This window comes from Bhargavaea sp. GQ12 (genome assembly GCF_059758705.1).
Genome location: NZ_JCAXEU010000002.1, coordinates 1 through 57,671, shown reverse-complemented (window position 1 = coordinate 57,671; position 57,671 = coordinate 1). Strand labels below are relative to the sequence as shown.

Annotated in this window: 56 protein-coding genes; 43 read left to right on the top strand and 13 right to left on the bottom strand. The window is 48.8% G+C overall.

Features of this window, described 5'->3' with window-relative positions; translation table 11 throughout:
- Positions 1-25 precede the first annotated feature (25 nt).
- Positions 26-1,375, bottom strand: coding sequence for an ABC transporter permease (locus AC6CHQ_RS02065; protein WP_498080709.1), 1,350 nt, complete (start codon positions 1,373-1,375; stop codon positions 26-28).
- Positions 1,353-2,045 (bottom strand): ABC transporter ATP-binding protein, encoded by a 693-nt coding sequence (locus AC6CHQ_RS02060; protein ID WP_498080708.1) that lies wholly within the window; start codon positions 2,043-2,045, stop codon positions 1,353-1,355. The genes AC6CHQ_RS02065 and AC6CHQ_RS02060 overlap by 23 nt, the downstream gene beginning before the upstream one ends.
- A 1,051-nt stretch (positions 2,046-3,096) precedes the next feature.
- On the opposite strand from AC6CHQ_RS02060, the gene AC6CHQ_RS02055 reads away from it, so the two are divergent.
- On the top strand, positions 3,097-3,396 hold the full coding sequence (locus AC6CHQ_RS02055; protein WP_498080707.1) for a VanZ family protein: 300 nt from the start codon (positions 3,097-3,099) through the stop codon (positions 3,394-3,396).
- A gap of 88 nt (positions 3,397-3,484) precedes the next feature.
- On the opposite strand, the gene AC6CHQ_RS02050 is transcribed toward AC6CHQ_RS02055, so the two are convergent.
- Positions 3,485-4,027 (bottom strand): DUF6241 domain-containing protein, encoded by a 543-nt coding sequence (locus AC6CHQ_RS02050; RefSeq protein WP_498080706.1) that lies wholly within the window; start codon positions 4,025-4,027, stop codon positions 3,485-3,487.
- Between the two features lie 928 nt (positions 4,028-4,955).
- Here AC6CHQ_RS02050 and AC6CHQ_RS02045 point away from each other — a divergent pair.
- The 8 genes from AC6CHQ_RS02045 to AC6CHQ_RS02010 all read left to right on the top strand — a co-directional run bounded on the left by AC6CHQ_RS02045 (position 4,956) and on the right by AC6CHQ_RS02010 (position 16,090).
- Positions 4,956-6,308 carry a sigma 54-interacting transcriptional regulator gene (locus AC6CHQ_RS02045; RefSeq protein WP_498080705.1) on the top strand — a complete coding sequence of 451 codons (1,353 nt, stop codon included), beginning with the start codon at positions 4,956-4,958 and terminating at the stop codon, positions 6,306-6,308.
- 74 nt (positions 6,309-6,382) lie between these two features.
- On the top strand, positions 6,383-7,705 hold the full coding sequence (locus AC6CHQ_RS02040; protein ID WP_498080704.1) for an aspartate aminotransferase family protein: 1,323 nt from the start codon (positions 6,383-6,385) through the stop codon (positions 7,703-7,705).
- A 21-nt stretch (positions 7,706-7,726) separates the two neighbouring features.
- The gene (locus AC6CHQ_RS02035) at positions 7,727-9,094 is read left to right on the top strand and encodes a YjiH family protein (protein WP_498080703.1); all 1,368 of its coding nucleotides are present in this window, start codon (positions 7,727-7,729) and stop codon (positions 9,092-9,094) included.
- Positions 9,095-10,071: 977 nt separating this feature from the next.
- Positions 10,072-11,388 (top strand): ApeA N-terminal domain 1-containing protein, encoded by a 1,317-nt coding sequence (locus AC6CHQ_RS02030; RefSeq protein ID WP_498080702.1) that lies wholly within the window; start codon positions 10,072-10,074, stop codon positions 11,386-11,388.
- A gap of 220 nt (positions 11,389-11,608) precedes the next feature.
- Positions 11,609-12,958, top strand: a complete 1,350-nt coding sequence (locus AC6CHQ_RS02025) for a sigma-54 interaction domain-containing protein (protein WP_498080701.1) — start codon at positions 11,609-11,611, stop codon at positions 12,956-12,958.
- 196 nt (positions 12,959-13,154) lie between these two features.
- Complete coding sequence (locus AC6CHQ_RS02020; protein WP_498080700.1) at positions 13,155-14,480, top strand: acyclic terpene utilization AtuA family protein; 1,326 nt, start codon at positions 13,155-13,157, stop codon at positions 14,478-14,480.
- Positions 14,473-14,781, top strand: a complete 309-nt coding sequence (locus AC6CHQ_RS02015; protein ID WP_498080699.1) for an AtuA-related protein — start codon at positions 14,473-14,475, stop codon at positions 14,779-14,781. The genes AC6CHQ_RS02020 and AC6CHQ_RS02015 overlap by 8 nt, the downstream gene beginning before the upstream one ends.
- A 19-nt stretch (positions 14,782-14,800) precedes the next feature.
- Positions 14,801-16,090 carry a CitMHS family transporter gene (locus AC6CHQ_RS02010; protein WP_498080698.1) on the top strand — a complete coding sequence of 430 codons (1,290 nt, stop codon included), beginning with the start codon at positions 14,801-14,803 and terminating at the stop codon, positions 16,088-16,090.
- 398 nt (positions 16,091-16,488) lie between these two features.
- Here the strand turns inward: AC6CHQ_RS02010 and AC6CHQ_RS02005 are convergent, their stop codons facing one another.
- Genes AC6CHQ_RS02005 through AC6CHQ_RS01980 form a run of 6 tightly spaced genes read right to left on the bottom strand, consistent with a single transcriptional unit; the run spans position 16,489 to position 22,049 of the window.
- Positions 16,489-17,394, bottom strand: coding sequence for a VOC family protein (locus AC6CHQ_RS02005; protein WP_498080697.1), 906 nt, complete (start codon positions 17,392-17,394; stop codon positions 16,489-16,491).
- A complete protein-coding gene (locus AC6CHQ_RS02000) occupies positions 17,387-18,181 on the bottom strand; it encodes an IclR family transcriptional regulator (RefSeq protein ID WP_498080696.1) in 795 nt (264 codons plus the stop codon). The genes AC6CHQ_RS02005 and AC6CHQ_RS02000 overlap by 8 nt, the downstream gene beginning before the upstream one ends.
- A gap of 29 nt (positions 18,182-18,210) precedes the next feature.
- On the bottom strand, positions 18,211-19,518 hold the full coding sequence (locus AC6CHQ_RS01995; protein ID WP_498080695.1) for a TRAP transporter large permease: 1,308 nt from the start codon (positions 19,516-19,518) through the stop codon (positions 18,211-18,213).
- Complete coding sequence (locus AC6CHQ_RS01990) at positions 19,515-20,090, bottom strand: TRAP transporter small permease (RefSeq protein ID WP_498080694.1); 576 nt, start codon at positions 20,088-20,090, stop codon at positions 19,515-19,517. The genes AC6CHQ_RS01995 and AC6CHQ_RS01990 overlap by 4 nt, the downstream gene beginning before the upstream one ends.
- Before the next feature lie 22 nt (positions 20,091-20,112).
- A complete protein-coding gene (locus tag AC6CHQ_RS01985) occupies positions 20,113-21,129 on the bottom strand; it encodes a TRAP transporter substrate-binding protein (protein WP_498080693.1) in 1,017 nt (338 codons plus the stop codon).
- A 32-nt stretch (positions 21,130-21,161) separates the two neighbouring features.
- Positions 21,162-22,049, bottom strand: a complete 888-nt coding sequence (locus tag AC6CHQ_RS01980; protein ID WP_498080692.1) for a fumarylacetoacetate hydrolase family protein — start codon at positions 22,047-22,049, stop codon at positions 21,162-21,164.
- 146 nt (positions 22,050-22,195) lie between these two features.
- Here AC6CHQ_RS01980 and AC6CHQ_RS01975 point away from each other — a divergent pair, with 146 nt between their 5' ends.
- The 26 genes from AC6CHQ_RS01975 to AC6CHQ_RS01850 all read left to right on the top strand — a co-directional run bounded on the left by AC6CHQ_RS01975 (position 22,196) and on the right by AC6CHQ_RS01850 (position 44,763).
- Entirely contained in the window at positions 22,196-22,855 is a 660-nt protein-coding gene (locus AC6CHQ_RS01975) for an aspartate/glutamate racemase family protein (RefSeq protein ID WP_498080691.1), read from the top strand.
- Positions 22,856-22,880: 25 nt separating this feature from the next.
- On the top strand, positions 22,881-24,485 hold the full coding sequence (locus tag AC6CHQ_RS01970; protein WP_498080690.1) for an FAD-dependent monooxygenase: 1,605 nt from the start codon (positions 22,881-22,883) through the stop codon (positions 24,483-24,485).
- A 399-nt stretch (positions 24,486-24,884) separates the two neighbouring features.
- Positions 24,885-25,235, top strand: a complete 351-nt coding sequence (locus tag AC6CHQ_RS01965; protein ID WP_498080689.1) for a cupin domain-containing protein — start codon at positions 24,885-24,887, stop codon at positions 25,233-25,235.
- A gap of 39 nt (positions 25,236-25,274) precedes the next feature.
- Positions 25,275-26,327, top strand: coding sequence for a TRAP transporter substrate-binding protein (locus AC6CHQ_RS01960; protein ID WP_498080688.1), 1,053 nt, complete (start codon positions 25,275-25,277; stop codon positions 26,325-26,327).
- Between the two features lie 73 nt (positions 26,328-26,400).
- On the top strand, positions 26,401-26,925 hold the full coding sequence (locus tag AC6CHQ_RS01955) for a TRAP transporter small permease (protein ID WP_498080687.1): 525 nt from the start codon (positions 26,401-26,403) through the stop codon (positions 26,923-26,925).
- Positions 26,922-28,214 carry a TRAP transporter large permease gene (locus AC6CHQ_RS01950; protein ID WP_498080686.1) on the top strand — a complete coding sequence of 431 codons (1,293 nt, stop codon included), beginning with the start codon at positions 26,922-26,924 and terminating at the stop codon, positions 28,212-28,214. Before AC6CHQ_RS01955 ends, AC6CHQ_RS01950 begins: the two co-directional genes overlap by 4 nt.
- 20 nt (positions 28,215-28,234) lie before the next feature.
- Entirely contained in the window at positions 28,235-29,011 is a 777-nt protein-coding gene (locus AC6CHQ_RS01945; protein WP_498080685.1) for an IclR family transcriptional regulator, read from the top strand.
- Complete coding sequence (locus AC6CHQ_RS01940; RefSeq protein ID WP_498080684.1) at positions 29,008-29,892, top strand: HpcH/HpaI aldolase/citrate lyase family protein; 885 nt, start codon at positions 29,008-29,010, stop codon at positions 29,890-29,892. Before AC6CHQ_RS01945 ends, AC6CHQ_RS01940 begins: the two co-directional genes overlap by 4 nt.
- A gap of 5 nt (positions 29,893-29,897) precedes the next feature.
- Positions 29,898-30,362, top strand: coding sequence for a MaoC family dehydratase (locus tag AC6CHQ_RS01935; protein ID WP_498080683.1), 465 nt, complete (start codon positions 29,898-29,900; stop codon positions 30,360-30,362).
- Between the two features lie 13 nt (positions 30,363-30,375).
- Positions 30,376-31,530 (top strand): CaiB/BaiF CoA transferase family protein, encoded by a 1,155-nt coding sequence (locus tag AC6CHQ_RS01930; protein WP_498080682.1) that lies wholly within the window; start codon positions 30,376-30,378, stop codon positions 31,528-31,530.
- A gap of 458 nt (positions 31,531-31,988) precedes the next feature.
- Entirely contained in the window at positions 31,989-32,756 is a 768-nt protein-coding gene (gene fabG / locus AC6CHQ_RS01925; protein ID WP_498080681.1) for a 3-oxoacyl-ACP reductase FabG, read from the top strand.
- A gap of 190 nt (positions 32,757-32,946) precedes the next feature.
- Entirely contained in the window at positions 32,947-33,723 is a 777-nt protein-coding gene (locus AC6CHQ_RS01920; RefSeq protein ID WP_498080680.1) for a DeoR/GlpR family DNA-binding transcription regulator, read from the top strand.
- A 30-nt stretch (positions 33,724-33,753) separates the two neighbouring features.
- Positions 33,754-35,004, top strand: coding sequence for a class-III pyridoxal-phosphate-dependent aminotransferase (locus AC6CHQ_RS01915; RefSeq protein WP_498080679.1), 1,251 nt, complete (start codon positions 33,754-33,756; stop codon positions 35,002-35,004).
- Positions 35,005-35,053: 49 nt separating this feature from the next.
- Entirely contained in the window at positions 35,054-36,088 is a 1,035-nt protein-coding gene (locus tag AC6CHQ_RS01910) for a phosphotransferase enzyme family protein (protein WP_498080678.1), read from the top strand.
- Between the two features lie 59 nt (positions 36,089-36,147).
- Complete coding sequence (gene eat / locus AC6CHQ_RS01905; protein ID WP_498080677.1) at positions 36,148-37,548, top strand: ethanolamine permease; 1,401 nt, start codon at positions 36,148-36,150, stop codon at positions 37,546-37,548.
- Entirely contained in the window at positions 37,545-38,276 is a 732-nt protein-coding gene (locus AC6CHQ_RS01900; RefSeq protein ID WP_498080676.1) for an HAD family hydrolase, read from the top strand. Before eat ends, AC6CHQ_RS01900 begins: the two co-directional genes overlap by 4 nt.
- A 374-nt stretch (positions 38,277-38,650) precedes the next feature.
- The gene (locus tag AC6CHQ_RS01895; RefSeq protein ID WP_498080897.1) at positions 38,651-40,153 is read left to right on the top strand and encodes an aldehyde dehydrogenase family protein; all 1,503 of its coding nucleotides are present in this window, start codon (positions 38,651-38,653) and stop codon (positions 40,151-40,153) included.
- 18 nt (positions 40,154-40,171) lie between these two features.
- Positions 40,172-40,459 (top strand): BMC domain-containing protein, encoded by a 288-nt coding sequence (locus AC6CHQ_RS01890; protein ID WP_498080675.1) that lies wholly within the window; start codon positions 40,172-40,174, stop codon positions 40,457-40,459.
- A 34-nt stretch (positions 40,460-40,493) separates the two neighbouring features.
- Positions 40,494-40,766: a EutN/CcmL family microcompartment protein gene (locus tag AC6CHQ_RS01885; RefSeq protein WP_498080674.1), complete on the top strand. Its 273-nt coding sequence runs from the start codon at positions 40,494-40,496 to the stop codon at positions 40,764-40,766.
- Positions 40,767-40,788: 22 nt separating this feature from the next.
- Positions 40,789-41,043, top strand: coding sequence for a BMC domain-containing protein (locus AC6CHQ_RS01880; RefSeq protein ID WP_498080673.1), 255 nt, complete (start codon positions 40,789-40,791; stop codon positions 41,041-41,043).
- 25 nt (positions 41,044-41,068) lie between these two features.
- Positions 41,069-41,350: a BMC domain-containing protein gene (locus AC6CHQ_RS01875; RefSeq protein WP_498080672.1), complete on the top strand. Its 282-nt coding sequence runs from the start codon at positions 41,069-41,071 to the stop codon at positions 41,348-41,350.
- A gap of 28 nt (positions 41,351-41,378) precedes the next feature.
- Positions 41,379-42,029: a phosphate propanoyltransferase gene (locus tag AC6CHQ_RS01870; protein ID WP_498080671.1), complete on the top strand. Its 651-nt coding sequence runs from the start codon at positions 41,379-41,381 to the stop codon at positions 42,027-42,029.
- On the top strand, positions 42,026-42,664 hold the full coding sequence (locus AC6CHQ_RS01865) for a hypothetical protein (protein WP_498080670.1): 639 nt from the start codon (positions 42,026-42,028) through the stop codon (positions 42,662-42,664). The genes AC6CHQ_RS01870 and AC6CHQ_RS01865 overlap by 4 nt, the downstream gene beginning before the upstream one ends.
- A 21-nt stretch (positions 42,665-42,685) precedes the next feature.
- Positions 42,686-43,093 (top strand): BMC domain-containing protein, encoded by a 408-nt coding sequence (locus tag AC6CHQ_RS01860; protein ID WP_498080669.1) that lies wholly within the window; start codon positions 42,686-42,688, stop codon positions 43,091-43,093.
- Positions 43,094-43,125: 32 nt separating this feature from the next.
- On the top strand, positions 43,126-44,061 hold the full coding sequence (mdh, locus tag AC6CHQ_RS01855; protein WP_498080668.1) for a malate dehydrogenase: 936 nt from the start codon (positions 43,126-43,128) through the stop codon (positions 44,059-44,061).
- A gap of 225 nt (positions 44,062-44,286) precedes the next feature.
- Positions 44,287-44,763, top strand: coding sequence for a pyridoxamine 5'-phosphate oxidase family protein (locus AC6CHQ_RS01850; protein WP_498080667.1), 477 nt, complete (start codon positions 44,287-44,289; stop codon positions 44,761-44,763).
- Between the two features lie 159 nt (positions 44,764-44,922).
- On the opposite strand, the gene AC6CHQ_RS01845 is transcribed toward AC6CHQ_RS01850, so the two are convergent.
- Genes AC6CHQ_RS01845 through AC6CHQ_RS01835 form a run of 3 tightly spaced genes read right to left on the bottom strand, consistent with a single transcriptional unit; the run spans position 44,923 to position 47,589 of the window.
- Positions 44,923-46,143, bottom strand: coding sequence for a M20 family metallopeptidase (locus AC6CHQ_RS01845; RefSeq protein WP_498080666.1), 1,221 nt, complete (start codon positions 46,141-46,143; stop codon positions 44,923-44,925).
- Complete coding sequence (locus AC6CHQ_RS01840) at positions 46,140-46,862, bottom strand: small-conductance mechanosensitive channel (RefSeq protein ID WP_498080665.1); 723 nt, start codon at positions 46,860-46,862, stop codon at positions 46,140-46,142. The genes AC6CHQ_RS01845 and AC6CHQ_RS01840 overlap by 4 nt, the downstream gene beginning before the upstream one ends.
- Positions 46,863-46,881: 19 nt before the next feature.
- Positions 46,882-47,589: a DUF5058 family protein gene (locus AC6CHQ_RS01835; protein ID WP_498080664.1), complete on the bottom strand. Its 708-nt coding sequence runs from the start codon at positions 47,587-47,589 to the stop codon at positions 46,882-46,884.
- Positions 47,590-48,012: 423 nt separating this feature from the next.
- Between AC6CHQ_RS01835 and xylA the strand changes: the two genes are divergently transcribed.
- From xylA to AC6CHQ_RS01815, 4 genes are all read left to right on the top strand, one after another.
- Positions 48,013-49,338, top strand: a complete 1,326-nt coding sequence (xylA, locus tag AC6CHQ_RS01830) for a xylose isomerase (protein WP_498080663.1) — start codon at positions 48,013-48,015, stop codon at positions 49,336-49,338.
- 23 nt (positions 49,339-49,361) lie between these two features.
- Complete coding sequence (gene xylB / locus AC6CHQ_RS01825) at positions 49,362-50,861, top strand: xylulokinase (RefSeq protein WP_498080662.1); 1,500 nt, start codon at positions 49,362-49,364, stop codon at positions 50,859-50,861.
- 133 nt (positions 50,862-50,994) lie between these two features.
- Positions 50,995-52,428 (top strand): D-xylose transporter XylE, encoded by a 1,434-nt coding sequence (gene xylE, locus AC6CHQ_RS01820; RefSeq protein WP_251239282.1) that lies wholly within the window; start codon positions 50,995-50,997, stop codon positions 52,426-52,428.
- A gap of 92 nt (positions 52,429-52,520) precedes the next feature.
- Positions 52,521-53,690: an ROK family transcriptional regulator gene (locus tag AC6CHQ_RS01815; protein WP_498080661.1), complete on the top strand. Its 1,170-nt coding sequence runs from the start codon at positions 52,521-52,523 to the stop codon at positions 53,688-53,690.
- A 229-nt stretch (positions 53,691-53,919) separates the two neighbouring features.
- Here the strand turns inward: AC6CHQ_RS01815 and AC6CHQ_RS01810 are convergent, their stop codons facing one another.
- Positions 53,920-54,819 (bottom strand): LysR family transcriptional regulator, encoded by a 900-nt coding sequence (locus tag AC6CHQ_RS01810; protein ID WP_498080660.1) that lies wholly within the window; start codon positions 54,817-54,819, stop codon positions 53,920-53,922.
- Positions 54,820-54,941: 122 nt separating this feature from the next.
- On the opposite strand from AC6CHQ_RS01810, the gene AC6CHQ_RS01805 reads away from it, so the two are divergent.
- The 4 genes from AC6CHQ_RS01805 to AC6CHQ_RS01790 are packed head-to-tail and all read left to right on the top strand — an operon-like array spanning position 54,942 to position 57,640.
- Positions 54,942-55,193 carry a hypothetical protein gene (locus AC6CHQ_RS01805; protein WP_498080659.1) on the top strand — a complete coding sequence of 84 codons (252 nt, stop codon included), beginning with the start codon at positions 54,942-54,944 and terminating at the stop codon, positions 55,191-55,193.
- Positions 55,190-55,786 carry a sodium:solute symporter family transporter gene (locus tag AC6CHQ_RS01800; protein ID WP_498080658.1) on the top strand — a complete coding sequence of 199 codons (597 nt, stop codon included), beginning with the start codon at positions 55,190-55,192 and terminating at the stop codon, positions 55,784-55,786. Before AC6CHQ_RS01805 ends, AC6CHQ_RS01800 begins: the two co-directional genes overlap by 4 nt.
- Positions 55,753-56,730, top strand: a complete 978-nt coding sequence (locus tag AC6CHQ_RS01795) for a sodium:solute symporter family protein (protein ID WP_498080657.1) — start codon at positions 55,753-55,755, stop codon at positions 56,728-56,730. Before AC6CHQ_RS01800 ends, AC6CHQ_RS01795 begins: the two co-directional genes overlap by 34 nt.
- Entirely contained in the window at positions 56,708-57,640 is a 933-nt protein-coding gene (locus AC6CHQ_RS01790; RefSeq protein ID WP_498080656.1) for a carbon-nitrogen hydrolase family protein, read from the top strand. The genes AC6CHQ_RS01795 and AC6CHQ_RS01790 overlap by 23 nt, the downstream gene beginning before the upstream one ends.
- Positions 57,641-57,671: the final 31 nt, after the last annotated feature.

Here is a 57,671-nt window from a genome sequence, read left to right as displayed (position 1 = left end):
CTTCAGCCTCTTAAGATTATATTCCTTATTCGAATCTTAACGCCCGACTAGGCTGCAACCTAGCCGCCTTAATCGCCGGATAAACCCCGCATACAATGCCAATCAGGATAGAAGATCCAAGTGCGAGCTGGATGACCCACATCGGCAGAACAAGCGGGAAGATCGTGATGGCTCCATTCCACCATGTGACAAATCCATAACCAAGCGCCAGACCAATAATTCCTCCTGCCAGACAAAGTAGGATCGTTTCAAATAGGAACTGGAATAGGATCTCGATGGTGGAGGCGCCCAGTGCTTTTCTTATTCCAATTTCCCGTGTGCGCTCCCGAACAGACATGACCATCACATTCATGATGCCGGCACCGCTGATGACGAGTGCAGTGGCTGTGATGCCAATTAGCATGACTTGCAGGATCCTCGTGACCGTGTCGATAGCCTCTAGCATTTCAGTCTGTTTGACCGTGCTAAAGTCGGTCTCTGGGTGGTTTATTTTGACCGCTCCGTGCACGTCTTTTTCCGCCTGATCAAGGTTGTCGATGGAGTCGGCTTTGACATAGATGCTCGTCAGGTTTTCCGTGCTGGTCACCTCAAGTGCGGTCTGGACCGGCATGAGAATACTGTTATCGGAAGTCATGCCGAGAGTGGCTTCGGATTCCAGCACACCGACGACAGTGAAGGATTCTCCCTGGATGGTGACTTTCTTACCGACCAGGCTTTCTTCTTGAGTCGGTGCCTCTGCGGCACTGACTGAGTGGCCGGTTAGTCTGTCCAGCAGCTTCTGCCACCAGGTTTTCTCGGGTTCTGCTTGCTTTGAAGGATTCGTTTCAGGCAGTTCTTGTTTCTGATTCAGCAGGGAAGCGTGGATCCCGCTCCCGAGCACGACTACCCGGTTTTTATTGGCCCCTTCGTCATTCGTGAAAAATCGCCCTTCTTCAAGGGTCGTATGTAACACTTCCTGGTAGGATTCACTCGTACCCACGAGCATGCCTTCCACCGTGGTCGGCTCTCCGTTTCCATTGTCGTACTGGATGCGGCCTACCGTTTCCAGCATAGGGGTCACAGACTTGACGGATTCCAGTTTCCCGATCTCCTCGGCGTCGGTATTGGTCAATGTGCTCGGCGTACTGGACACGCCGCTCAGGAAATTATGGGCTCCGCCTTCGTCCTTCAGCACACGCCCAGGCATGACCATGATCTGTTCCGCACCGAGGCCGCCCATCTGCTTCATCACCGTATCCTTGACGCCTAGGGAGATGGCGGAAAGGGCGATGACGGCAAACACCCCGATGACCACGCCGAAGATCGATAGCAGCACCCGGAACTTATTGCTCCAGATCCCGAGGAGCGCCATCTTAAAGGCTTTGAACAGTCTCATAAGCTTGCTCCTCCTTTATCCGTCCGCCTTTCAGGTGTAGGATCCGCTCCGCCCGTTTCGCCACTTCCGGATCATGGGTGATCAGGATGATCGTCACCCCGCGTTGATGGAGTTCATCGAATATCTCCAGGATCGATTCCGTCGTCTGCTCATCCAGGCTCCCCGTCGGCTCATCTGCCAGAAGCAGGGAAGGCTCATTCACAATCGCACGCGCAATCGCCACACGCTGCTTTTGCCCGCCCGAAAGCTGATGGGGCTTCGCCTTCAGCTTTCCTTCGAGTCCGACCATTGCGAGCGCTCTTTTGACGCGGTCTCGCTTTTTTGACTGCCATTTCCGCTGGTACGCCAGCGGGAGGATCACATTCTGATACACCGATAAATTCGGGATCAGCTGATAATTCTGGAACACAAACCCGATCTCCTCATTCCGCAAGAGCGTCAGCTTTCCGTTCCCCATCCGATGAACCTTCTTATTACGGAATATGTACTCACCGCCATTCGGCCGTTCCAGCGTCCCGAGGATATTCATCAGCGTACTCTTCCCCGTACCCGAAGCCCCCATAATCGCCACATACTCACCCTCATCAAGCTCAAAATCCAGCCCCTCCAAAACCGACTCCTTACCCGCAGCCGACCGATACGACTTACTGATATTCGATAACCGGATCATCTGAAAACCTCCCACTTCGTCAGCAATAGACACGCTTCCCCCCGTACCCTCTATCTTTAACACGAAAACTAGCTCATGAAAATGGACGGAAAGGCATGAGTTGGGGAGGGGGAGGAGGGGGAATCGTAGGTGAGTGGGTTACAAATGGCATAGGCGGCCGGGAGGCTGCTCAATCATGGTGGGTTCCCACCTTCATTACGCCCAGTCCCCACCAGCACCCCTGCGAGTTCCCACCTCCGGTGGGTTGAATTCCTACCAAGCCCCTTTTGAATCCCTACCTTTAGGCTGTCAGCTCCTACCGAAATATGAACTTACTCCGATATGGTTAGTAGCTATCTAAACGACTGAGATGGGGAGTCCATAAGAAAGGTTGTTCTAGAGTCCGGAGCGCGATGCCTATCTTTATCCGAAAGATAGAGAGTTGCCATTTTCGAAATTTAGGATGTTACCACTTACGAAAATTAGGATGGAGCCACTGTATCCGAAAACAATTTCTTACGAAGCTTCATCTGAAAGCTGTTATCCTGCACACCGAATGTGTGGATTTTGCTGCGCTGAAGCAGGCGGTAAGGATAGGGCTGTGAGCGTCTGGATGCATCAGGTAACGCCCTCCTAACTTGATACTTTGATCGAAGGGGTATTATATTGTGCTCCCAAACGGTTTACTAGTTTTAGGAGAAGAGATCATTGAGAGCTGGCTTATTGGGTTAAGCAGTTGCTGGGGATGGTTACTTCTTGGAAGTGAGTGATTACCAAATAAATTGGATGGGAACACTGTTGGGGAAATATTCCTCACCATCGGGGAGGGCATGCGCGTTTGATTCTGACGTTGAATTGTTTAGAGGCTTCATCACCTCTGCGCCTTGAAAAAGATTTTAGCAGGAATGGTTTATGCTTATGAATAACGATAGAAAGAACGTCTTACCTATTTCATCAATCTATACTTTGCTGTGGGCCGTTTTCATTGTCATCGCTACATGCACGAGCGATCCACATGCCTTTTTATATGAACGCGTCGTGAGTTTTCATTTGGAATTCGCGCCCAACTTTCATGACCTGCTCATACTCAGTTGTTCACCTTCAAAGCAATTTCTACTTGATTCAGAAGACAGGGCACTTGTTATCATTTGGGGTCTTGTATGGATTACTTGTAACGTGGATCAACCGACCAGGTCAGGCGTTTGTTCTGTGTGGGTTATTTGCGTTGTTTACGGAGGTCCTTCAATTGTTCTTTCTACGCAGTGGCCGGCTTTTTGACGTAGGCATTGATTTATTGGGTATCTTCTTGGCTTATCAACTATTCATCATGTATATGAATCGACAAAGGGCAACGGATAAGCGTTTGTTTTGATGTCCGGTTGCCCCGAGTGAGCGGTTATCTTTTATAGGAGAGTGATTACCAAACGAGTCGGCAGGGAAGCTACATGTTCCCAGCCGACTTATTTATTATCCTCATCGGCTTTCCCCTCAATGAACCATTCCTCGATAAACAATAGCTCTTCCTCTTTGCTCAGCAGGCCCCTGGCTTTGCCAAGTGTGCCTTTCTGGAGTTTCCAGATATAGTTGTGGTCCTCATCGGCTTCGCTGAAGTCGCCGTTTTCCCATTTGGCGATAATCTGGATCAGTTGTTTCTTCACGTGGGGTGAATGAAACTTTTTTGAGCTGGAAACGATCGATTCGATCTGTTCAATGTTCCTTCTTGTCATAGGGATCGCTCCCCATTTCTGGTTGGCCACGATTTTCTGGTGGGTCATCTGATGCATGATGTCCAGGATCTTCTCTTCCGGGGAATTGCCGTTGACGCCCGTCCGGTCCAACCCGTCAATTTCCTTTAAGGCCTCCGTTTCCTCGAAGGTCTCTATAAACTCATCTTGCGTAAGAACTTCCTCCGGCTGCGAGTAGGAAAAGCGAGTCTGGTAAATGACGAGAGTGGCGACGGCCAGGAGCGCCAGCGCTGCAATCAGGATTCCTTTCTTCTTCATCCAATCCCTCCGGTCGGTTGTTATGTCTATTAGCTAGTTATCGAAAAGTATACGACTTCATATAGGTAAAGCCTGTCGAAGATTCGCCTGCGACATTCTTTTTTTATTGATTAGAGGAAGGCCTCCTGGCGGCCGTCTTCAATCGCATGGATGCTTAGGGCGATGCGAGGGGTCAGTAAGATTTTAAACAACGACAATAAAATCAGGAGATTTCGCTTAACGCCCGTGCTGATATTCCGGGTTCCGGATAATCAGCAGTATGTTCCAACCTTCCATTTCGAACTTGATGAGAGGGTTCGTAATAAATTGTTCGCTCTACAAACGAACTCACACTTTGTTAGAGTTTCTAATCCGCTCACTTCATCCACCTTTTCCGCCAACTGTTGATTAAACGATCAAACAGAGGCGGAGGAGAACCGTTCGCTCTTCTCTGCATTCGTGAGAGGTTGCCATTGAACTAAACTGAATAGAAGAAGGAGCTGCCGCGTCCCCCGAATATTCACCAGCGTTCTCTGACCCGTACCAATAGCTCCCCAATCCCCACCAATGGGTACCTGAGATCCTACCAAGGGGTAGTCGAACTCCTACCTATACCTATTGAGTTCCAACGTCCGGTGCAGGATGCCTTTTGGGCAAAAGTGTGTGGCTCATATGGGAAAGCACTTATTGCTTTATCAAAGTTGAGTCAATTCTTTCTCAATTTCTATTGAAAGAATATGCATCAATATGTATAGTTATATCCATCAATGAATAATCATCAAGAACTGAATAAGTCTGTCTATCACTTATTCAAGCTCATTTATTCTGCATCAAACACCTATTTAATTTAAATTATCAAAATATTTATTGCATTCAACCAATCCTTTCTGTATAGTCTTATTCAATTACGAATACTCATCTACTACGATTCCATCCCAGGAGGTGCCGCATGTCCATCTTTTCCATCAACCCGGATACCCAATTTGAGATCATTGATTCGACGGAGGAAGATCTGATTGTGACGAACCGGGACGGGGTGATTGTCCAGGCGTCGCGGATCAGCGGGCGGCATTATGGGGTGACGCCGGAGTCGCTGCTGGGCCGGTCGGTGTATGACCTGGAGCAGGAGAAGGTGTTTGTGCCGGCGATCACGCCGCTCGTCCTGAAAGAAAAGAAGAAAGTGATGCTCGTGCAGGACACGCCCAACGGGACACGTGAGCTAATCCTCGGGTTTCCGCTGTTTGATGAGGCGGGTGAAGTCGAGTATGTCATCAGCTATTCGTGCGAGTGGTCAGAGCTGATCGTCATCCAGGACTACCTGAACGAGCTGGAGACAGAGATGGCCCGGATGAAGGAGGAGCTGGATCTGCTTCGGCGTGAGACGGCGGTTCCGGAAGGGCTGGTCCTTGCTTCGCGGTCAACTTCAGAAGCTTTTGCGAGAGGGCTGGAAGCGGCGGAGCTGGATGTGTCGATTCTTCTGTACGGCGAGCATGGAACCGGAAAGGCGACACTCGCGCGTGAAATCCACGCAAACAGCCCCCGCAGTCAAGAGGTCTTCCTGACCGTGGATTGCCGGACGATTCCGGAAGCGCTGTTTGAGCGGGAGCTGACGGGTGACGCGGACGGGAAGATCGGGCTGCTGTCGATTGCGGAAGGAGGCACCTTTTACCTGGATGGCATCGACCGGCTGTCGCCGTATCTGCAAAACAGGCTGGCCGGATGGATGAAGGACAAGAGGTATCAGTCACCGGAAGGACTGGAAGTTCCGTTTGATGTCCGGATCATGGCATCCGCGGAGGCAGAATTGTCCGAAGCTGTGCAGGACGGGGCATTCAGCCGGGAACTGTATTATCTGCTCCATCTCGTGCCGATCGAGCTGCGTCCGCTCATGGAGCGGAAAGAGGACTTGTCCTTGCTGATTCCACTTTTCCTTGAGCAATTTTGCGGAAAGCACAGGGTTCAAAAAGAACTGTCCCAGCCGCTGTTTGAATATCTGCTTGAGTGTCCGTGGCCGGGCAATATCGATGAACTGGCAAATGTAATGGAGCGGCTGGTCATTGGCGGAAGGAACAAGGTGCTGACGGCTGATGATCTGCCGATGGAGTACCGCATACCGACGGGCGATTCCCTGTCGGAAATTGAGATGGACGGCCGGACGTTGCCGAGCATCCTGGAGAGTGTGGAAAAGCGGGTACTGATGGCAGCTAAGCAACGATACGGAACAACGACCGAGATGGCGAAGCGGCTGGGCATTAGCCAGCCGTCGGTCGTCCGGAAGCTGAAGAAGTACGGGGGAGAGTGACTGGGAGACGGATCCGCCCGGAGTGGAATTGGCTCCGCTCTTCTTCCATTAAAGAAAATGAGGAGGATGACATCATGACAAAACAACTTGAACATACACAGCCGGAGTGGACCGAGATGGTCGCGAACATCGGCAACTTTCTCGCCCCGAGCATGGCGAAGGACCATCCGAACCTGCCGGTGGTGAAGGCGGAAGGGTGCTATTACTTTGGTGCGGACGGCAAGACATATTTGGACTTTACGTCCGGGATTGCGGTGGAGAACGTGGGGCACCGGCACCCGAAGGTCGTGCAGGCGATCAAGGACAGTGCGGACCACCTCGTCCACGGGCCGTCCGGTGTGATCATCTATGAGTCCATCCTGAAGCTGGCGCACGAACTCCAGCAGGTGCTTCCTCCGAAACTTGATAACTTCTTTTTCGCGAATAGCGGCACGGAGGCGATCGAGGGGGCACTGAAGCTGGCGAAGCATGTGACCAAGCGGCCGTATGCCGTGTCGTTCACCGGTTGTTTCCACGGGCGGTCGATTGGCGCATTGAGTGTAACGACGTCGAAAAGCAAATACCGCAAGTACCAGCAGCCATCGTGGCTGACGTATCAGCTGCCGTATGCGTTGCCGGAGGATTTGCCGGAAGGGGCGGACCCGGAAGTGTTCTTCCCGGAAAAGCTGGAGAAGGATGCCCGCCGGCTGTTCAGCCATCAGGTGGATCCGTCGGAGGTGGCGTGCATGATCATCGAGCCGGTGATGGGAGAGGGCGGCTATATCATTCCTCCGAAGGCGTGGCTGCGGAAGGTCCGTGAGATCTGTGACCGGCACGGAATTTTGCTGATCTTTGATGAAGTCCAGACCGGGTTTGGCCGGACGGGCGAGTGGTTCGCGGCGCAGACATTCGGCGTGACGCCGGACATCATGGCGATCGCGAAGGGAATCGCGGCGGGGCTGCCATTGAGCGCGACTGTCGCATCCAAGGAACTGATGGATCAGTGGCCGCTCGGCTCGCACGGGACGACGTTCGGTGGGAACCCGATTGCGTGTTCGGCGGCGCTTGCATCTTTGGAAGTTATGAAGGAAGAGCAGTTGCTTGAGAATGCCCGTGAGGTCGGGGCGTATGCGATGGAAAGATTGTGGGAAATGAAGGAACGTTATCCGGTGATTCGGGACGTGCGCGGGCTTGGGCTGATGATCGGCATCGAGCTTTGTGATCCGGAGACAGGCGAGCCGGACGGTGCTGCGGTCATGGACGTGCTGGACCGCTGCCTGGAGAAGGGCGTCCTGTTTTACCTGTGCGGCAACTCCGGCGAAGTCATCCGGATGATCCCGCCGCTTACGGTGACGAAGGAACAAATCGACGACGGGCTCGGGATGCTTGAAGAAGCACTCCGGGAGCGCGGAAACTGACAGGGATAAGGGGGAAAATCAATGACTGTCATTAAGGGGGAGCAAGTGGTTTCAAAAGGGGCCGCCTGGAAGTTTCTGATCCCGTCTTTGATCGGGGTGCTGCTGTTCCTCGTGCCGATCAAGTGGAACGGGGAAATCACGATTGGCATCGGGGTCATGGCATCCGGCCTGCTTGGGTGGGGAAGTGCATGGATTCCCGCGTTCCTGGTTTGGATGCTCGGGTTCACTGCGGTAGCGACGCTGATTGCGGTGATGGCGAAGCCGGCGTTTGTGATGGGCAGGCCGTTTCTTAGGAACCTATTCGTCGTCGGGCCATTCGGCATCATTACACGGCTGTTCGGGTTTGCCGTCGGGGTGATGGCTTACTTTGAAGTGGGACCAGAGTTTATTTCTTCCCGTGCGACGGGCGGGGTGGTACTGTTCGACCTCGCTCCGGTATTGCTGACCTGGTTCCTGTTCGCGGGTGTCATGCTGCCTTTGTTGGTCGAGTTTGGACTCATGGAATTTTTCGGGGCATTGCTGACGCGGTTCATGCGTCCGATCTTCACGCTGCCTGGCCGCTCTTCGATTGACACGCTCGCTTCATGGATGGGCGCGGCACCGGTCGGCGTCGTCATCACGATGAAGCAGTATGACGAAGGGAACTACACGGGCCGTGAAGCCGCAGTCATTGCGACCACGTTCTCGATCGCCTCGGTCGCGTTCTCTTTGGTGGTCGCCAACGTCATCGGACTCGGCCACCTGTTCGTCCCGTTCTACCTGACCATCAGCGTCGCAAGTATCGCCGCCGCTATTATTATGCCTCGCATCCCGCCGCTTTCGCGGAAACCTGATATGTACTCTGATGGAAGTGCACGGATAGCAGAAGATGAAGCCATCCCGGACGGAGAGACCGCGATGAGCTGGGGCTGGAAACTGGCGCTCAAGAAAGCAGAGACAACGAAAAGTGCGAAAGGCCTCGTCAAAGACGGCGTCGGCACGGTCCTAGATATCTGGCTCGGCCTCATCCCGCTCGTCATGAGCCTCGGCGCACTCGCACTGATTGTGGCCGAGTTCACGCCGATCTTTAACTGGATCTCTTATCCTTTAGTGCCTTTGTTGACATGGATGGGCCTGCCGGAAGCCGCGGCGGCCGCCCCGACCATGCTCGTCGGCTTCGCCGACATGTTCCTTCCGTCGGTTATCGGGAGCGGCATCGAAAGCGAACTGACAAGGTTTGTAGTGGGGACGCTGTCGTTGACACAGCTCATCTACATGTCGGAGATTGGGATATTGATTTTGAGGTCGAATATTCCTGTTAGTTTCCTGGATCTGGTCGTGATCTTCATCCAGCGTACGGTGATTACACTGCCGATTATTGTCTTGATCGCGCATTTGTTTGTGTTTTGAATAGGGGAGATGGAGAAAAAGCAGCCGCAGCGGCTGCTTTTTCTGGTTGGAGGGGGTGAGTTCCTACCTATGGGTGCTTGAGTTCCTACCAAGGGGGATGTGAGTTCTCACCTTCGGTGTCTGAATCCTTACGTAAGGGTGCTGAGTGGTTACCTTTTTGGGGTGGGTGGTTACTTGAAAGAAGATAGAAAAAGCATCCCGCTCCCCATTTGATAATAGGAGTTCCGGATAACTAAAAGTTTGTTCCAACCTTCCATTTCCAACTTGATGAGGCGGTTCATAATGACCTGTTTACTCTCCAAATGGATCTACTAACCCAATCTGCTCACTCCAACTACCTAATTCGCCAACTGTTGATTAAACCTGTAAATTAATCACGAAAGCTAAAAAGTCAGAATAGATTGATTTATAAGATCGATAGGTTATAATAACCAATAGGAACGAATGTTCTAAAGGGATAGGAGGTGATCTTATGGCTATATATGTGCTTAATACCAAGCAACAATCCAATGGGGATCGAGAAGTTCACGAAAAAAGTTGCTTTTGGGCACCTGCTTACACATATGAGGATTTGGGGAGCCACTCTTCCTGTGAGTCTGCGGTTAGAAAAGCCAAGTCCAAGCATCCCACCTGGAAAATCAACGGATGTATCCATTGCTCGCGTGACTGCCACACATCGTGATCTAAGACGATGATGAAGGCTTAGACTAAGAGGACTTCTGAAAAGTGTGTCAAAAATTCTTTTGTTGCGACGACTGTGATGACTCTGGTAGTGTACCGGGGTCATTTTTGATATTTCTTTTGGGCAATTTTGTGATTATTACGTTAGGTTTCAGAGTGCTTACCTCTTTGGGGTGAGTGGTTATATCCCTGCAAGTCTATCAGTTAATGTGTTGTACAAAAGAGAATAGGACTTTGAACGTATAAGATGTGGTATTGGTGAGTGCCAATGGGGAAGTGCAAGAAGGAGGATGAAAATGGCTTTAGTTAAAACTACAAAAGCAACCTTATTCGACGAGCTAGAGCTGAAAGGGTTTTGGTGGATACCTGGAAGTGATCAAGAAGTGCCAGGGATTCTCTTCTATACTGAGGATGAAATTAGGTTGGAGATTTTCGGCTCATTGAAAGAAATCAAGTATGGCCAACAAAGTCATCTGGAATTAATCCATGGAAGAACAGATAAGGGAGAAGTCATTACACTAATGTCATGCTTTCCCTTAAATCTTTCAATTAGCTACCCTGGCTTTCCTACTGAGTCATACTCAATGCAATCATTCTTGGTAGGAGCCCATATTGATTCACTTGATTCATCCCAATGGAAGGCCGTTTCAGTTATACCTACCTATATGGCCACATGGTTAGGGAGAAAAGTTTATACGCATGAATGGACAGAGGATGGATTAATAAACCAAGTAACCTTTAAAAAACCTAGTTCCCTTTTTAAAGTCTATATCCCTACAATGGATATGGAGGTTAGTGAGAACTATATACATACACCCTCCTACAATCATGGTGAACTTACATTAAACTGGTCTTATAAAAGCATATTGAGGATTTCTCCAAAAGACACACGAAACTTTGAATGGCTTCGTAAGCGATTATTATCTATACAGAGTCTATTAGCAATTTTAACTGGTTTACCGATTTATTTTGAACGAATTTCTTTCCTGCTTGAGAGAAAAGGGGAAGATACTAACGAATATTGTCGTTGGTTTTATCTCCAGAATAGGAAAAAGAAAACGCCTAAAGCAACAACTGAAAGAGATTTCTTGCTGCCATTCAATGAGATTGAAGCGTCGTTTGGAGAAATATTAATAAACTGGTTTAACAAAGAAGAGCAATTAAGAGTGGTTTATGATTTTCATTCATCCGGATACTTTCAAGCTGTTCATCTTGATTCGAGTTTTCTAAATGCAGTTCAATCCATGGAGGTATACCACAGAAGGATGCGGCAAAAAGAAAGAAGATACTTGAAACAGCGGATTAATGCTCTATTCGAAGAGTTGGAGCCAGCCACGTTAGAATATATATTCGGAGAAGGTAAGGACTATGCAACATTTACAAATCAAATTGTCGATACTAGAAATTATTTAACCCATTTTGATAATGAGAAAAAATATTTATTAGTGACAGTTGATGAGAAGTTTTATGCAATTATGAGGATGAGAGCGTTAAATTCGATATTTCTTTTTAAGGAGTTAGGGATTAGTGAGAATGTTATTCTAAGCTACCTTAAAGAGAGTAAACAGTACTCTTATTCTATTGAACGAGCGAAAAGTTATTTGATCAAGTAATTGCAAAGTGGATGGTGAACCTTATTTTGCTTGCTTTCATACGGCGGGTTTCTTAGTGTTTATCTTTGTTGGATGAGAAGCTACTTGAAGAGTTTTCACTAAGAAAAAACACTATACCTTTATAATATAAATGTTGACGGGGGATATTGATAAGCAGTTCTATCGGATTACATGAGTGACTATATCAAGATGGATATAGAATGCACGGGCATATAAGGGGATGGTGACAATCCGACAGACAGCAGAGTGGTGGAAGGCGATCGTGGAGTCGATCAATGACGGGGTATTGGCCATCGACCGGGAGGGGATTGTGCGGACGATCAATCCTGAATATACGAGAATCACAGGGGTGACTTCTGATATCCTCGGAAAGCCATTGGTTTCTTACCGGCCCGGTGCCAGGTTGCCGCATACGCTCGCCACTGGGGAAAGCCAGGTGGGGGTATACCGGAAAACTCATGACCGGGAATATATTGTCGATATGGCCCCTGTCATGGTAGAGGGTGAAATTGTTGGAGCGGTCTCTGTGTGCAAGAGCCTGAATGAAGTGCAGGTTCTGACTCGGGAACTTGAACAGCAGCGCCAGCGGGTCCGAGAACTGGAAGAGCAGATGGATGCGCTACATAAAGTGCGATATGTATTTGAAGATATTATCACAAAGAATGCCAAAATGAACGAACTGATTGCGGTGGCCAAGAAGACAGCCAAGACCGATTTGCCGATTCTGATCAAGGGTGAGAGCGGGACGGGCAAAGAGCTGTTTGCGCAATCCATCCATCATTCCAGCGAACGTTCATCCAAACCGTTTATCGCGGTGAACTGTTCTTCGATACCTGCTGATATGATTGAAAATGAACTGTTTGGCCATGCAGGCGGCGCTTTCCCGGGTGCATCGGACAACGGAAGGCAAGGTTTGTTTGAAGTGGCGCACGGAGGGACGCTGTTTTTGGACGAAGTCAGTGATTTGTCCATTGATGTTCAGGCGAAGCTGCTTCGTGTCCTGCAGGAAGGGACCATCCGGAGGATCGGCGAGGGCGCGGAGCGTAAGGTGGATGTGCGGATTGTGGCTTCGACCCACAGGGATCTGGATCAGCTCATCACGAAAGGGCTGTTCCGGGAAGATTTTCTGTATCGGCTGAACACGATCGCTTTGGGGATTCCGCCGTTGCGTGAACGGAAAGAAGATATTCCGTTTATTACACGGTCCATATTGAATGGGAAGTTTAGAGTGGATGATGAAGTGATGCGCCTGTTCATGAAGTATGACTGGCCGGGGAACATCCGGGAACTGCGCAATACCCTCGATTATGCCATGTGCCTGGTCAATGAGGGTGAGCGCATTTCAATGAGCGACCTGCCTGATGTGCTGCAAAAACAGCATCAATTGTACAATGAGGAACCGAAAGTGTTTCCGCTGCATGAAGCGGTGGAGGAAGCCGAAAAAGCGATCTTACAGTCCGCCTTGCAGTCCAGCGGATCGACCGTAGAGGACCGCCAGGAAGTGGCGAAATCGCTTGGAATTTCGCTCGCTACTTTGTATAACAAAATGAAGAAATACGATATCAAATGACCCATTCTAATTTTCTGGAATGAGCCATTACTTATTCAATGAAGTCGGAATTGCAATGAGGACAACGGTTTGGGATGAGAAAACACGTTATCTATTCTAATCATTTGGAAGAAGAAATGCCCTGAATCCAGGCATTTCTTCTTTTTGCTTTGATACCATTTATAGAGACAGATTGACTAAACAACGGGGTGATGACATGTTGCGGATTGGATCAGGGGCCGGCTTCTCGGGAGACCGACTGGAACCTGCCGTGAAACTTGCTGAAGAAGGGGAACTGGATTATCTGGTGTTGGAGTGTTTGGCAGAGCGGACGATTGCGCTTGCCCAGAAGCGTAAGAAAGCGGACGCTTCACTCGGATATGATCCTTTGCTTGAAAAGAGGGTTCGTTCTTTACTGCCGATCCTGCTGGAAAAGAAGGTTCGCCTGATTACCAACATGGGGGCGGCAAACCCTGTGGGCGGTGCCCGAAAGATTATTGAGATTGCCGAAGAGATGGGATTGTCCGTGAAAGTTGCCGCAGTGACCGGTGATGACGTGCTGCCATATGTGTTATCCAACCGGGATTCCATTCAGTTCAGTCCGGCATTAAATGAAAGCGCTGACATTGTTTCCGCAAATGCCTATATGGGAGCTTCTTCAATTCTCCCGGCGATTGAAACTGGTGCAGACATCATCATCACGGGAAGGGTGGCCGACCCGTCATTGTTCCTGGCGCCGATGATTCATCATTTTGATTGGTCGATGGAGGACCATGACCTATTGGCAAAAGGGACGGTGATCGGCCATCTGCTGGAATGCGGGGGCCAATTGACCGGCGGCTATTTCGCCGACCCGGGAAAAAAAGATGTGAGCGGCATGGCATCACTCGGTTTCCCCTTGGCTGAAGTGCAGTCTGATGGATCAGCGTTGCTGACGAAGTTGCCGGGTACTGGAGGGGCACTGACATTGCGCACGGTGAAAGAACAGCTTTTGTATGAAGTGATGGATCCGTCCGCGTATATCACGCCCGATGTGATTGCTGATTTTACGACTGTTCAATTGCAGGAGGACGGAGAGGACCGAATTTTGCTGACTGGAGGAAACGGGAAGCAGCGGCCTGATGAGCTGAAGGTTAGCATCGGTTTTGATGCCGGCTTTATCGGTGAAGGAGAAATCACGTACGCCGGTGCCAATGCGGTAGGACGCGCGGAATTGGCGGGTGCCATTATCCGGGAGCGACTGACGGATACTTTTGAAGAACTAAAAGTGGATTACATCGGGGTGACTTCTGCTCACCGTGGCTCTTTTGACCATCCGGGAACCCCATACGAAGTCCGTCTTCATGTTGCCGGCAAAACTCATGAACTCGAAAAAGCCAAAATGATTGGCGAAGAGGTGGAGGCCCTTTATACAAACGGGCCTGCCGGGGGCGGCGGCGCGCGGAAATACGTGAATGAAGTGGTTGGCATCGTGTCCGGGATGATTCCGAGAGACAATGTCGAACCGGACTTCACGGTCATGGAGGTGGAGGCAAATGACTAAGTTATATGAACTGGCTCATAGTCGGGCAGGGGATAAGGGGGATGTCCTCATGCTGTCGCTGATTCCTTATGAGGAGGAACTATACGGGGCGTTGCGGGAGCAAGTGACTGCGGAGCGGGTGAAGGAACATCTGCAGCACATTGTGAGCGGCGAGGTCGAACGATACGAGATGCCGAACATCTCGGCGCTGCAGTTCGTGTGCCACGGAGCCCTGCTCGGCGGCGTGACGACTTCCTTGGGGATGGATACACACGGGAAAACATTGAGCTATGCACTGTTGGAGATGGAAATAGAGCTTTAATAAATAGGGGGAAATGAATATGCTGGCTCTGTTGGGCTTTCTGACAATTGTGGTGTTTCTGGCGCTGATCCTGACGAAACGGGTATCGGTCATCGTGTCTTTGATACTCGTTCCGGTCGTCTTCGCCCTGATTGGGGGGTTCTGGGGTGAAATGGGCGGATTCATGCTGGACGGCGTCATCAGCGTCGTTCCGACCGGGATCATGCTCGGGTTCGCGATTTTGTACTTTGGTGTCATGAACAATGCTGGGTTGTTCGACCCGCTCATCTCCCGTGTATTGCGGGCAGTGAAAGGAGATCCGCTCAAGGTGGTCGTGGGCACCGCAGTCATCGCGATGCTCGCACACCTGGACGGATCAGGGGCATCGACATTCCTGATTACCATCCCGGCATTGCTGCCGCTTTACATTAAGCTGGGCATCAGCAGAATCGTACTGGCGGGAATCGTGGCGCTCGGAGCGGGCGTCATGAACCTGTTGCCCTGGGGCGGACCGACCGCGCGTGCCGCATCTGCGCTGGAGCTCGATGCCAGCGCCATCTTCAACCCGGTCATCCCTGCGATGATTGCGGGGATTATCTGGGTATTGTTCGTAGCATATTGGATCGGCCGGAAAGAGCGGAAACGGCTCGGAATAGCGGATGTAGAGTACGACTTCCATGCGGAACTGTCGGATGAAGATAAAGCGATGAGACGGCCGAAACTATTCTGGTTCAACCTGTTGCTGACGATTATCACGATCGTCGCACTCGTAAAAGTATGGCTTCCGCTGCCGATCATCTTCATGCTGGCCTTCGCAATCGCGGTCATCATCAACTACCCGAAGCCGGAAGACCAGATGGAACAGGTCAGGACGCAGGCAGTCGGCATGATCACCGTGGTCTCCATCATTTTCGCGGCGGGTGTCTTCACCGGCATCTTATCCGGCACGGGCATGATCACTGAAATGGCCAATGCGCTCGTCAGCATCATTCCTGACGAAGTCGGCGGCATGATGGGCGTGATCGTCGCATTGATCGGGATGCCGCTCAGCCTGCTGTTTACACCGGATGCCTTTTACTTCGGCGTCCTGCCGATTGTAAGTGAAACGGCAGCTGCGTACGGAGTCGAAGCGGCAAGTATCGGCAGCGCGGCCATCCTCGGCCAGATGACCACAGGCTTCCCGCTCAGTCCATTAACTGCCTCAACATTCCTTTTGATCGGACTCGCAGGCGTCGAACTCGCGGACCATCAGAAGTTTGTATTCAAGTGGGCGTTTGGCACGACGATTGTCATGACGATTGTAGCGGTGATTACTGGGGTGATTATTTGATTAAATGTAACGTGAAAAGCAGCCCTTGCGGCTGCTTTTTCATATTTGTTGGGCCATCACTCCCCAATCACTACCAATGGGTACCTGAATCCCTACCTACCCCAACCCCAGTTCCCACCTCACCCCACATGAGTTCCTACCATTTGAATGTGAGTGATTACCCTGGTGGTCTGAGTGATTACCCTAGCGTCTATTAAGCTGTCGGCTTCAGGCCGACAAATTCATTCAGCTGGATCTCGATGCGGCTGACTAGACGATTGAATGCTAATCTTTGTGGCGATAAAAGAGAGGTTGGTTATGACACCTTTATAATAGTAGGATCACGTTACAATCGCTCAATACAAAAAAGAAGCATCTGGCCCTTAAGCCGGATGCTTTAACTATATACAGAACAGCTATTAAATTGGCTGTAGTTCAGTTTTCTTCAGGACAGCATCCAGAATGGTCGTCTCATACTTGGTGTACCATGCACAGTTATCTTCCCAAACCCGAGGCTTAAGCGGAAGTTCTTCATGCCAGGGGCGCGGATCGAATTGACCGAGCGGTTTGATGTATTGGTCCATATCGATGTAGAGCTCGATAAGATTCAGCTCAGGATCATGATGATAGGTAGCCATATTGTGTCCTGCGGTATGGCGGGACGGTCCCCAGACGATCGGCATTTCGTTTTTCGCAAGAATATCAGCGGAACGGACATGGTGACTTGTATCCTTGAGTTCAAATGCGATGTGGTGCATCATTTTATGGCCAAATGAGGAAACGTTCAACACGTGATGGTCCGTATTGCAGGTCAGGAAGGTAGCACGGGTTCCGATGGTGTCCGTGTAGCTAAAGTTCAAGACATTCATATAGAAATCAGTCGATTTCTTGGCATTCATTGAACCAATTGCGATATGGCCCAGTTTAAATGGGCTGATGCCATTTTCTTTATAGCCTGGGGCAGGGGTTTCAATCTCATGGAAGAGTTGAAGCGTGAAGCCGTCGGGATCTTGGAGTTCCACGAGCTGACGAACACCTGGGCGTGCATCTGACTTTACTTCTGCGCGGATTCCTTCCGCAACGAGAATCTTCACCACATCGTTCAGTTCCACATTGTGTTCGATTTGATAGCCGATGACATCAAGCGAACTTTCGTTGGAGTGTTTCAGGACAACCGAATGATGGTCTGTTCCGCTGCTGATGTAGGCGATGTCATTGGTTTTATCCGTTACCGTCATCCCCATGACATTTGAATAGTAATTCTCCATTTTTTCGGCGTCCAGACAATTGAACTCGGCGTAACCCAGTTTAAATGGCTTAATCATGTATGCCGCTCCTCTCGAGTTCCTGAAATTTAGAGTTCATCGTTTGCTCTTCTGTTGAACAGAATTCACTGATGTCCTGCGCTGCGCGGATCGTGAGCTCAATGAGCTTTTCTGCATTATAAATCTCATGCATCGACGTCTTGTACACAAGGGACAGACTCCCCTTTAATGTGTTGTTCTTAAAGACCGGTGCCGCAATGCCTGTCACGCCATCATCCAATTCCCCGTGGGAGAGGTAATAGCCTTGCTTTCTGATCGCCGCCAGATTCGATTTGAATTCCTCAAAGGTGCTGCCCATATCTGCTTCGCGGATATCATCGGCATATGATTCATACAGCCTGGCGATATGCGCGCGGGGCAGAAAGGCAATCATCGCTTTTGAGGTGGAACCATAAAAGAGGGGATGCGGCTGTCCGCGCTCATAGATCACATTGGACGGATGGCCTTCAGGCGTTTCAATATGCGCAATCAGGACTTCATCGTTATAAATATTGCTGAGCAAAACCTCACATTGAGTCAGGTTGCAGAGCTGTTTCATCAATGGAATACCGGCTGAAATAACCGGGTCGGTCTGACGGATGTGGCAATCAAGCTTGATGATCTTCGGGCCGATCGAGTACTGCCCGTTGTCGCTCACGAGTAAACCCGCATGGGTCAGTTCCCGCAAGTAGCGGTAACCGGTCGGTTGACTGAGTCCGAAATACTGGATGACTTCATCAGCCGTCCAAATCGGCTTCTCTGCTGTAAATAGATCTAGAATCTGCAACACTCTTTGTATGCTGGACATTAAATTTGCTCCTTTGATGTAAGGGGCCCTTATGTTTTGATGAGTTCAGGCAGGAACGTGACGATGTCCGGGAAGATGACAAGGACGATGATGAATACGACCATCGTGACAATTGCCGGGATGACCCCCCTGAACAACTTCTCAATCGGAACATCCTTTATGACCCCACTGATGATGTAAATGTTGAGACCGAGCGGAGGGGTCAACACCCCTAAGTTTACAATCATGATCATGATGACACCAAACCATAGTCCATCAAAGCCCAATTGGGTGATAATCGGGTAAACGATGGGGAGGGTGAGGACCATGATGGCGATCCCTTCCAGGAACATTCCCAATACGAAATACACCAATAGGATTAACGCCAGAATCACATAAGGTGATGTATCAAGGCCTGCTACAAGGGAAGTAAGGTAAGTCGGAATCCGGCTAAGGGCCAGGAACTTCCCGAATAATGTTGCACCGATCAGAATCAGGAAGATCATGACCGTGAGCCTCAAAGTCTGATCGAGGGAATCCTTCAGCATTTTAAAGCTCAGCCTTTTGGTGAAGAGTGTAATCAGAAACGCACCTGCCGCACCGATTCCGCCGGCCTCGCTTGGCGTAAAGATACCGAAATAAATACCGCCGATACTCATCAAAAAGAGGACAAGAAACGGCCAGATGCTTTTTAAAGAGGTTACTTTATCTCTAACCGTATAACGCACGGTCTTTTGTGGGGCCAACTGCGGGTTCTTGCGGACTTGCAGGTAAATCATAAGGAAGAAAAGGATGGTCATTAAAACCCCCGGAACAATACCGGCGATCAGAAGAGGACCGATTGGTTCGGATGTGAGTGCCCCGTAGATGATCAGGAGAACACTCGGGGGAATCAGCGCTCCAAGGGTCCCGCCCGCAGCAACTGCCGCACTCGAAAAAGAGGGGGAGTAGCCATGTTTGCGCATCTCCGGAATGCAGATCTTGGCCAGAGTGGCTGTAGTGGCATTGCCCGAACCAGAGATGGCGGAAAAGATGGAGGCTGCCCCGACTGAAGCGATTGCGAGTCCGCCGCGGAAGTGTCCCATCCATTTGTCGACCGAATCAAATAAATCTTTGCCGATTCCGGTATTTGCGATGAAGGTCCCCATTAAAATGAAAAGCGGAATGACACTCAGTGAATAATTGTTTGCGGTATTGAAAGCTGACAATCCGAGTTGGGACAGGCCGACATCCAAGCCGGAAAGGTAAGTGACGCCGAGCACGCCTACCAAAAACAGCGACAGGCCGACTGAGAACTTTGCCAAAATCAATGCCAATAGAACGAGCACGCCTATGAGACCGATCAGTTCGGAGGTCATCCTGTTCTCACCGCCTTCACAACACTTTGAACAAAGCTATTCAGGAGGGAAAGGAAAAAACCGATCGCTCCGAATGTTGTAAGAAAAGCGATTACATAAATCGGTATTCCAAGATCTCCGCTGACGTTGTTGCCCTGCAATAATCTCTGGGCATAGACAAAAAGCTGCCAGCTTGTGAGCAGTACAACCAATGTCAAAATCAGATAGATGACCGCATTACATACGTTTTGAGCACGTTCCGGCAACTTTTTGAACAAGAAGTCAACTTCGATGTGATCTCCTTTTAGCTGGGCTGCGCCAAGGCTGAAGAAAACGGTGATCGCCAATGCAAATCCGGTCAGTTCATAGGTTCCCAAAATGGGGCTGTTGAACAGGTTTCTCCCTAGCACATCGAAAACTGTCAAAAACATCATGGCGAACAGAAGCACACAGGAAAGACCATGGAGAATACGGTTATAGCCTTTTGTGAGTTTATCCAGACTGGAAGAGAATCTGATAAGAAGTGACCCATCCCCTGAATTGTTTTCAAGGGATGAGCCAAGCTTGACCGTGACCAGAGAGCTTTTTTTCATATTGTCCACCTCTTTTCAGCAATCACTTTGCGGTGGCTGCATCATAGATTGATTGTGCGGGGAGGCCTTCTGCTTCTTTGGTTTTGATCCAATTATCAATGACAGGCTGGAGCGCTTTCTCGAATTTTTCCTGTTCTTCAGAGGAGAGTTCGATCACGCTGATGCCGACTTCATCGGCTTTGTCCAGTCCGTCCTGGCCCCCTTGGTCAAGAGCGGCACCGGCCTGCTGGGAAAGATTTTCGGAAAGTGCGTCAAACTTTTCTTTCTCCGATTCCGGAAGCTGATCATAACGATCCTTGTTCATTGTGATGAACATCGACGAAGCGGAAAGGTTGGCGATGGTGACGTGGTCCACGACTTCATGAAGGTTCAAGTCATTGACTGTGGAAACCCCCGCGAGAGCCGCATCGATCACGCCTTTGTTCAGGGACTCGTAAATATCATTGACCGGCATGGAAACCGGTACGGCACCCACTGCCTCCAGAATTTCATTTCCTAGTGTGGAAGGGGAGCGGACTTTAAGGCCGCGGAGGTCTTCCAAGCGCTCAATCGGCTTATCCTTGCTCAGAATCTGATTCGGTTCACCGGTGAAGAGGGCGAGAGGATGGGTGTCTCCATGCTCTTCCTGAAGTTCAGGGAACTCCTTGTACAATTCCCAAAGCTTTTTTGACCCCTCTTCGGAGCTTGTCACAACAAATGGGAGATCCATGACTTCGACCAGCGGGAACTTGCCCGATGTGTACCCGTGAACACTTAGGGAAATGTCGGAAGTGCCGGTTGTTGCGAGGTCATACTGTTCTGGAGGTGTCCCGAGAGAACCGCCCGGATAAAGTTCCAGTGTGACGGCACCGTTTGTCTCGGATTCCAGATCACTTCCGAACTTCTCCAATACCTGAGTATGGACGATATGGTGGCTTGGCCAAAAGTGAGAAAGCTTCAGTGATGTGGTCTCTTCGGTAGATGCGGAGCCACAGGCTCCCATGAGCACGGACGCCCCGAGAAAAGCTGCTGCAAGAACCCCTTTTTTCTTCGTCAGCATAATAATCCCCCTTAAATTGGTTTTTTCGTTGATCAGACAGACTGGGCAGCCGTTTGGGCTTGCTGTTTCTGTTTGGCTTCTGCAGCAATCGGATTGCGGAGCACGCCGACTTTCTCGATTTCAATCTCTACTACATCGCCCTCTTGCATGAATACAGGCGGATTACGTTTGGCTCCGACTCCTCCAGGTGTACCGGACACGATGACGTCACCCGTCTGCAGAGTCGTATAAGAGGAAACATATTCGATCAGCTCAGGGATAGAGAAGATCATCAGATCCGTTGTTGTGTCCTGCATGACCTCGCCATTCAAGCGGGTTTGCAGCCGAAGCGACTCGCCGTCTCCGATTTCATCCCGCGTGACAAGGTCAGGTCCAAAGCCACCGGTTGCATCAAAGTTTTTACCCGGCCCCCACTGGTGGGTATGGTGCTGCCAGTCGCGAATACTGCCGTCGTTGTAGCACGCGTAGCCGGCGATATGCTCATAGGCATTTTCCTTACTGATCCTTCTGCCCGGCTTTCCGATGACCACTGCCAGCTCGCCTTCGAAGTCGAGCCGATCGGATTCTTCCGGCAAGAGGATGGGTTCATTATGGCCGACTTGAGATTCTGCGAATCTGTGGAAGACCACAGGGTAACCGGCTTTCTCCCGATTGGTTTCAATGCGGTGTGTCTCATAATTGATGCCGATACAGAAGATTTTGTCCGGATTAGTGATGACAGGGAGCAACTGGACTTCTTCTTCAGAATAGATAACGCTTTCATTTTCATGATGATTGCCTTCGGAAAATTCCTTTGAAGAAAGGAACTCCTTCAATGTCGGATACTCGGATCCATATTTTGATTTTAGATCTGCAATCCCTTTTTCTACTCGCACTCCATAACTCTCTTCGCCGTTCACTTGATAGCTGACATATTTCAACTAAATGACCCCCTTGTGTTTAATGGATTGAAGTCATTGTATTCTAAAACTTTTAAATTATCAATAGTTGATTATTGATTTCTTTGAAAAATCATTTATCATGTTATTTACAACATTATTATCATAATGTGAAAGAAGGGGTGTAATTGAAAGTTGTATTGATTTCCGCCACGGCAAATTCATTGGCGCCGATTGAAGAAGCTTTCAGGAGGTATGCTTCTGACGTTAAATATGTGCATCTGCTGGATTCGGATCTTCTGTTTCAGCTGGAGCGTGCGGGCGAAATGACTGCCTCGATCAGGCGCCGATTTGTGGACTTGGTCCGGCTTGCCGAACAGTCCGGTGCTGATCTGATTCAACTGACCTGTTCAGCCTTTAATGGTCTGGTGCCTTATCTTCAGCAGCTCACAGAGGTCCGGATTTTCCGTTCTGACCAGGCTGTCTTGGACCGTGCACTGGAGTATGAACGGATTGGGCTTGTTTCTACTGTAGCGGCAACTCCGGTTGCGCTCAGCGGTTATTTGAAAGAGAAAAGGCCGGATGTCCAGGTGATCAGCGAAGTCGAGGACGGTGCCATTCATCTGCTGTCGGAAGGACGAAAACAGGAGCACGACGAAAAGGTGATCCGTCTAATCCGAAAAATTGAAAGCCGTGTCGACGTAATCGTGCTTTCACAATACAGTATCGAGCATGTCAGGCAACTGGTTGAGTCTGAGGTGCCGATATTGGGGGCTGCATCTGCGACGGCACAGCATGTCCGGGAGTACTTGGCAGAGAAAGAACAGCACCACTTGACCAGAACGTAATTGGAAGAAGGGGGAGGGGATCGGAATGTACGATGTCATCATAGCAGGAGCAGGACCGTCCGGACTCATCGCTGCGAATTTGTGCGGCCTGTACGGGATGAAAACATTATTGATTGAACGCAATGCCGGGATAAGCGAAATCCCCAAGGCGATCCTGGTTGACGATGAAACGCTTCGCGTGATTGATCGGATCGGTCTATATCCGGAAGTGAGGCAGGTGATCACACCGGGAGGGGGAGCCGATTATTTTTCAAATAAAATGAAACCGTTTGCAAGCGTGCGTCCGACTGAAATGTCATTCGGCTATCCGAAGCGAAATAAGATTGTACAGCCGATTTTTGAAAAAGTGCTTCTGGAAGGCGTCCAACGCTTTTCGAATGTTGAAATCCGTTATAACAGCGAACTGATCAGCTTTGACCAGAACGATGATTATGTGAAGGTGAAGCTTCGGGATGACGACGGGGAAAAGACATTGAAATCCCTGTATCTGTTGGGGTGTGACGGTGGAAGAAGTACGGTACGCAAGCAGCTGGGCATCAAACTGGAAGAGGTGGGAAGCAAGAAAAACGGCTCCAGCTTTGAGGAGCCGTGGGTCATTGTCGATTTGAAAAACGATGATGTACAAACGCGGCACACTTCATTTTTCTGTGATCCGCCGCGGCCTGCCATGCATGCCTATACTGCGTTCGGCCAGCGACGCTATGAATTCATGCTGCTGGACGGGGAAGATCCGGAAGAAATGTTGAGCGATGAAAAACTCGGTGAACTGATTGCTCCTTATACGGAATACAAGCCTGAAAATCTGGTGAAAAAGGCAGTCGTCGTCTTTAATGCACTTGTGGCCGAGAAATTTGGAGAGGGGCGTGTTGTCCTTGTGGGGGATTCCGCACATTTAACTCCTCCATTCGCAGGTCAAGGACTCAATTCAGGTGTGCGGGATGCATTCAACATTGTCTGGAAGATTAAATTGGCGGCCGAAGGAAAAGCCGCACCTTCAATAGTTGAGAGCTACGAAAAGGAACGCAAGGAACATGTGGAAGCGATGATCCGTCTTTCCGTCAGGATGGGCAACTTCATTTTGACGACCAGCAAAAAGAGAAAGCTGGTCCGTGACGCGGCATTTGGGGCGATGAAGATCGTACCTCCACTAAAGCGCTACGTCACCGAAATGCGCTTTAAACCGAAACCCATCTGCTCAAAAGGACTATTTATCGATATCGAAAAGCCGTTGGTCGGTGAGATGTTCAGACAATCTACTTATATGAACTGTGATTCCGAGATGGTGCCTATTGATCGGTATATGAAAAGTGGCTTCAACTTACTGAAAATCGGAGCGCCGGATGAGATAGCATTTCCCAATTTGGACAGACCTGTATGGCAAACAATCAATCCAAATAAGATCTCGATTTATCCGGAGCATTTTGTAACGAGAGAAATGGAAGACAGCATTCCGCTGACAGACGTCAATAACGACCTGAATCTGTATTTGAATAAATTTGTATTAATACGACCGGACTTTTACGTGATGGGTGTGTTTAGTGCAGAGGAATTTGAGTCGTTTACAGATCAGCTGGAGGATGTTCTGGAACCGAAAATACAATTGGAAGAGAGCTATCGTGTTGCATTATAAATTTAAGTGACGGGAAGCAGCCTGCGCGGCTGCTTTTTCGTGTTGGGAGGGGGTGAATCCCTACCTGGGGGTGTTCGGGTTACTACCAAGGGGTACCTGTGTTCTTACCTTCGATGCCTGAATCCTTACGAAGGCTAGATGAGTGTTTACCTTACTGGGGAGAGGGATTACGTCAATGTGAAGATCTTATTAGTAACTTTAGTAAACCATGGCTGTAGCTTGATGAAGTCTATGGCTTAAACAGAAGAAATAAAGATAAATGACTTAATGTAAGTATAAAACAGAAACAATATTTTAAAATAATTTAGAAATTTCATTGAAAGCTAAGTTTGGATATGGTAAGTTTCTTTTAACAAACGGAATGCCATTCCGTATATTGGAATGAAGAGGAGGATATTAGTGGCTTACTGGAGAAATGTTTCTGAAGTAGAAGCGTACACGCCACCTGCACATGAAGGTACATTCAACCGCCGATTGGCGGGTATGGCAGACGGCATGGAAGACATGGAAGTCATTATTGGGGAAATGGAGCCTGGGGGCAGTGCAGATCCGCACGATCACGAAGATATGGAGCAATCCATGTACATCCTACAAGGAAAAATGCATGTGATAATCGGGGGAGAAGAAGCGGAGTTAGGAGAAGGAGATATCGTTTGGATTCCTAAGAAGACGATGCATGAGGTGAAAAACATAGGGGAAGACAATTTGAAGTTTGTCTTAATGTACTCGCCGCCAAAGCAAAGAATCTAACAGCAAAATTGAAAGCGTTCACATAAAAGGAGGAGAATCATGTTCAAGCTAAAAAAGGGCGTATTACTCGCGGTTACCGCTGCTGCTGTACTGATGTTAGGAGCCTGCGGAGATAGTAGTGCTGAATCCGAAGGTTCGGGTGGAGGCGAACAAGAAACTATAAAACTTAAGGTTGCAGATTCATTCCCGACAAGTAACTATCTTTCTTCAGAAGGAATTGTTTACTACATGGACCGAGTTGAGGAACTGACAGACGGCCAAGTGGAGTTCGAATACTATCCTGCTGAACAAATTGGGAAAGCGAACAGCTACTTGGACCTAACGCTTTCTCGGACCGTTGATGTCGGCTATACATCTTATGCTACAGATAAACTGCCTCTATCAGAAATCGCAACACTGCCTGGAGCTTATTCAACAGCTGAGGAAGGATCAAAGATCATCTGGCAGCTGATGAAAGATTATCTCATTGAAGAGGAATACTTGCCGAATGATGTACGACCAATTTACGCGGTTGCAATTCCGCAGTATCAGTTGGTCACGACGAAGAAGCCGGTAACAAGTCTTGAAGACTTTAAGGGTTTGAAAACACGAGTAACCGGAACGATGGAGTATGCGCTGGATGAACTCGGTGGCTCACCGGTCTTTATGCCTGCAACTGAAGCTTACACGGCGATGGAAAGAGGGACAGTTGACGGAGTGACATTCCCGTTCACAAGTTTTGAGCCTTATCAAATAGAATCGATTGCAAAGCATTCTACGAAAGGGGCAAATTTGGGGAGCTTCACCGTTATCTATTCGATTAATGAAAAGCTCTATCAAACGCTTCCGGAAAATGTGAAAGAAGCGATGGCTCAAGCGGGCGATGAAACTGTAGAGTATCTCTCCAAGTTCCTTGACGAAAAGGACAATGAACTTGCAGAGAAGTTCAGCGACAAAGTAGAAATCTATGAACTGAGCGAAGAAGAGTCTGCTGAATGGGATACGGCACTTGAACCAGTCTGGGATCGCTGGGCCGAGTCACTTGAAAAGAGGGGCATTAACGCAAATGAGGCGATCGAGAAGTACCGAGCTATTCAAGAAGAACTTAACTGATGCATAAAAGGTTTTGGCCAGGCTGCGTGTCTTATCGGCTTGGCCTTTTTCTTTAGAAAGGAAGGTGTAAACAATGGAGAAGTTAGAAAAAGGTTTTTCGATATTGGAATTTGTCTGCTTAAGAATATCCCAAGTCGCTTTGCTGGGAATGATGCTGTTAACAAGTCTTGATGCATTTAGTAGATACATATTTAACCAATCGATTACAGGAGCTTATGAAATAACGGAAATGTATCTGATGGTAATTACCGTATTCCTCAGTATGAGCTACGTTTTAAAGGAAGATGGACATATCCGTTTGGATATTTTATTTGATAGGTTTTCCTCTAAAGTGCAAGGCATGCTGAATATTATTTTCTATATTCTTGGTGCTGCATTAATGATTGTTATTGGTTATTTGGGATTGCAAAGCACAATGGAAGCTTTGGACAAAAACCTTGTGGCATCTGGATTGATTAATTTCCCCCTGTGGTTGTCTTACATCTGGATACCGGTAGGAGCATTCCTGATCGCTATTCGCTTTTTAATTCTTTGCGTGTTTATTCTAACCGGAAGACAACATGGTAAACCGGCAGATGAGGAGGTGGATATCGTATGACAGTAGCAATTCCACTATTATTGCTTGTACTGTTCTTGGCTTTTGGAATGCCGATTGCATTTGCATTGGGGGTTTCAGGGGCAATTGGCCTTCTTATGTTCAGCGGGATTGATTCGTTCTTAGGTATTTTACAAACCACTCCGTATGATAGTGTAAAAAGCTTTCTTATGAGCGCCATTCCGATGTTTATTTTGATGGCCGCCTTCATGACAGTAAGTGGCATTATGAAGGACCTTTTCAATGCGGCCTATAAATGGCTCGGGAGGTTACCGGGTGGTCTCGGAATTGCCACTGTATTTGCCGGAGCTATGATGGGTGCGGTATCCGGTTCGAGCCAGGCTTCAGCAGCTGCAATGGCAAAAGCTGCTGCCCCGGAGATGAGAAAGTATAATTACAGCACAGCGTTTACTATGGGTGTCATCAGCATGTCGGGAACCCTTGCTGTAATGATCCCTCCAAGTATCATTCTTATCTTATATGGAATTCTGACAGAGACAGGAGTAGGCTCCCTTCTAATCGCGGGTATAGTTCCTGGGATTTTAACGGCGCTCGGTTATATCATAGTTATCTTTGTTTGGGTGTCTATGAAACCGGAAATTGCTCCGAAAATTGAAGTTGTCCCGACGCTACGCGAGAAGTTTGCCTCTCTTAAGCACATTTGGCCGATGCTCTTAATAATCATCGCCGTTATCGGAGGAATCTACAGTGGTTTTGTAACTGCCACCGAAGCAGGCGCTTTAGGTGCATTTATTACGTTCCTAGTCGTTCTTCTAATGGGGAGACTCAGTATGAAGAAAATGGGCGTCGCGCTGAACGATACAATCAAGTCCACGACCATGATTATGACGATTATCATTGGTGCGCATATTTTCAGCTACTTCCTTACAATCACTCAGGTCACACAGAAATTGGTGGTTTTTGTTGAAGGGTTAGATGTATCAAAGTATTGGATTTTAGCATTTATCATTGTCCTTTATTTAATCTTAGGATTCTTTATGGACCAGATTGCAATATTGATCCTGACATTGCCTCTTACGTTTCCGATTATTGTTTCGTTAGGATTCGACCCGGTCTGGTTTGGAATCATTGTTACTAAAACGGTAGAAATCGGGCTTGTAACACCGCCAGTTGGAATGAATGTCTTTGTTGCTACAGGGGCTGCTGGTGTTAAGACTGCAGAAGGTTTTAAAGGGGTTACTTGGTTTGTCCTAACGGATTTGCTTATTCTCTTGGTGCTTATCCTGATGCCATTCCTTACTCTATGGCTACCAGAAATGATGATGGACTAATAAAAAGTTGGTGATTGTACTTGAAGAACCCAAACGTGATTTCAAAGACCTTTTCAATATTAAGAGCATTCACTGATGTGAAAAGTGAATGGGGAGTTAATGAGCTAGCTAGACATTTGAATATGCCACCCAGTTCGCTGCACCGAATGCTGACCTCATTAAAAGAGGAGAACATTGTGGAGCTTGTGGAGTCCTCACAAAAATATAGGATTGGCATTGATTTGATCCGAATGTCGTCACTTATTTCTACACATGTAGATGTAAAGAGCATTGCAAGGCCATTTTTGGAAGGTTTAAAGGCAAAATTAAAGCATCCTGTCTACTTTTCACTGTATTATCCGCAACACAGAAAGTTAGCTTTTATAGATAGTGTGAAAAGTTCCTTCGCACTTCAATATGTCCTGGATATCGGGGTGCTGCAGCCAATCCATGTAGCCTCGAGCGGGAAGTCTATATTGGCTTTTCTAACTCAACAGGAGATTGACGCCGTGTTAGATCAAGAAGATGTTCCGGTTTCCGAGCGATTGAAGGTTATAAAGGAATTGGAGAACATCAAAAACGATGGGTATGCCATTACGTCGAATGAGCGGAAAGAGGGGGCCCTAAGTGTTGGTGCGCCAATATTTAAAGCGAACAACGTAATAATCGGAAGCATTATTTGCGTCATGCCGATCAATGAATTTAAAGAAGAAGAAAAAGAATTCTTCATTAGAAGTGTGAAAGAGACTGCAGAAAGCATTTCCTATGTTTTAGGGTCATCGAAAGCCAGTAAAGAGGAAGAGGAGTTGATGATATGAACTTAACCCGTTCGCTATTATTTGTTCCGGGAATTAAAGCAGCATGGATTGAAAAAGTAAGAAACTATGATGCCGATGGGTATATTTTGGATCTCGAGGATAGTGTCCCATCTCATTTAAAGGAACAGGCAAGAGAAAATGTGGCATCCGCTCTTCCTTCTCTTTTCAAACAGAATAAGAGAATATTCGTCAGGATTAACAAGGATGAAGATGGTTTTAATCGAGCGGATGTAGAGGCCATTGTAATGGAAGGGCTGGAAGGCGTCGTTCTTCCTAAACCAGAAGAACCAGAAGAGTTGGAGAGATTATCGGAATGGATTAGCGAACTGGAGACGGAGCGGGGGATACAGAAGGGCGGCATCAAGCTTCTGCCGGTTCTTGAAACGGCAAAGTCTATGCATTTTGCTTATGAGATTGGAAGTGTATCACGCGTTTTTGCAATTGCCGGATTAACAGCTAAGGACGGAGACGTTGCGCGTGCTCTAGGATACAAGTGGACAGCAGAAGGTTTAGAGACGCTGTATATGCGTTCCAAAGTTGTCATGGCGGCACGAGCTGCAGGCGTACTTCCACTGGGCGGACTCTGGCAGGACGTTCACGATCTTGAAGGACTTGAGAAGGCTGCAAAATTCAATCGACAGCTTGGATTCGATGGAGAGCTGATTCTCCATCCCTCCAATACGGCCATTGTGAATCGTACGTATTCACCTTCTGAAGATGAAGCAGCTTATTACCAGGGAATGATCGATGCATTCCGGGAAGCAGAGGCAAAAGGTATATCTGCAATCATGTATGAAGGGGTACACATTGACTATGCCCATGTGAAAACTGCTGAACAGGTATTGGAAGCTTATCATGAGAGCCTAGGAGAGAAGGTTTAAACACAATGGGGAAATACTTTGAGGAATTGAAAGTGGGCAGTGTGTTTCACCACCGCCCACACCGGACGGTGACGGAAACAGACAACCTGCTGTTCACGACTCTAACCCACAACACACAATCCCTTCATCTGGACGAAGAATTTGCAAAGCAGACCATTCACGGCACTAGGATTGTGAACAGTTTGTTTACCCTTTCTTACGTGGTTGGAGTTAGTGTGGGGGAACTGACAGAAGGCACGACATTAGGCAACTTAGGGTTTGATGAAACTGTATTTCCAGCTCCTGTTAGGATTGGAGACACTATTAGAGCAGAAACCGAAGTAGTAGAGAAGCGTGAGTCAAAATCGAAGGATGACCGTGGAATCGTTTGGTTTGAGCACCGTGGATACAATCAGAGGGATGAACTAGTAGTTAAATCAAAGCGAGCGGGAATGATGCTTAGGCAAACAACTACTCAAGATAGATCATAAGGGGGAGAAGCTGATGGAAGGGCCATTAAAGGGAATCAGAGTGTTGGATCTGACCTCCGTCGTGATGGGTCCCTATTGTACGGTAATGTTAGGAGATATGGGGGCGGATGTTATCAAAATCGAGCCTCCGACCGGTGACACGACCCGATACTTGGGACCTTCAAATAGCGGTGAATTGGGAAGCCTTTTTCTGCATCTAAACCGCAACAAGAGAAGTGTGGTACTTGATTTGAAGACCGAAGAAGGTCGGAATGCCATCTTGAAGCTGGCTGAACAGGTGGATATTGTGGTCCATACGATGCGACCAGCCTCCATGGAGCGGCTCAATTTGGCGTATGAAGACTTTAAGGCGGTAAATGAACGTATCATTTACTGTGGCATGTATGGTTTCTCTGAGGATGGTCCATATGCCGGGCGGCCTGCATATGACGACATCATCCAAGCGGCGTCCGGGATGGCCTCAGCCCAGGGGAAGATTAACGGACAGCCTCAGTATCTTGCAACTGTTCTCGCAGACAAGACAACTGGTCTTATCGGGCTAAGCTCGGTCTTAGCGGCACTTTACCACAGGGAAATCAGTGGTGTTGGCCAGGAAATTGAAGTACCCATGTTCGAATCAATGGTTGGTTACACAATGACAGAGCATTTGTATGGGAAAACATATAACCCGCCATTAGGCGATAGCTACTATCCCCGAGTGGTATCCCCATATCGTAAGCCATATCAGACAACTGATGGCTATATCGGGGTAATGATTTACAATGACAAGCATTGGAAGAACTTCATTGAAGTATCCGGAAGGGAAGATTTGGTCGGAGATGAGCGTTTTATTGATATTAATGCAAGAACAGCAAACATTAACTTCGTTTATCAGACTGTAGAAAACATCATTAGAACTAAATCAACTGATGAATGGTTATCGATATTAAAATCAGCGGATATCCCATGCACAAATATAAATACGCCGGAAGATTTGAGGCAAGACCCACATCTCAACGCTGTGAACTTCTTTAATGAGAAAGAGCATCCTGTTGAGGGAACTGTCGTAGATATGAAGTTTCCGGTTAAATTCAGTCTTACTCCGACCGTATCCGAAAGGCTGGCACCTGGGTTGGGAGAGCATACGGATGAGGTATTGAATGAGATAAGAGAAGGTATTGAAGAATAGGTGTACCACTGTCAAAAGACATGAATGGAAAGTTAATGGACTCCGGATGGAAGCATAGACCTATTAAACGAGAAAATATAAATCTTTCACGGCGAGATGGCTCCAGTACTCTACTGGGGACATCTTTTTTAATCTTTAATGAGTTTTGAGAAAGAACATACCCAGGCCTTTCAGCCCGGGTATGACACAACTTGTTGGTGCCATGGTTAGATTTGAAAAATCTCATTAGTTGAAACGGAAAATTGATGGTAAAGTCTTCCTCTGTGACTTCCTGACAATAGGTATACATTTAAAGACTCTAGCATCAATGAAACTCTTTTGAATTGTTAGAAAATACTGTTGACTTCAAATAACCTCCATGATAATATTAAACAAACCACAAGATACAACATAAATATTGTTGTTTTATGTCGAATTTAATTTTTAGTTCAACATCTTTACTTAAGGGGGAGCGAATGTTGAGTCTAAATATTTTTGAAGGAAAAACCGTCGTTGTCACGGGAGGGAGCAAAGGGATTGGCAAAGGGATTGCGAAAGTGTTCGCAGAAAAAGGGGCTAATGTTGCCATTGTTGCTCGAGATTTAGAAGTTGCCAAGAAGACGGCTGAGCAACTGCAAGGAAAACAAAATATTGTAAGGGCTTTCAGTGGAGATGTCGCATCATTTGAATCAACGGAAACAGTGGCAAAGGATATTGTCGAGGCCTTTGGAGGCGTGGATGTTGTCTGTGCAAACGCGGGAATATTCCCCTCGGCTACGATTGAAGAGCTGACTGAAGAACAATGGGATTATGTGCAAAACATCAATGCCAGAGGAACCTTCTTTACTGTTAAAGCATTTCTGCCTTACGTGAAAAGAGCGGAATTCGGGCGGTTCATTATTACCTCCTCGATCACAGGGCCAATTACGGGATACGCTGGTTGGTCACATTACGGAGCCAGTAAAGCTGCGCAACTCGGATTTATGCGTACAGCAGCCTTGGAGCTGGCTAAAGATGACATTACAATCAATGCAGTTTCACCAGGGAATGTATTTACAGAGGGTCTGGATGGTTTGGGAGAAGATTACTTAAAGGCCATGGCAGCCGCCATTCCGTTTAAGCGCTTGGGAACTGTTGAAGATATTGGCCATGCAGCTGCATTTTTTGCTTCTAAAGAGGCTGGCTTCATAACTGGTCAAACGTTGGTAGTAGACGGTGGACAAATTTTGCCCGAAGACAACGCGTAATTGTTGTCAGAGTCTTCATTCGCGGTGGCAGTAAATAGATAAGCATAATTTCTTTGTTATCACAATAAGTTAACTAACAAACCACAAAACCACAAAATGATAACAACACTAAATTGGGAATTTGTGGACTTGTGAATTATAATTAAAGGATGTGAGGCTTTCATATTTAGCTAAGTGAGGGGACAGCATAATGTCATTATCATACGAAGATCGGAAAAAAGTCATATTAGAAGTTCTTGAAAAAGAAGAGAAAGTAAATGTCCGTCAAATGTCAGAGACTTTGCTTGTTTCGGGAGAAACCATCCGAAGAGATTTAGACCGGCTTGAAAAAGAGGGGAAGTTGAAGAAGGTCTATGGAGGAGCAATCAAAGAAAAATCCTCTTTAGAGCTGCCTTTTGATATGAAGGCGGACATTATGGCTGCAGAGAAACATGCCATCAGCAAGAAAGCTGCTGAATTTGTGGACAATGGTGACAGCATCATCATTGGTCATGGTTCAACACTCGCAGGTCTTGTTCGATTCTTGGAAGATAAACAGCATGTCACGATTATTACGCCATCTATACCTGTACTGATGGAAACGATGGAATCGTTCAATGGCAAAGTTATTTTCATTGGTGGAGAGTACGAGGCTGATCAGAAATTTACAAGCGGCCCTTTGGCCGAGTCGGTCTATGGCCAAATTAAAGCGAACAAAGCATTTGTTGCCGCTGGTGGTCTGTCTGTAAATGATGGTATGTCTGATTACGATTTACAGGGGGCCAGTAGCTCAAGACAGATGATGAAGCGGGCAGAGGAGGTTATTATTTTGGCTGATCATACAAAGTTCGGAAAAACGACTTTTGCACATATTTGCCCGCTTTCCGATATACCGATTATCATTACTGACCGTAATGTTTCCAAAGAGTGGCGTCAGGTCCTAGAGGGTCACAATATCGAACTTGTGATTGCTGATCCGGTCTATTAAGTATTATTTCGCAAAGGTGGAGATGTGGAGATGATTGAAAAGATCAGTAAGTCTTCTGTATTAGATAAATCGATTCAATATTGGAACCCTGGCAAAACAAAGCAATGGCAGATAGATGGTGTTGACCTTGTTATCGGAAAGCGCAAAGGTTACTTCCTTTACGACATGGATGGAAAGGAACTAATGGATCTTCACCTTAACGGTGGTACGTATAACCTCGGCCATCGTAACCAAGAAATCATCTCAACGCTCATTGAAGCCACGGAAACCTTCGATATAGGAAATCATCACTTCCCATCTACAGCTCGTGCACAGCTTGCGGAAAAGTTGTATGAATGCACACCGGATAACTTGCGCTATTCAATTCTCTCCAGCGGGGGCGGAGAAGCAATTGATGTGGCGATCAAGAGTGCGCGGTATGCAACGAAGCGCAAAAAGGTGATATCGGTAAAGTTCGCTTATCACGGACACACAGGAATTGCGGTAACGCTAGGTAATGAAAGGTATTCCAAACTCTTTATGAGTCAAGCTGACGATGATGAAGTTGTGAACGTTGTATTTAATGATATCGATGCGATGGAGAGGGCCCTTTCAAGAGAAGATGTAGCGTGTGTCATCATCGAAACGATTCCGGCTACATACGGCTTCAAAATGCCGGAACCCGGCTACTTGGAGGAGACAAAGCGGCTATGCGAAAAGTATGGAACGCTTTATGTGGCAGATGAAGTGCAAACAGGACTTCTTCGTACCGGGAAGTTATGGGGCATTGAACATCATGGCATTAAGCCGGACATTTTGGTAACTGCAAAGGGTTTAAGCGGCGGGATTTACCCGATTGCTGCAACGGTTGTTAGTGAAGAGGTTGGCCAGTGGATGAATGAAGATGGGTTTGCACACATCTCCACCTTTGGTGGTTCAGAACTGGGTTGTGCAGTAGCGATTAAAGTGCTTGAAATCTCGCAGCGTCCGGAAGTCGTAGAAAATGTAGACTATGTCTCAAGGTACCTTCGTTCCGGATTAGAACGGATTAAGAGCCAGTATCCTAACCATTTCACAGGGATCCGACAGAAGGGCGTAGTTTTTGGCCTTGAATTCAGCAAGGAAGACGGGGCAAAAGACGTGATGCGCTCCCTCTACGACAACGGTGTTTGGGCAATTTATTCAATGCTTGATACAAAGGTGCTTCAGTTCAAGCCGGGTCTGCTTCTTGACCAGCGTTACTGTGATGACTTGTTGAATCGAGTGGAAACAAGTATGGCACAAGCTGTTCGAAAAATGTAGATTGATTAATTGATTCCACTTTAATTAAAAAAAGAGAGGGGTCGTGTCAGTGAGTAGTGCAAGTGCAAATACCTGGGACCGTCCATTGGAATTATTTAATAAGGTATCACTGCGTGCCAAGGAAATGTATGAAGGACTGGATGATCATGAAGTTCAACTCCTGGATTACTCTGAAAATGCCACCTATCTCATCAAGAACGATGAGACAGGCGACAAAAAAATCCTCCGTGTCTGCCGTCCTAACTATCACCAAAAAGAAGAAATCGAGAGTGAGGTGAAATGGCTTCAATCGATCGATGAGAAAACATCCATTAAGGTATCTAGGCCGATTGCCGGCTCAGATGGGCAATTCTTGCAAGCGGTTACATTAGAGGATGATGGTCCTGAATATTATTGTGTCCTATTCACCTTCTTGGAAGGGGAGATGCCTGACGTCGATAACGAGGAAAAGCTGATCCGAGTATTCAAGGAAATTGGGCGCACAACCGCACAGTTTCATGAGCACGTCATTAACAACCATGAGGAATTTGCCGATATTAAACGTACTGTTTGGGACTATGAAAATCTATTGGGTGACAAACCCAAATGGGGCAGATGGCAAGACGGAAAGGCTATCACTCCTGAGCGAGAGGCGCTATTTACTAGAGTATCCGAAGTCATCAAGGCTCGTCTCGAAAAATTCGGCAAGAGTCCGAGTCGTTTTGGGCTGATCCATGCAGATTTAAGGCATGCGAATCTGATTTTAGATAACGAACGGAAAATCGTTCAGGTGATCGACTTTGATGACAGTGGGTTCGGATGGTACTTATATGATCTGGCCTCTTCGCTGACCTTCATCGAGCACAGAGAATATGTCCCGAAACTCATTGATGCATGGCTTGAGGGGTACCGGGAAATCCGACAGTTGCCGAAAGAAGAGGAGGAAGAAATTCCGACATTCGTCATGATGAGAAGGCTTCAATTGATTGCTTGGGTCGGCAGCAGGGATAACGAAACTGCTGCAGAACTTGGAGAAGAGTATACCGTGCAAACAGATGATTTGGCAAAAGCATATCTGAAATTATTTGAAGATTCTGTGAAGTGAACTGCTTTATATTAGCCAAAGACAAAAGAGGAAAAATACTGACTTAAAGGGGCCCGCTAATGAGTAAACAAAATCTTGAACTGAAACGAACGCTTACGCCACTTAATCTATGGGTCATTGGTGTCGGGATTGTCATTTCAGGCAACTACTTTGGTTGGAACTTTGGGTTAAGTACCTCCGGTTATGTCGGAATGCTGATTGCTGTCGGTGTCATGGCTGTGATGTATACGTTCATGGCTTTTGGGATCTCGGAACTTTCCACGGCATTGCCGTTCGCCGGTGGCCCATACTCCTTTGCCAGGAGAGCGATGGGACCGTTTGCCGGCTATATCACCGGTGTAGGAGTCATGTTGCAGTACGTCATTGCCGCTCCTGTTGTTGCTATCGGAATCGGAGCATATATCAACTTCCTGTTCCCGAGTGTTGACCCGATTGTTTCCGCAGCGGTAATGTACATCTTCTTCATGGTAATCCATACGATCGGGGTTAAAGAATACGCAAGGCTCGAAGCGATTCTCGTCTTCATCGCGCTCGCTCTTCTCGTGTTGATGTACTTCGTCGGTCTGCCGCAAATCAAGGCAGAAAACCTTTTTGGCGGTCCGGGAGAATCGATGATTCCGGGAGGTCTTCAGGGCATCTGGGCTGCGTTGCCGTTCGCGATGTGGCTCTTCCTCGCAATCGAAATGCTCCCGATGCTCTCTGAGGAAACACGGAATCCGGAGAAAGACATGCCGAAAGGGATCCTTTCGGGAATGTTTACGCTGGTAATCCTGTCAATCCTGACGACGACTGTCGCCATTGGGCTTAGTGGATTTAATGAGCTAAGCAGTGCCGAAGATCCGCTTCCTGCAGCGATTGCTGCTGTGTTCGGTAATTCCTACTGGCTCGCCCAAGTTCTCGCTTCAATTGGTCTCGTCGGATTGATTGCAAGCTTCTCTGGTGTCATCCTTGCCTACTCACGCCAGGTATTCGCCCTTTCTCGGGCCGGCTATCTTCCTGCGGTATTCTCAAAACTGCACCCTTCGCGGAGAACGCCATTTGTGGCAATTATCGCACCGGGTTTCATCGGGCTGTTGCTGGTGGCATTTTTCAACCCGGATGATTTAATTCTTATCGCGACATTCGGAGCGCTCATTTCCTATATCTCGATGAACGTGTCTCTAATGATTCTTAGAAAGAAAGAGCCGAATCTGCCTCGTCCGTACAAGACGCCGCTTTATCCGCTGATGCCGATTGTTTCAAGTGTACTGGCTGTAATTGCGCTCTTCGCAAGTTTCTTCGCAAACCTGGCGTTCTTCTGGATCAGCATTGCCGTGTTTGGAGTGGCTGTCATCTATTACTTTGCATATGCACGCTATCACATCAACCCGGATGCGCCGGAGGAACAGTTTGTATATGAAGAAACTAATGATGAACCGAAGATTTCTCCAGAACCTGAGCTAGGTAAGGTCACCCGATGAATCTTCTGGAAGGCGGAGTAGAGACCATTCTGTTCGATAAAGATGGGACCCTGATTGATTTTCCCTCTATATGGATCCCTTGGCTCAATGATGTGGAAGCCAGGTTGAAGCTTGTGCTCCATCCACTTAAGTCAGATGAATTGAAACGATCCTTTGGTGTCTTTGAGGATGGCCACATTGATCCTGGAGGACCACTGGCCATTTCAAGTATTGAAGAGAGTACCACCATCATTGCTTCTATCCTTTATCAGAATGAGCAACCATGGAATTCAGCATTGACTCTGGCAAGAGAGAGCGTGGACGCTGCGAATGAGCGGCAGAACCGTTCACCTTCTCTTAAGCCGGTGGCAGGGATTGAACCACTATTACGTTCCCTTTCAGAGAAGGGAATCCGACTTGGCGTTCTGACGGCAGATGACACCGAGAAAGCTCATGAGCAGCTGGAGGCTCTCAATCTGATCGAGTATTTTGAGTTTGTTATCGGCAGTGACCTTGTGGAGCGTGGAAAACCGGCTCCCGACTTGGCTTACGCCGCACGAGACCGCTACGGTGTAAATCTCGACAAGGCAGTCATGATCGGAGATACGGCTGCGGACATTCAGTTGGGACAGAGTGCCGGCGTCATGAAGACGATTGGCATCGCAAGCTATACCAATGGGGATGCCAGTCATCTGCAGGAAGCAGACCAACTCATTTTTGGTTATGAAGAATTGCTAATGAAGCGTTAGGAGGTTATCTATTTGAATCCGGATTTAGTTGCACACATTACGAAACTCGTACTGGAGAAGCTCGATGGCGCAAAGCCATTGGGCGGATCCTTAACAGATTCCGAAATCAGACGTTGGAATGATATTTCTAACTCGTTGGGGAGCCCAAGGTCTTATCACTCGGGAGGGGCCAACAATGATCTGAGCCCACTCACACCGGAAGAAATACGGAAATGGAATGCAATCTCTGTTCATAACCGGCCGACTGAAGCGAATAAATCGTTCGAAACAACAGGACAGGTGAAGTTTCACGCTCATTATTAAACACAGTACCGGCAAGATGGAAAGGGGTGTTTTCAATCAGCTACGCTCAGTCTGTGGATAGCTTAACAGAGATGGACCAAGCAGTGAGAAGAGCAAAAACGGCACAGAAAATCTATCGCACCTTCAATCAGGAACAAGTAGATGCCATTGTCAAAAAAATTGCAGATGCTGCGTTTGCACAGGCGGATTATCTGGCGCAAATGGCGGTAGATGAGACGAAAATGGGCGTTCGAGAGCATAAGAAAATCAAGAACGAACTTGGGTCCATGGGGGTCTATGAATCCATTAAAGATGAGAAAACGATTGGCGTCATTAATCGGGATCCTGTTCTAAAGTTAACTGAAGTCGCCTATCCATTCGGTGTGATCGCAGCCATCTGCCCAACTACAAATCCGACGTCTACTGCGATTTTCAAGACATTGATTGCTTTGAAGTCAGGAAACGCAATGGTTGCCAGTCCCCATCCAACAGCAAAAAGCTGCACGGTCGAGGCGCTGCGAATTTGTTCGGAGGCAGCCGTGGCGGCGGGCGCGCCAGAAGGGCTGATCGGCTGGATCAGTCAGCCGTCCATGGAGGCGACGACTGGTCTGATGCACCATCCGGATGTCGATCTCATCTTGGCAACCGGAGGAGGAGGCTTAGTAAAAGCGGCCTACAGTTCCGGGAAGCCCGCATACGGTGTAGGTCCCGGCAACGGACCTGTCTATATTGAGAAGACGGCCAACGTGAAAAAGGCAGCACAACTCATCATTGATAGTAAGACGTTCGACAATGGAACGCTTTGCTCAACGGAACAGTCGATTGTTGTTCACAAGAACATTAAGGAACTAACGATGAGGGAGTTACGCAACAATGGCGCTTACTTCCTCAACAGTCATGAAAAAAATCTTCTTGGAACGGTGATCACCACAAAAGAAGGACAATTAAACGCCAAAATCGTCGGAAGATCGGCTGTAACGATAGCAGAAATTGCCGGCATCGATGTACCGTCGGATACAAGAGTGCTGATTGCGGAAGAGCATCGGATCGGGAAAGACGCTCCGTTCTCCCTCGAAAAGCTTGCACCGATCTTTCCGCTGTATACAGCAGCCGACGAGGAGGAAGCCCATAAAATCTGTGAGGGTCTTCTCAACTTTATCGGTCGGGGGCATAGCTGCTCGATCCATACAACGGACGATCAGGCAGCCGAACGTTTCGGCCTTCGGATGCCGGTGTCACGGGTGATGGTGAACACGATGGCATCAATCGGTGCTGCCGGAGCAACTACTGCTTTGGTACCATCACTTACGCTCGGTTGTGGCTCCTACGGCGGTAATATCTCATCCGACAACATTACAGCGCGCCACCTTTTAAATACGAAGCGTATTGCCTACGGCATCAAAGAGGTTAACCTGCCAAAGCCCGGGTCGGCAAAGGGCCGGGCTGTAGTGTCAGGAGTAACATCCAGGAAGGAAATGGATATTCAATCCATCATCGACCAGGTGATCAGAGAAGTGAATTTGGGGGAGGCATCCATAAACGCCTCGGATCTTTCTGAAACTGTCAGCCAGATTGTCAAACAGCTTTCAAAGTAAAACTAAGGAGGAATTATAATGGCGGAAATTAACGGTGCACTAGGAATGATTGAAACAAGGGGATTGGTTGCCGCGCTCGAAGCTGCAGATGCGATGGTCAAAGCAGCCAATGTTCAGATAATCGGGAAAACCCATGTGGGCGGCGGTATTGTGACCATTATGGTGTCAGGTGATGTTGGTGCAGTTAAAGCGGCTACGGATTCAGGCAGTGCAGCGGCTCAGCGTGTTGGCGAACTGTTATCCGTTCATGTGATCCCTCGTCCGCATAATGAACTGGCGGCCATTCTTCCGGCGGGTAATGCGTGATTGATCTTCATGCTGGAAAGGCGGTGGGTGAGGAATGTTGGTCGGTACAGTCATTGAAAATATTTGGGCAACACGAAAGGAAGAAGGCCTTAAGGGGCTGACCTTTCTGGTGATTCAACCGGGGTACGATGGAAGCCAAACGACTAACGGTTCACCGATTGTTGCAGTGGATCGCATTGGGGCGGGAATCGGTGACAGAGTCATTGTCACCAATGGTTCACCGGCATCCTATATTCGGGATGGTGAGAGAATTCCGATCGATGCTCTTGTCATCGGGATTGTGGACGCTCCATCGAGCGGGACGTGATTGTGTGGCAGCAGCGCTCGGCTTGATTGAAACACATGGAATTGCCCATTCCATAGTGATCGCAGACCAAATGCTGAAAATGGCGGATGTACACCTTGCCAGTCAGGAAGAAGTGAGCCAGGCCTTTTACACGATCCGGATTGAAGGGGACATCGAGTCGGTGCGGCTGGCGATCGAGCAAGGCGTGGCAATTGCACGAGCTGCAGGCGTTTTGATTGCTTACAAAGTAATCCCAAGGCCTGTAGAGGAGACGAGAACGATATTATCCACAAAATAAAGCGCGGGTTAGGGAGGAAAACAATATGGCTAACGAAGCATTGGGCATGATTGAGACGAAAGGTCTGGTTGCGTCAATCGAAGCAGCAGACGCAATGGTGAAAGCTGCAAATGTAGAGGTGGTAGGGAAAGTGCATGTGGGTGGCGGGCTGGTCACCGTACTCGTTCGCGGAGATGTCGGCGCTGTAAAAGCAGCTACAGAATCCGGAGCGGAAGCCGCACAGCGCGTCGGGGAACTGAAATCCGTCCATGTCATCCCGCGCCCGCATAGTGAACTCGAAGCGATTCTGCCGAAATCCACAATTTAACCAGCTGATTTCGAGGAGGTGAGTTCAGATGAACAAGGAGGCCATTCAATCCATTGTGGAAGATGTTTATAAGGAACTTACACAAGTGCCGTTAAACCAAAACGAAACGACGATTTCGGTGTCGGCCAGGCATTGTCATCTAAAGCAAGAGGACGTAGAAGCCTTATTCGGTAAGGGACATGAGCTGACGAAGATGAAAGAGTTGGCCCAACCGGGGCAATTTGCAGCGAATGAAACGGTGACATTGATCGGCCCTCGCGGCAGTATTCATTCAGTCAGAGTTCTAGGTCCCTCTCGAGATATCTCGCAGGTCGAAATCAGCAAGACAGACGGTGTAAAGTTGGGAGTCGATCCGCCCCTAAGGGAATCGGGGGACATTAAAGGATCAGCTCCGATTACACTGCTTGGGCCGAAAGGCAGCGTTTATTTAAAGGAAGGCTTAATTGTGGCAAAAACGCATATCCATATGAACCCCAAAGATGCAGAGGCAATGGGAGTGGTGAATGGCGATTATGTTAAAGTCACAGTCCAAAATGACCGTCCCATCACCTTTGAAAAAGTGCTTATCCGTGTGTCTCCCAATTACATATTGGATATGCACATCGATACAGATGAAGCGAATGCGGCACTAATTAAAACCGGACAATGCGGCATCATTACAAAGGTTGAAGGTACATGAAGATAGATGCTGGGCAGATTGAACTGATTGTGAGGGAAGTCCTCGAGAGACTTGAGGTTGATTCAACGAGCGGTTCAGTAAATAAGCCTGGACTGCTTGTTGTAAATTTAACTGATGAGAAGGTATTCAATCGCCTTTGCGAACACTGGAATGCGGTCAGGGAAAGCGATACAGAGTTATCCGGTGAATTTGAACAAGTGGTGATCTTCCAGGCCGATCAAAACCTCATCGTCAAAGGGGCATTAGGTTTGGATATTGAAGAATGCCGTGCCTTCTCACGTGGTTTGCTCCAAGGTAAGTCAATCACACTTATTCCATCGAAAGAAATGGAATGGTTAGTTAGGCATGAAAAGGACATGCAGACCAGTTCTCCTTACCATCAACACCTAAGGAAATCAGCGATGAAGCTGGAAAGTTTCGGTGTTCGTATAGAAACATTGGATGAATTTTTGAGGGGCGTGGAAGATGCCAGGCCGGATGGGAATTCCGATACGTTTACCGGCCGATTGCTCACCGAAGCGGAAGTCAGAAATTCAGCCGGACCCAGGATTCTAATCAGCAAAGCGACAATCGTCACCCCTTTGGCTAGAGATGCAGCAAAGGAATCAGGAAAAACAATCTGCTGTTTGGAATAACCATGAAATGAGGTGAACGAAATGCCCAAGGCCCTTGGAATGATTGAAACCCGTGGCTTGATCGGTTCTATAGAAGCTGCTGATGGGATGCTCAAAGCTGCCGATGTCCAACTGGTGAAACAGGAGAATGCGGACGCAGGCCTCGTTACTGTAATTGTCGAGGGTGATGTAGGAGCGGTACAGGCAGCGGTGGAAGCCGGAAAGGCGACGGCAATCCGGGTGGGGGAACTCGTAGCTTCCCATGTGATTCCGCACCCTGACGAGGGGGTAGCCATACTCACTCAACGCAAACCGGTTAGGCAACAAGACCTCGAAGAAGCAGCCACTGCAGAAGAAGGTTCGTCCAACGAAAAGGAAGTGAATGAAACCGTCACAAAAGCGAAGACGGCGAGATCAAGGAAGAAAGCAACGGATAACCTTCAGGAATGATCCGCTAAATTGGTAGGAAGGGGGTGAATTAGATGGCCTTCAGACGCAAGAAAATTGCGGTGATCGGTTCAGGCTTCACAGGGGCAACTACTGCACTCCTGCTAGCACAGAAGGAGTTGGGTGACATTGTCCTGGTCGATATTCCTTCTATGGAAAACGCTACAAAAGGAAAAGCGCTGGACATGTTGCAAGCCGGTTCACCAATGCAGTTTAATTCAAAAGTATTTGGCACGGCGGACTTTGGGCATATTCGGGGTGCCGATTTTGTCATTATCACAGCGGGGATTGCACGGAAACCGGGGATGACCCGAGACGATCTGGTAGCCACGAATGTGAAAATCATGAAGGATGTATCTGAAAAGATCGCAAAATATGCGCCTGAGAGTTATGTCCTCGTATTGAGCAATCCGGTAGATGTCATGACGTATGTCTGTTATCGGACTACCGGCTTTCCGAAAAATCGGGTCATCGGACAATCCGGGGTGCTGGATACCGCCCGCTTTAATACATTCGTCGCAGAAGAGCTGGGAATCGCAGTCGAAGACATTTCAGGCTTCGTTCTAGGAGGGCATGGAGACGATATGGTTCCTCTGATCCGGTACTCTCATGCTGGTGGCATTCCGCTCGAGCAACTCATCCCGAAAGCTCGATTGGATGCGATTGTGGAACGTACACGTAAAGGCGGCGGTGAAATTGTGGGCCTGCTAGGCCAAGGCAGCGCGTACTATGCTCCGGCCTCCTCTATCGTAAAAATGGTTGAAGCTATCATGCTGGACCAAAAGCGAATTTTGCCATCCATTGCATTCTTGGAAGGTGAATACGGCTACGAGCAGATTTATTTGGGGGTACCGACTGTCCTTGGAGGACATGGCATCGAAAAGGTCATTGAACTCCCGCTGACGCCAGATGAAAAAGCAGCTCTCGATGCTTCTGTAAATTCTGTGCGGAAGGTATTGGAGAAATTGTGAGGAGATTGATTCAGCAGCCAGTAGACGTGAAATTGCTATCTGCTGGCTGAGGGATTGAATAGGTGTATTAAACAGCAGCCAACTGGCTGTTTTTTTGTGAATATAGGGGAGGCTATATTCCTGAAAGTTTAGAAACAGAATGAAGAAATTTGAGAAGCTGACAGACTTGAATATCTGGTTAATAGAAAGGGTAATCTACCTCTATAACACAAATGAGGTGATCCGATGAAACAAGAAGAAATGGAAACACTCAGAGACCTGATCAAAGGCGTCGACACCGCGATGCTGACGACCGTTTCGGACGAAGGACTCGTCTCCCGCCCAATGAAAACACAGGAAGTCGAATTCGATGGCGACCTCTGGTTCTTCACCAAGAAAGAAACCGACAAATACAAAGAAATCCTCCACAACAAAGATGTCAACGTCGCATACGCCGGCAAATCCTACGTCTCCGTCCGAGGACGAGCCGAAATTGTCGAAGACATGGCCAAGAAAAAAGAACTCTGGAGCAAAGCCTACGAGAAAATCATGCAAACCACTTACGACGATCCCGACGTCATCCTAATCAAGGTCAAAGCCGAAGCCGCCGAATACTGGGAAAGCGGTAGCCTTGTTAAGAATATCGCGTTTATGTATAAGCGAATGACTGGGAAGGATGCGGAGTCGGCGGAGATTAATGAGACATTGGAACTGGATAAGTGATCGTGGAAATGGGCTGTCCTGTAAGGGCGGTCCGTTTTTGATTCAAACGAATGAGCGGTGAGTGATTACCTCCGAAGAGCCAGTGGTTACGGGCGCGTCAGGAGGTGATTTGAATAGGAAAAAGCAGCCGGTCGGGCTGCTTTTGTCCAAGGGCCTTCATTAATCAAAACTATACTCACAAACCACATGTGCAACGGATTTGGCGGAGATCAACAGGGCGTCTTCATCAATGTCGAACTTCGGGTGATGGTTCAGGTACGGCTTGTCCACGCCTTTGGGTTTGCTTCCGATGATATAAAACGTGCCTGGGGTCTTTTGAGTATAGTAGGCGAAATCCTCAGAACCCGAGTTGATCGGAATTTCTTTGACAGCCTCAATGACCGGGTCATTCGCTTGTTCCAAAATGGAAACGACTTTGGCGGTGACGGAAGGGTCATTGTAGAGCGGCGGATAATCAGGGACGTAGTTGAGTTCGCATTCGACGCCGAACTCTTCCTCGATTCCTCTTGTGATGCGGTGGATTTCCTCCGAGATGACTTTCTGTGTGTCTTCATTCATATAGCGGACGTCGCCCTCGAGTTCGACGCTGTCTTTGATGACATTGAATGAGCCTTTCCCATCAAACGAGCCGATGGTCACAACACCCATTTCAAACGGATTCAACCGGCGGCTGACCACCGTCTGGATGGCCGTGATGAAATAAGCGCCTGCAACGATCGAGTCGTTGGATTGGTGGGGAGAGGAACCGTGGCCACCTTTGCCTTTGATCACAAGCTTAAAGTACGTTCTGCCGGCCATGGAAAAGCCGCTTCTGTAGCCGATTTCCCCTGTAGAGAGTGCGGGCATCAGATGGGTCCCGAACACGGCATCCAAATCATCCAGAACTCCGGATTCGACGATGCTTTTTGCGCCGCCCGGCGGTGTTTCTTCCGCGTGCTGATGGATGATCTTGATCGTTCCGCTGATCGAGTCTTTCATCTGGATCAGGCAGTCTGCCAATACGAGCATGTAAGCCGTATGCCCGTCATGGCCGCATGCGTGCATGACACCCGGGTTCTTGGACTTGAACGGAACATCAGTCTCCTCCTGAATCGGCAGCGCATCAAAATCGGCACGCAGGCCGATTGTCTTGCCTTCTTTCCCGCCTCTGATCGTCACGATGATCCCATACCCGTTTCCGACATTCGTGTGGACCTCGACGTCCTTGCCTTTGTAAAAGTCCTCGATGTATTTCGCGGTCTTTTCTTCTTTAAAGGACAATTCAGGGTTTTCGTGGAGATGCCTCCTGATCTGGATCATCTCTTCTTTCCGGTCTTCCAGCATGGACAGCAATTGCTGCTTGAGCGTCTGATTTTCGTTCGATGTGTTCGAAGTCGTCATTTGTCTCCCGCCTTTTCTGATTTTGCCTTGTCTAATAGTATACATGCTGCTACTGTCCCGAAAATGCATAAGAAGGTTTGAAGGGATTGAGGAACCGGCCCGAGATTCACGAAGAGGCCGAATGCAATCCCGATCACTCCCCATACCGGCTTCTGAATTGCAAACTGCGCGATCACCCCACCGTAAATTGCAGGGAGGACGAACTTGAATGTATCAACCAATGCGGCCGGCAGCAGAGAAATCAAATAGGATCCTCCCAGAACAACCAAGACGAGAATCGATGTATTGATGATGGCCGCCGCCGCTATGGCAAGAGTGGCCGTTAGTTCTCCTTTTTCAGTCCCGGGCTCCGCACCGACTGCCGTTTGTGCAACCGAGGCGCTGGGAAGGCACATGTTTCCGATGTTCCCGTTCAAAAATGCAAGATACGTTCCGGAGACACCCAGTATCGGATAGTAACTGATCGGCTCAACGACCCAGATCACCGCGATGATGGAAGCATAGGCAAGAAAACCGGACAAGATGGCGGACCAGCCGGGGTGATAGCCCAGGCCAAATGAAAGGATCATCGGCAGAGAAAGGGTCAATAAAATAATGCCCCAGATCGTCAGACGGCCCCAGAAATGCGATTTGTCTTGGAACGTCGCGAAGCTGTATGCCTCTTCGCGGGCAGAGCCTCTTACCGCAACCGAACTTTTTAATTCCTTACTGACTGACATCCAGCCTTCCCTCCCTTAATTAACTTAATAGGTAGCCGACAGCCAAACCGACGAGAATCACCAGTCCAAGTGACCATTCCACCAGCCATTTGGCCTCGAACGTTTTAGCCGCTTTTAAAATGAGCGGCATCACGATGAATGCGACAAGCAAGACAATCGCTTCCTGGACTCCTTTGACCATCTGCCCGCTGCCCAGATAACTGAATGCGCCGATCATCGCTGCTGTCGAAATGATTTTGAATCGTTCCAGGTTTTTCGGTGTGCTCGTCGTTTTCGCCTGGACCTTCCCAAGCGATTTAGTGAATAGGGCAGTGAACAAAAGCCAACCGAGCCCTCCAAGACACATCACCCAGACTGCATTCGTGAAGGCGTGAGCTGTAAAACTTTCCGTCCCGAGTTCAGCACCGGCCGCCTCGGCCCCGAGACTCGCGCCAACCGTTTCAATCGGAGCCGAACCGATGATCCCGATCCGGACCAAGGTCACCGGATTCCCGATCAGTGACAGGAGGGAAATCGCGATAATAATAATGGCAAAGGAAGGGCCGATCGAACTGATGGCTCCCGCCCGGATTGCCGTCTTCACTTCCTGTTTGGACATTCCTACAGAAGCGCTGGTCTTTGTAGCGAGACTGATAAACTTGAACGCCTGAAAAAAGACGAGACCGATCACTAGTGAAGCAATGATCCAAAGCGGAACACTGTTTGCGATTCTCATGACATCATTCATCGTTCTCCTCCATCCCATTAGAATCAATATTCCGTTTATTTGATGAAGTATAGAAGAGTGAACCTGGTAAAGCAATATCAAACTGAAGTATGAAGGGAATATCTACCTTTTGTATCAGAGATGCTGGGGCTTACTTACTGGAGGGGTAGGGGGGCAGACTCGAGATTTGATCGGTGATGTGGGCTGGAGGTATGGGGTTGATTGCAGTGCAGTTCCCACCTACAGGTACCCGAATCCCTACCAAGGGGTACCTGAGTTCTAACCAAGATAGGGGTGAGTTACGACCTAGTGAGGATGAGTTACAACGTGAGAGGACATTCAGTCAGAATTCTCCAACTCCATATTGACAACGTTTTCAGAAGAATATACACTTTGTTTATATCTTAAACAAAGTAAAACGTTCATCAGAAAGGAGATTTTTTCTTGGCTTACTTTTCCGAGATTCCAACCATTCAATACGAGGGTCCGGCTTCGAGCAATCCATATGCATTCAAATTCTATAACCCTGATGAAGTGATCGGCGGCAAGACGATGAAGGAGCACCTGCGGTTCGGGGTGGCGTATTGGCATACGTTCACGGAAGACCTGTCTGACCCATTCGGCGCGGGGACCGCGGTGCGCCCGTGGAATCATCTGTCCGGAATGGATTTGGCGAAGGCCCGTGTGGAGGCGGCGTTCGAGTTTTTCGAGAAGCTCGGCGTACCGTATTTCTGCTTCCACGATATCGACATCGCTCCCGAGGGGGAGACGCTCCGGGAGTCCAACAAAAACCTTGATGTCATCGTCGGCATGATCAAGGAGTACATGAAAGGCAGCGACACGAAGCTACTCTGGAATACGGTGAACAACTTCAGTCACCCGCGTTTTGTGCACGGTGCAGCGTCTGCGAATAACGCGGATGTGTTCGCCTACGCAGCGGCGAAAGTGAAGAAAGGGCTCGAGGTCGGCAAGGAACTTGGCGCGGAAAACTACGTGTTCTGGGGTGGCCGCGAGGGCTACGAGACGTTGCTGAACACAGACATGAAGCTTGAACTCGATAATCTTGGCCGGTTCTTCCATATGGCGGTGGATTACGCGAAAGAGATCGACTTCGATGCACAGTTCCTGATTGAGCCGAAGCCGAAAGAGCCGACATCGCATCAGTATGATTTTGATGTTGCTAGCGGCTATGCGTTCCTTCAGCACTACGATCTTCAGAATCACTTTAAATTTAATATTGAAGCCAACCATGCAACATTGGCCGGCCATACGTTCGAGCATGAGCTGCGCTACGCGCGGATCCACGGGATGCTCGGTTCGGTCGATGCCAATCAGGGCCATCCGCTCCTCGGATGGGATACGGACGAGTTCCCGTCAGACCTTTACGCGACGACTCTCGCGATGTACGAAATCCTGAAAAACGGCGGACTCGGCCGAGGCGGCCTGAACTTCGATGCGAAAGTGCGCCGCGGTTCGTTCGAGAAAGAAGATCTCGTCCTCGCACACATCCTCGGCATGGACAGCTTTGCCGCAGGATTGAAAGTCGCGCAGAAGCTGATCGATGACGGCGTGATGGACAATGTGGTTGAAGATCGGTATGCAAGCTTTAATGAAGGAATCGGCAAATCGATCGTGGACGGAACAGCCGACCTGCGGAGCCTCGAGGAATACGCGCTCGGCCTGGATGGCATTCAAACACGCTCCGGCCGTCTTGAATCGATCAAGGCGACGATCAACCGTTATCTGCTGCAGGCGTATGCAGGTGAGTGAAACCGACAAGAGGGGTGTCTGACATGAGTTATGTGATCGGCGTGGATCTTGGGACAAGTGCAGTCAAACTGCTGCTGGTGAATCGTTCGGGGGTAGTCGTGAACGAAGTGTCCCGCCCGTACCCGCTGATCCAGGAGAAGAGCGGCCATAGCGAACAGGATCCGGAAGACTGGGTCAGGGCAACCCTGGACGGCCTTCGGGAACTGGCGGAAACCTTCGGCGGTAGTCCGGATGACATCGAAGGGATCAGCTTTTCGGGACAGATGCACGGATTGGTATTGCTGGATAACGAACATCGGGTGCTGCGGAACGCCATCCTCTGGAATGATACACGAACGACGGAAGAATGCCGGGAGATCGAGGAGACGGTAGGACTTGAACGGCTTCTGGCCATCACGAAAAACCGTGCGCTAGAAGGATTCACACTGCCGAAATTGCTGTGGGTGAGGAAACATGAGCCGGATGTGTTCGAACAGGCCCGGTACTTCTTGTTGCCGAAGGACTACGTCCGCTACCGGATGACAGGATCAATTCAGATGGAGCGGTCGGATGCGGCCGGGACGCTGCTTCTGGATATCGGAAAAGGCGAGTGGAGTGAAGAGATGTGCCGGCTGCTCGGCTTGGATTCTGCAATCTGCCCGGAACTGACGGATTCCCATGAGGAGACCGGGACTCTGCTTCCTGAGCTCGCGGCACAGACAGGGTTATCAGAGGAGACCCGCATTTTTGCCGGCGGCGCAGACAATGCGTGCGGCGCAATCGGCGCTGGAATCCTGGAAGAAGGCAAGACGCTCTGCAGCATCGGGACGTCAGGCGTCATCCTCGCCTATGAACAGGACGGGGACCAGGATTTCGGCGGTAAGGTCCATTACTTTAACCATGCGGATGCGGGCAGCTATTATACGATGGGCGTCACACTTTCCGCCGGACACAGCCTCAGCTGGCTGAAAGAGACGTTTGCCCGGGAGCGCTCATTTGATGAAATTCTTGAGGAAGCGGACGCGGCACCGCCTGGAGCGGAAGGGCTGTTGTTCACACCTTATCTTTCGGGGGAACGCACGCCTTATGTGGACGCGAAAATCCGTGGAAGCTTTATCGGGATGGACGCCTCCCATCGTTTCGGCCACTTTGCGCGGGCTGTACTGGAAGGAATCACGTTCTCGCTGAATGAATCGATCAGGCTGTTCCGGGAAAACGGAAAGACAGTCGATACTGTAGTGTCAGTCGGAGGGGGAGCCAAGAATGCCCTCTGGCTGCAGATGCAGGCGGACGTGTTCGATGCCAAGGTCATTAAACTGAAAAGCGAGCAGGGTCCTGGCATGGGGGCCGCGATGCTCGCGGCTGTCGGGTGTGGCTGGTTTGATTCATTGAAAAAATGCGCGGAATCGTTCTTGGAAACGGAGCGGACATACGAGCCGGATCCGGAGCGAGCTGCAGTGTACCGGGAGCTGTTTGCCATCTACAAAGAGGTGTATCCGGCAACGGCGGATATCAACCGTAAACTGCACCCTTATCGGTCATAAATTCTCTGCGGAAGCTGCGATTGCAGTTTCCGCAACTATTCAATTGAAAAGAAAGCGCTTAACCGAATCGTATGTACACGAAGGGAGGAGAAGGGGGATGCCCTGTCTTGCGCGGGGCAGTTTCTCCGTCTATATGAAAACCCAAGCGAACCATCGGTACATCATTTTCATCACGCTCATCGCAACACTGGGGGGCCTGCTTTTCGGCTATGACACGGCTGTCATTTCCGGTGCGGAACAGTCCCTGCAAATCTATCTGATCGACAGTCTCGGCCTGAGCCCATTTGTCCACGGCCTGACGGTTTCCAGCGCACTGATCGGTTGTATCATCGGCGGGGCGATCTCCGGGCTGCTTTCCAATAATCTTGGGCGAAGAAACTCGCTGATCGTCGCAGCGCTGCTGTTCACAGTGTCTGCGCTCGGCTCCGCTTATCCGGAGTTTCTGTTCTTCACGAAAGATGATCCGACAGTCGGGCTGTTGATCATGTTCAACGTTTATCGGATTCTCGGCGGGATCGGTGTGGGGCTGGCCTCTGCGATCTCTCCGACGTACATTGGTGAAATCGCTCCGGCGGCTATCCGCGGGAAACTCGTTTCCTGGTATCAGTTCGCCGTCATCTTCGGGATGCTCGTCGTCTACTTCGTCAACTGGGGCATTGCGAACGGCCAAACGCGTGAATGGATCAATGATGTAGGCTGGAGGTTCATGTTCGCTTCCGAAACCATCCCGGCGCTGCTGTTCTTTTTCCTGTTGTTCTGCGTGCCGGAAACGCCGCGCTTCCTGGCGTCCAGACAGCGTCATGCTGAAGCCTTCGACATTCTGAATAAGCTGAACGGTTCAAAGGAGCGGGCGGAAGGAATCCTTGAGGAAATCAAGGCATCCCTCAATGCGCCGCACCACTCCGGGAAGCTGTTTTCCTACGGACGGGCGGTCATTATCGTGGGAATCATGCTGTCGATCTTCCAACAGTTCGTCGGCATCAACGTCGCCCTTTACTACGCGCCGAGAATCTTTGAAAGCATGGGCGCGGGTCAGAATGCTTCGATGGTGCAGACCGTCGTCATGGGGCTGGTCAATGTTGTCTTCACCATCTTTGCAATCATGACCGTGGAAAAATGGGGAAGAAAGCCGCTTCTGATCATCGGTTCCGTCGGCATGGCAATTGGCATGTTCGGCGTGGCGGGCCTTGCCGCATTTAATGTCATCGGCATCTCGACGCTCGTATTCATCATCATCTACACAGCTTCGTTCATGATGTCGTGGGGTCCGATCTGCTGGGTCATGCTTGCGGAGATCTTCCCGAACAAGATCCGCGGCCAGGCGATGGCGATTGCCGTCGCCGCCCAGTGGGCCGCCAACTTCTTCATTTCATCGACCTATCCGGCGATGATGGATTTCAGCGGTGCACTTACCTACGGATTCTACGGATTGATGAGCGTTCTGTCCGCACTCTTCGTCCTGAAGTGGGTACCGGAAACAAAAGGCAAAACTCTCGAAGAGCTGGAATCGCTTTGGGGTGAAGAAACGGAAGAAGCCGTGCGGTTTGCCGAAGTGAAAAATAGTTAAGGAAACGGCCGGAGACGAATGATGCTCCGGCCTTTCTGATGGGAAGCGGAAACATGATATTCTATATGCAGGAATTGATTAAGGAGGACACCATGACACAGATCCAGACCGGCAACCATGCATTGGTCAAAACCATCAACAAATCCCTCGTCCTGGACCTGATCATCAAACAGGGACCGGTCTCCCGCGCTGCAATCTCCAAAAGCACGGGGCTTAACCGGGCAACTGTCTCGACAATGGTCGCCGAACTCATCAAAGAATCATTCGTCTTTGAAATCGGCGAAGGCCAATCCAGCGGAGGGCGGAAGCCGGTCATGCTGTACTTTAACGAGCGGGCGGGCCATTCAATCGGCATCGACCTGGGCGTCAACTACCTGCTCGGGGTCCTGACCGACCTGAGCGGTGCAGTCATCGAGGAAATCAGTGTTTCCCTGGATGACCGTGATGTTGAGCAGGTGACCGGGAAACTGAAGGTCATGATCAAGGAACTGATGTCGCGGGCACCGGAAAGCCCATACAACGTGATCGGCATTGGGGTAGGGGTCCCGGGAATCGTTGACCGTGAAGGAAAGATCTTGTTTGCCCCGAACCTTGGATGGCGGGAAGTAGAGCTTAAGGAAATGCTTGAGTCGGAATTCGGGATTCCGGTGACTGTCGCAAACGAAGCCAACGCCGGAGCCAACGGCGAGCGCCTGTACGGCGCAGGCCGGCTATCTGCAGACCAAGTCTACGTCAGCATCGGTATCGGAATTGGAACCGGCATCGTCATCGGAGACGACCTTTACACCGGCACCTCGGGCATCGCAGGGGAAATGGGTCACTTTACTGTCGATGCCTTCGGGGAGCGCTGCCCGTGCGGAAACTACGGATGTTGGGAATTGTACGCATCCGAGAATGCGCTTTTGCGTGAAATTGAAGGAGCATTGGGAGAGCGGCTGGAGCTAGAGGGAATTCTGGAGCGGGCTAAGCGGGGAGACGAGGTTGTGCTCCGTGCGCTTCAAAAGATCGGACAGCATATCGGCATCGGCCTCATTTCCATTATTCACTCCCTCGATCCGGATACGGTAATCATCGGGAACCGCATGGCCCAGTTCGAGCCATGGATCGCGGAGCCGATACGGGGTGTGATCGAAGACCGCCTGGCACTGCATCATGACGCAGACGGCATGGTAAGATTTTCTGATCTTGGCAGGGACTCATGTGCTGTTGGAGCGGCTGCGTTTTCGATATCTGGGTTTTTGGTGAGACCGGGAATGCGGTGAGTGGATGATGCGAGTTACTACCAAAGGGTATCTGAGTGCCTACTAATTGAAACGGAGTTATTACGTATCCTTTACCATGGATATCATCATTAGGTAACGGGTCGCCTTTGTGAGAGGTTAATGAGAATACTTAGAATGACTTAGAGCAGCCTGCCGGGTTGCTTTTTCCATTTGTATGGTATTTGAATTTAAACCCAAGGCGCAGACAGAAGTACCATCGGAGGTATACTCATGGTGTATAGACTTCTTCCACCACTTGAACAAAGGCTTTCAGTGCAAAAGATTGGTACGCCTTTGCATTGGTGATCATGCCGATTTGCCATTTGAGGTCTGGTTCATGTAACGGGATTGTGGAAATATCAATAGCATTCAGTTTGTTTGCTAGAACCCGGGGGACTACAGAAATTCCCATGCCGGCTGACACCAATTCAAGAACCAAGTCCCACTGCGTGCTTTCCATTACGACTTGGGGAACGAATCCTGCTGCTTTACATGCGTTAACGACATGGCGATGCAGGGCAAATGATTTTTCAAAGAGGATGAACTTCTCATCTTGCAGTTCAAATAGCGAAATAGCTTTTCTATTGGATAAAGGGTGATTGGATGGCACACATACCACAAACTGATCCTCATAGATTTTCTTGATTTTCAGGTTAGGGTTCTGGACCGGCAACACGACGAAGGCCACATCAAGCTTTTCTTTTTCTACCAATCGTTCTGTCACTAAACCTCCCTTTTCCTCGATTTGAATGGTCACTCCCGGATAGCGCTCAGAGAACGCCCTCCAGACTGAAGGGAACAGGAATGTTCCGATGATCTGGGGCAGGCCGATGGAGAGGGTGCCGACCATGATTTCGGATAACTCGTTTAGTTTTAGTTGCATTTGCTGGATCACCGCTAGTTGGGATTTGCTGTATTGGTAGACGATCTCCCCGGCGTCCGTTAAAGATAATTGTTTTTTGTTCCGGTTAAATAAGACCAGCCCCAGTTCCTGTTCAAGGCGTTGGATCGTTTTGCTGATGGATGGCTGGGCGATAAAAAGTCGTTCCCCTGCTTTTGTGAAGCTTTTTTGCTCTGCCACTTCCCGAAATATATTGAGGTCTCTGGTACTAAGATTTTTGATGTCCACAATACTAACCTCTTTTCTGTATTCCAAATTGGAATACAACAGATGACAATGATGTATTTCACATTATATAACCTTCTGCTTACTATTGAAATATACAGAATAATTAGAGGGAGGTAATGAGATTGAGAAAGCTCCATGCATTATTGATTGGTTTCTTCTTTGTTTGCTACGCCCTAACGTTTTTGCCGAACTTCGGTGTATTTAACAAGTTGGAGTTTGTCGGATTCTTACCCCAATCACTGGCATGGGTTTTATTTTTGAACGCCATAAACACAGTGATCATCTTCATTGTGTACTTTAAGTTCTTCAAGCCCTTCTCTGAAAGGGCTTCCAAGGAGTTTGAGGATCTTGAAGAAGGGGAGGGAGCGAAATGAGTCAGGCTGCCATTACAATCATTGTCTTGGTGATCTTTTTGGCAATTCTCTTGTTGATCAGTAACTTCGCTTCGAAAGAGAATGCCGCGACCCCGAGTGACTTCTTCCTGGCGAATCGTGGTCTTGGAACAATTGTTATGACGATGACTACAGGGGCGAGCTACTTCAGTACATGGACATTATTAGGGGCCATCGGTTCACATTATCGGGACGGTGTCTGGTTTGCGGCATTTGCTGCCTGGGCAGTTGTCCATGCGTTGTTCATCTGGCTGTTTGGCTCGAGAATTTGGTATCTCGGCAGGAAACACAATTTCATTACTCCAGGCGACATGATGGAAAAGTATTTCAAGAGTCCTGGACTGCGGTTGCTGTTTGCGATTGTAGGAATTGTTGGGCTTGTCCCTTACATGCTGATCCAAATCACTGGGGGCGCTTTTGCGCTTAACAGCCTTACGGACAATGAGATTCCTTACTGGGTTGGCGTCATGATTATGGGTGCCTTTGTTGGAATCATCGTCACGCTTAGTGGGGGAAGGGAGCTGCCTGGTCAGATACATTCATGGGCTTCTTCTTCGGAACTGTATTGGTATTAATCACTGTCATATTTGTCAGCCGTTCTGGAGGCTTTGAGGCATTCAATAGTCTACAGGCAACTGCCCCCGATATTTTAGTGAATAAAGGAAACTTCTGGGGAATTGCTGAAACAGCGCTGGGGCTTGGATTCGGATTCTGGATCATGCCGCATATGTGGCAGAAGTTCTATTCTGCCAAGTCTCCGATGATTCTGGCCAAGACGTCGATTATCACGCCATTTTGGAATTCCTGGCTGATGGCACTCAGTGCGCTGTTTATCGGCATGCTTGCCCATACACCAGGACTGGTTCCGGGGCTGACAACGGAGACGAGCGACCGAATCATCCCGCTGTTCTTCTCCTCATATGCTCCGATTTTTGGATCTATTGTGATTGCAGCAGTCATCGCGGCAGGGATTTCTACTATTAACAGTGCTTTGCTCTCGTCAGCAAGTCTGTTGGTGAATGATTTGGTCGTCCGCTTCATGAAGAAGGAAGTCTCTCTGGCAAAAACAACATTCATTGCTAAAGCAACAGTACTATTTATGACACTTCTGATTATCGTAATTTCGTTCATTCCTGCAGCACAAGGATTCCTGGTTCCGGTTGCGGCATTGGGCTACGGTATAGTGTTGCAGTTAGTACCCGCAGCCTTAGGCCCTCTCTATTGGAGGCGCGGAACCAAGATGGGGGCGATTGCATCCATTATCGTTGGTGAGGCGGCATTGACGCTGATATACCTGTTCGGTTCTCCGCTTCCGCTCGGTCCCGCAACATCAGGGCTGTTCCTCGGCCTCCTGACCTTTGTCATCGTCAGCCTGGCTACACAAGATCAGGATGATACTGTGAAAAATGAATTCCATAGTGATTTGAAGAAAGTCTATTTCCCTGAATCAACGGAGGAAGAAGACTACCCAATAGAGAAAAAAGGAGTCGGTCCAGTTGGAAAAGAAACAACCATTTAAAGTCGCGGTCGTGCAGGCGGGATCCGTCGTGTTTGATAAAGAGAACTCAGTCAACAAGGCGGTAGAGTTGATTAAAGAAGCAGGGGAAAACGATGCGAAGATCATCTTGTTCCCCGAGGCATTCCTTTCGGCTTATCCGAGAGGCATGTCGTTCGGAACAAAAGTCGGAAGCCGGGATGCATATGGCAGAAGTGATTTCCAACGATATTCGGAAAGCTCGATCACTATCCCAGGTCCGGAAACCGATCAGATCGGAAAAGCGGCGAAAGAAGCTGGTGCATATGTCGTGATGGGTGTGATTGAGAAAGATCCGGAATACAGCGGGGGAACGCTATACTGCACCGTTGTCTTTATCGATCCGAGCGGAGAGGTGATCGGCAAGCACCGAAAGCTGAAACCGACCGGAACGGAGCGGCTTGTATGGGGGGAGGGAGACGGCAGCACGATGCCTGTCTTTGATACGCCATATGGCCGGATCGGCTCCCTTATCTGCTGGGAGAACTACATGCCGCTTGCGAGGATGGCCATGTATCAAAAGGGCGTACAGATCTATCTGGCCCCGACTGCTGACGGAAGAGATACCTGGTTCTCCACCATGCGGCACATCGCCTGTGAAGGCAGATGCTTTGTTCTATCCAGTAACCAGTACTCGACAAAGGACATGTACCCGGAAGATATCGTAGAAAGAGAACTTGGTGAATTCGACCACGAAATGACACGCGGCGGCAGTTGCATCGTGGATCCATTGGGAGAATTCATCGTTGAGCCGGTGATTGGGAAAGAAGATATTCTGTATGCAGACATCGACCTGTCCAAAATCACCGAAGCTCAGTTTGACTTTGATGTAGTCGGACATTACTCTAGGCCGGATGTATTCAAGTTTGAGGTGAATGAGGAAGCGTTGAAGTGAGGAAGTAGGTAATCCCCGGGAGGAAGGGTTG

Excerpts from the sequence above, each read along its gene's own strand:
- AC6CHQ_RS02065 (WP_498080709.1), bottom strand. The coding sequence starts at position 1,375 with ATGAGACTGTTCAAAGCCTTTAAGATGGCGCTCCTCGGGATCTGGAGC.
- AC6CHQ_RS02060 (WP_498080708.1), bottom strand. The coding sequence starts at position 2,045 with ATGATCCGGTTATCGAATATCAGTAAGTCGTATCGGTCGGCTGCGGGT.
- AC6CHQ_RS02055 (WP_498080707.1), top strand. The coding sequence starts at position 3,097 with ATGACCTGCTCATACTCAGTTGTTCACCTTCAAAGCAATTTCTACTTG.
- AC6CHQ_RS02050 (WP_498080706.1), bottom strand. The coding sequence starts at position 4,027 with ATGAAGAAGAAAGGAATCCTGATTGCAGCGCTGGCGCTCCTGGCCGTC.
- AC6CHQ_RS02045 (WP_498080705.1), top strand. The coding sequence starts at position 4,956 with ATGTCCATCTTTTCCATCAACCCGGATACCCAATTTGAGATCATTGAT.
- AC6CHQ_RS02040 (WP_498080704.1), top strand. The coding sequence starts at position 6,383 with ATGACAAAACAACTTGAACATACACAGCCGGAGTGGACCGAGATGGTC.
- AC6CHQ_RS02035 (WP_498080703.1), top strand. The coding sequence starts at position 7,727 with ATGACTGTCATTAAGGGGGAGCAAGTGGTTTCAAAAGGGGCCGCCTGG.
- AC6CHQ_RS02030 (WP_498080702.1), top strand. The coding sequence starts at position 10,072 with ATGGCTTTAGTTAAAACTACAAAAGCAACCTTATTCGACGAGCTAGAG.
- AC6CHQ_RS02025 (WP_498080701.1), top strand. The coding sequence starts at position 11,609 with ATGGTGACAATCCGACAGACAGCAGAGTGGTGGAAGGCGATCGTGGAG.
- AC6CHQ_RS02020 (WP_498080700.1), top strand. The coding sequence starts at position 13,155 with ATGTTGCGGATTGGATCAGGGGCCGGCTTCTCGGGAGACCGACTGGAA.
- AC6CHQ_RS02015 (WP_498080699.1), top strand. The coding sequence starts at position 14,473 with ATGACTAAGTTATATGAACTGGCTCATAGTCGGGCAGGGGATAAGGGG.
- AC6CHQ_RS02010 (WP_498080698.1), top strand. The coding sequence starts at position 14,801 with ATGCTGGCTCTGTTGGGCTTTCTGACAATTGTGGTGTTTCTGGCGCTG.
- AC6CHQ_RS02005 (WP_498080697.1), bottom strand. The coding sequence starts at position 17,394 with ATGATTAAGCCATTTAAACTGGGTTACGCCGAGTTCAATTGTCTGGAC.
- AC6CHQ_RS02000 (WP_498080696.1), bottom strand. The coding sequence starts at position 18,181 with ATGTCCAGCATACAAAGAGTGTTGCAGATTCTAGATCTATTTACAGCA.
- AC6CHQ_RS01995 (WP_498080695.1), bottom strand. The coding sequence starts at position 19,518 with ATGACCTCCGAACTGATCGGTCTCATAGGCGTGCTCGTTCTATTGGCA.
- AC6CHQ_RS01990 (WP_498080694.1), bottom strand. The coding sequence starts at position 20,090 with ATGAAAAAAAGCTCTCTGGTCACGGTCAAGCTTGGCTCATCCCTTGAA.
- AC6CHQ_RS01985 (WP_498080693.1), bottom strand. The coding sequence starts at position 21,129 with ATGCTGACGAAGAAAAAAGGGGTTCTTGCAGCAGCTTTTCTCGGGGCG.
- AC6CHQ_RS01970 (WP_498080690.1), top strand. The coding sequence starts at position 22,881 with ATGTACGATGTCATCATAGCAGGAGCAGGACCGTCCGGACTCATCGCT.
- AC6CHQ_RS01960 (WP_498080688.1), top strand. The coding sequence starts at position 25,275 with ATGTTCAAGCTAAAAAAGGGCGTATTACTCGCGGTTACCGCTGCTGCT.
- AC6CHQ_RS01955 (WP_498080687.1), top strand. The coding sequence starts at position 26,401 with ATGGAGAAGTTAGAAAAAGGTTTTTCGATATTGGAATTTGTCTGCTTA.
- AC6CHQ_RS01950 (WP_498080686.1), top strand. The coding sequence starts at position 26,922 with ATGACAGTAGCAATTCCACTATTATTGCTTGTACTGTTCTTGGCTTTT.
- AC6CHQ_RS01940 (WP_498080684.1), top strand. The coding sequence starts at position 29,008 with ATGAACTTAACCCGTTCGCTATTATTTGTTCCGGGAATTAAAGCAGCA.
- AC6CHQ_RS01935 (WP_498080683.1), top strand. The coding sequence starts at position 29,898 with ATGGGGAAATACTTTGAGGAATTGAAAGTGGGCAGTGTGTTTCACCAC.
- AC6CHQ_RS01930 (WP_498080682.1), top strand. The coding sequence starts at position 30,376 with ATGGAAGGGCCATTAAAGGGAATCAGAGTGTTGGATCTGACCTCCGTC.
- AC6CHQ_RS01920 (WP_498080680.1), top strand. The coding sequence starts at position 32,947 with ATGTCATTATCATACGAAGATCGGAAAAAAGTCATATTAGAAGTTCTT.
- AC6CHQ_RS01915 (WP_498080679.1), top strand. The coding sequence starts at position 33,754 with ATGATTGAAAAGATCAGTAAGTCTTCTGTATTAGATAAATCGATTCAA.
- eat (WP_498080677.1), top strand. The coding sequence starts at position 36,148 with ATGAGTAAACAAAATCTTGAACTGAAACGAACGCTTACGCCACTTAAT.
- AC6CHQ_RS01900 (WP_498080676.1), top strand. The coding sequence starts at position 37,545 with ATGAATCTTCTGGAAGGCGGAGTAGAGACCATTCTGTTCGATAAAGAT.
- AC6CHQ_RS01895 (WP_498080897.1), top strand. The coding sequence starts at position 38,651 with ATGGACCAAGCAGTGAGAAGAGCAAAAACGGCACAGAAAATCTATCGC.
- AC6CHQ_RS01890 (WP_498080675.1), top strand. The coding sequence starts at position 40,172 with ATGGCGGAAATTAACGGTGCACTAGGAATGATTGAAACAAGGGGATTG.
- AC6CHQ_RS01885 (WP_498080674.1), top strand. The coding sequence starts at position 40,494 with ATGTTGGTCGGTACAGTCATTGAAAATATTTGGGCAACACGAAAGGAA.
- AC6CHQ_RS01875 (WP_498080672.1), top strand. The coding sequence starts at position 41,069 with ATGGCTAACGAAGCATTGGGCATGATTGAGACGAAAGGTCTGGTTGCG.
- AC6CHQ_RS01870 (WP_498080671.1), top strand. The coding sequence starts at position 41,379 with ATGAACAAGGAGGCCATTCAATCCATTGTGGAAGATGTTTATAAGGAA.
- AC6CHQ_RS01865 (WP_498080670.1), top strand. The coding sequence starts at position 42,026 with ATGAAGATAGATGCTGGGCAGATTGAACTGATTGTGAGGGAAGTCCTC.
- AC6CHQ_RS01860 (WP_498080669.1), top strand. The coding sequence starts at position 42,686 with ATGCCCAAGGCCCTTGGAATGATTGAAACCCGTGGCTTGATCGGTTCT.
- mdh (WP_498080668.1), top strand. The coding sequence starts at position 43,126 with ATGGCCTTCAGACGCAAGAAAATTGCGGTGATCGGTTCAGGCTTCACA.
- AC6CHQ_RS01850 (WP_498080667.1), top strand. The coding sequence starts at position 44,287 with ATGAAACAAGAAGAAATGGAAACACTCAGAGACCTGATCAAAGGCGTC.
- AC6CHQ_RS01845 (WP_498080666.1), bottom strand. The coding sequence starts at position 46,143 with ATGACGACTTCGAACACATCGAACGAAAATCAGACGCTCAAGCAGCAA.
- AC6CHQ_RS01840 (WP_498080665.1), bottom strand. The coding sequence starts at position 46,862 with ATGTCAGTCAGTAAGGAATTAAAAAGTTCGGTTGCGGTAAGAGGCTCT.
- AC6CHQ_RS01835 (WP_498080664.1), bottom strand. The coding sequence starts at position 47,589 with ATGAATGATGTCATGAGAATCGCAAACAGTGTTCCGCTTTGGATCATT.
- xylB (WP_498080662.1), top strand. The coding sequence starts at position 49,362 with ATGAGTTATGTGATCGGCGTGGATCTTGGGACAAGTGCAGTCAAACTG.
- xylE (WP_251239282.1), top strand. The coding sequence starts at position 50,995 with ATGAAAACCCAAGCGAACCATCGGTACATCATTTTCATCACGCTCATC.
- AC6CHQ_RS01815 (WP_498080661.1), top strand. The coding sequence starts at position 52,521 with ATGACACAGATCCAGACCGGCAACCATGCATTGGTCAAAACCATCAAC.
- AC6CHQ_RS01800 (WP_498080658.1), top strand. The coding sequence starts at position 55,190 with ATGAGTCAGGCTGCCATTACAATCATTGTCTTGGTGATCTTTTTGGCA.
- AC6CHQ_RS01795 (WP_498080657.1), top strand. The coding sequence starts at position 55,753 with ATGGGCTTCTTCTTCGGAACTGTATTGGTATTAATCACTGTCATATTT.